The sequence below is a fragment of the Jatrophihabitans sp. sgz311053 genome (genome assembly GCF_056135305.1).
Genome location: NZ_JBWAXP010000002.1, coordinates 336,954 through 393,931 on the forward strand (window position 1 = coordinate 336,954; position 56,978 = coordinate 393,931).

Annotated in this window: 51 protein-coding genes (2 of these 51 cut by a window edge); 26 read left to right on the forward strand and 25 right to left on the reverse strand. The window is 72.6% G+C overall.

The window, feature by feature from the left end:
* A protein-coding gene (locus tag AC0NZQ_RS10575) for an NUDIX hydrolase (RefSeq protein ID WP_474529779.1) crosses the window boundary here: on the forward strand, positions 1-288 show its 3' end. Its footprint begins 366 nt before the window's first position; 288 of the gene's 654 nt are visible here — the last part of the coding sequence; its start codon lies off the left edge, out of view; its stop codon occupies positions 286-288.
* 65 nt (positions 289-353) lie between these two features.
* On the opposite strand, the gene cspE is transcribed toward AC0NZQ_RS10575, so the two are convergent.
* Positions 354-557, reverse strand: a complete 204-nt coding sequence (gene cspE / locus AC0NZQ_RS10580) for a transcription antiterminator/RNA stability regulator CspE (RefSeq protein ID WP_474529780.1) — start codon at positions 555-557, stop codon at positions 354-356.
* Between the two features lie 213 nt (positions 558-770).
* Between cspE and AC0NZQ_RS10585 the strand changes: the two genes are divergently transcribed.
* Complete coding sequence (locus tag AC0NZQ_RS10585; protein WP_474529781.1) at positions 771-2,867, forward strand: RecQ family ATP-dependent DNA helicase; 2,097 nt, start codon at positions 771-773, stop codon at positions 2,865-2,867.
* A gap of 108 nt (positions 2,868-2,975) precedes the next feature.
* Here AC0NZQ_RS10585 and AC0NZQ_RS10590 read toward each other — a convergent pair whose 3' ends face one another.
* A complete protein-coding gene (locus tag AC0NZQ_RS10590) occupies positions 2,976-3,767 on the reverse strand; it encodes an alpha/beta fold hydrolase (protein ID WP_474529782.1) in 792 nt (263 codons plus the stop codon).
* 51 nt (positions 3,768-3,818) lie between these two features.
* Here AC0NZQ_RS10590 and AC0NZQ_RS10595 point away from each other — a divergent pair, with 51 nt between their 5' ends.
* Positions 3,819-5,051, forward strand: a complete 1,233-nt coding sequence (locus AC0NZQ_RS10595; RefSeq protein ID WP_474529783.1) for an MFS transporter — start codon at positions 3,819-3,821, stop codon at positions 5,049-5,051.
* Positions 5,052-5,111: 60 nt separating this feature from the next.
* Positions 5,112-6,083 carry a YihY/virulence factor BrkB family protein gene (locus AC0NZQ_RS10600; RefSeq protein ID WP_474529784.1) on the forward strand — a complete coding sequence of 324 codons (972 nt, stop codon included), beginning with the start codon at positions 5,112-5,114 and terminating at the stop codon, positions 6,081-6,083.
* Here the strand turns inward: AC0NZQ_RS10600 and AC0NZQ_RS10605 are convergent.
* From AC0NZQ_RS10605 to AC0NZQ_RS10615, 3 genes are read right to left on the reverse strand one after another with little or no spacing between them, the layout of a single operon-like run.
* Positions 6,071-6,814, reverse strand: a complete 744-nt coding sequence (locus AC0NZQ_RS10605) for a lysostaphin resistance A-like protein (protein WP_474529786.1) — start codon at positions 6,812-6,814, stop codon at positions 6,071-6,073. The two genes, AC0NZQ_RS10600 and AC0NZQ_RS10605, sit on opposite strands and share 13 nt — an antisense overlap.
* Positions 6,811-7,752 carry an NAD(P)H-binding protein gene (locus tag AC0NZQ_RS10610; RefSeq protein ID WP_474529787.1) on the reverse strand — a complete coding sequence of 314 codons (942 nt, stop codon included), beginning with the start codon at positions 7,750-7,752 and terminating at the stop codon, positions 6,811-6,813. Before AC0NZQ_RS10610 ends, AC0NZQ_RS10605 begins: the two co-directional genes overlap by 4 nt.
* A 42-nt stretch (positions 7,753-7,794) precedes the next feature.
* Positions 7,795-9,570, reverse strand: a complete 1,776-nt coding sequence (locus tag AC0NZQ_RS10615; protein ID WP_474529788.1) for an NAD-binding protein — start codon at positions 9,568-9,570, stop codon at positions 7,795-7,797.
* Positions 9,571-9,629: 59 nt separating this feature from the next.
* On the opposite strand from AC0NZQ_RS10615, the gene AC0NZQ_RS10620 reads away from it, so the two are divergent.
* A complete protein-coding gene (locus AC0NZQ_RS10620; RefSeq protein ID WP_474529789.1) occupies positions 9,630-10,871 on the forward strand; it encodes an acyl-CoA dehydrogenase family protein in 1,242 nt (413 codons plus the stop codon).
* Positions 10,872-10,943: 72 nt separating this feature from the next.
* Here the strand turns inward: AC0NZQ_RS10620 and AC0NZQ_RS10625 are convergent, their stop codons facing one another.
* From AC0NZQ_RS10625 to AC0NZQ_RS10650, 6 genes are all read right to left on the reverse strand, one after another.
* Positions 10,944-11,204, reverse strand: coding sequence for a hypothetical protein (locus AC0NZQ_RS10625; RefSeq protein WP_474529791.1), 261 nt, complete (start codon positions 11,202-11,204; stop codon positions 10,944-10,946).
* 49 nt (positions 11,205-11,253) lie between these two features.
* Positions 11,254-11,667 (reverse strand): rhodanese-like domain-containing protein, encoded by a 414-nt coding sequence (locus tag AC0NZQ_RS10630; protein ID WP_474529793.1) that lies wholly within the window; start codon positions 11,665-11,667, stop codon positions 11,254-11,256.
* Positions 11,664-12,209 (reverse strand): cysteine dioxygenase, encoded by a 546-nt coding sequence (locus tag AC0NZQ_RS10635; RefSeq protein WP_474529795.1) that lies wholly within the window; start codon positions 12,207-12,209, stop codon positions 11,664-11,666. Before AC0NZQ_RS10635 ends, AC0NZQ_RS10630 begins: the two co-directional genes overlap by 4 nt.
* A gap of 177 nt (positions 12,210-12,386) precedes the next feature.
* A complete protein-coding gene (locus AC0NZQ_RS10640; RefSeq protein WP_474529797.1) occupies positions 12,387-14,318 on the reverse strand; it encodes a S9 family peptidase in 1,932 nt (643 codons plus the stop codon).
* Between the two features lie 26 nt (positions 14,319-14,344).
* Positions 14,345-15,223, reverse strand: a complete 879-nt coding sequence (locus AC0NZQ_RS10645; protein ID WP_474529798.1) for a serine/threonine-protein kinase — start codon at positions 15,221-15,223, stop codon at positions 14,345-14,347.
* A gap of 33 nt (positions 15,224-15,256) precedes the next feature.
* Positions 15,257-15,709 (reverse strand): universal stress protein, encoded by a 453-nt coding sequence (locus AC0NZQ_RS10650; RefSeq protein WP_474529800.1) that lies wholly within the window; start codon positions 15,707-15,709, stop codon positions 15,257-15,259.
* 109 nt (positions 15,710-15,818) lie between these two features.
* Between AC0NZQ_RS10650 and AC0NZQ_RS10655 the strand changes: the two genes are divergently transcribed.
* The 6 genes from AC0NZQ_RS10655 to AC0NZQ_RS10680 all read left to right on the forward strand — a co-directional run bounded on the left by AC0NZQ_RS10655 (position 15,819) and on the right by AC0NZQ_RS10680 (position 21,942).
* Positions 15,819-16,805 carry an alpha/beta fold hydrolase gene (locus tag AC0NZQ_RS10655; protein ID WP_474529801.1) on the forward strand — a complete coding sequence of 329 codons (987 nt, stop codon included), beginning with the start codon at positions 15,819-15,821 and terminating at the stop codon, positions 16,803-16,805.
* Positions 16,805-17,239 (forward strand): SRPBCC family protein, encoded by a 435-nt coding sequence (locus AC0NZQ_RS10660; protein ID WP_474529802.1) that lies wholly within the window; start codon positions 16,805-16,807, stop codon positions 17,237-17,239. The genes AC0NZQ_RS10655 and AC0NZQ_RS10660 overlap by 1 nt, the downstream gene beginning before the upstream one ends.
* 107 nt (positions 17,240-17,346) lie before the next feature.
* Positions 17,347-18,126, forward strand: a complete 780-nt coding sequence (locus tag AC0NZQ_RS10665) for a PP2C family protein-serine/threonine phosphatase (RefSeq protein ID WP_474529803.1) — start codon at positions 17,347-17,349, stop codon at positions 18,124-18,126.
* Between the two features lie 17 nt (positions 18,127-18,143).
* Positions 18,144-19,610: an FHA domain-containing protein gene (locus AC0NZQ_RS10670; RefSeq protein WP_474529804.1), complete on the forward strand. Its 1,467-nt coding sequence runs from the start codon at positions 18,144-18,146 to the stop codon at positions 19,608-19,610.
* Entirely contained in the window at positions 19,607-21,163 is a 1,557-nt protein-coding gene (locus AC0NZQ_RS10675; RefSeq protein ID WP_474529805.1) for a serine/threonine-protein kinase, read from the forward strand. Before AC0NZQ_RS10670 ends, AC0NZQ_RS10675 begins: the two co-directional genes overlap by 4 nt.
* On the forward strand, positions 21,160-21,942 hold the full coding sequence (locus tag AC0NZQ_RS10680) for a hypothetical protein (RefSeq protein ID WP_474529806.1): 783 nt from the start codon (positions 21,160-21,162) through the stop codon (positions 21,940-21,942). Before AC0NZQ_RS10675 ends, AC0NZQ_RS10680 begins: the two co-directional genes overlap by 4 nt.
* A 301-nt stretch (positions 21,943-22,243) precedes the next feature.
* Here the strand turns inward: AC0NZQ_RS10680 and AC0NZQ_RS10685 are convergent, their stop codons facing one another.
* Positions 22,244-22,558, reverse strand: a complete 315-nt coding sequence (locus AC0NZQ_RS10685) for a type II toxin-antitoxin system PemK/MazF family toxin (RefSeq protein ID WP_474529808.1) — start codon at positions 22,556-22,558, stop codon at positions 22,244-22,246.
* Positions 22,548-22,778, reverse strand: coding sequence for a hypothetical protein (locus AC0NZQ_RS10690; protein ID WP_474529809.1), 231 nt, complete (start codon positions 22,776-22,778; stop codon positions 22,548-22,550). Before AC0NZQ_RS10690 ends, AC0NZQ_RS10685 begins: the two co-directional genes overlap by 11 nt.
* Positions 22,779-22,913: 135 nt before the next feature.
* On the opposite strand from AC0NZQ_RS10690, the gene AC0NZQ_RS10695 reads away from it, so the two are divergent.
* Genes AC0NZQ_RS10695 through lat form a run of 7 tightly spaced genes read left to right on the forward strand, consistent with a single transcriptional unit; the run spans position 22,914 to position 36,372 of the window.
* Complete coding sequence (locus AC0NZQ_RS10695; RefSeq protein WP_474529810.1) at positions 22,914-29,120, forward strand: Ig-like domain-containing protein; 6,207 nt, start codon at positions 22,914-22,916, stop codon at positions 29,118-29,120.
* Positions 29,081-30,082 carry an AAA family ATPase gene (locus AC0NZQ_RS10700; RefSeq protein ID WP_474529811.1) on the forward strand — a complete coding sequence of 334 codons (1,002 nt, stop codon included), beginning with the start codon at positions 29,081-29,083 and terminating at the stop codon, positions 30,080-30,082. The genes AC0NZQ_RS10695 and AC0NZQ_RS10700 overlap by 40 nt, the downstream gene beginning before the upstream one ends.
* A gap of 7 nt (positions 30,083-30,089) precedes the next feature.
* The gene (locus AC0NZQ_RS10705) at positions 30,090-31,370 is read left to right on the forward strand and encodes a DUF58 domain-containing protein (RefSeq protein ID WP_474529812.1); all 1,281 of its coding nucleotides are present in this window, start codon (positions 30,090-30,092) and stop codon (positions 31,368-31,370) included.
* A gap of 7 nt (positions 31,371-31,377) precedes the next feature.
* Positions 31,378-33,774 carry a transglutaminase domain-containing protein gene (locus tag AC0NZQ_RS10710; protein ID WP_474529813.1) on the forward strand — a complete coding sequence of 799 codons (2,397 nt, stop codon included), beginning with the start codon at positions 31,378-31,380 and terminating at the stop codon, positions 33,772-33,774.
* Entirely contained in the window at positions 33,771-34,487 is a 717-nt protein-coding gene (locus AC0NZQ_RS10715) for an SGNH/GDSL hydrolase family protein (RefSeq protein WP_474529814.1), read from the forward strand. Before AC0NZQ_RS10710 ends, AC0NZQ_RS10715 begins: the two co-directional genes overlap by 4 nt.
* Positions 34,488-34,496: 9 nt before the next feature.
* Positions 34,497-34,982 carry an Lrp/AsnC family transcriptional regulator gene (locus AC0NZQ_RS10720; protein ID WP_474529815.1) on the forward strand — a complete coding sequence of 162 codons (486 nt, stop codon included), beginning with the start codon at positions 34,497-34,499 and terminating at the stop codon, positions 34,980-34,982.
* A gap of 55 nt (positions 34,983-35,037) precedes the next feature.
* Positions 35,038-36,372: an L-lysine 6-transaminase gene (gene lat, locus AC0NZQ_RS10725; protein WP_474531369.1), complete on the forward strand. Its 1,335-nt coding sequence runs from the start codon at positions 35,038-35,040 to the stop codon at positions 36,370-36,372.
* Between the two features lie 16 nt (positions 36,373-36,388).
* On the opposite strand, the gene AC0NZQ_RS10730 is transcribed toward lat, so the two are convergent.
* Entirely contained in the window at positions 36,389-36,616 is a 228-nt protein-coding gene (locus AC0NZQ_RS10730; RefSeq protein ID WP_474529816.1) for a hypothetical protein, read from the reverse strand.
* 108 nt (positions 36,617-36,724) lie between these two features.
* Between AC0NZQ_RS10730 and AC0NZQ_RS10735 the strand changes: the two genes are divergently transcribed.
* Positions 36,725-37,210 (forward strand): pyridoxamine 5'-phosphate oxidase family protein, encoded by a 486-nt coding sequence (locus AC0NZQ_RS10735; protein WP_474529817.1) that lies wholly within the window; start codon positions 36,725-36,727, stop codon positions 37,208-37,210.
* Positions 37,211-37,408: 198 nt separating this feature from the next.
* On the forward strand, positions 37,409-37,924 hold the full coding sequence (locus AC0NZQ_RS10740) for a hypothetical protein (RefSeq protein ID WP_474529818.1): 516 nt from the start codon (positions 37,409-37,411) through the stop codon (positions 37,922-37,924).
* Positions 37,925-37,977: 53 nt separating this feature from the next.
* Here the strand turns inward: AC0NZQ_RS10740 and AC0NZQ_RS10745 are convergent, their stop codons facing one another.
* From AC0NZQ_RS10745 to AC0NZQ_RS10765, 5 genes are all read right to left on the reverse strand, one after another.
* Complete coding sequence (locus AC0NZQ_RS10745; RefSeq protein WP_474529819.1) at positions 37,978-38,703, reverse strand: YqjF family protein; 726 nt, start codon at positions 38,701-38,703, stop codon at positions 37,978-37,980.
* Positions 38,700-39,923, reverse strand: a complete 1,224-nt coding sequence (locus AC0NZQ_RS10750) for an NAD(P)/FAD-dependent oxidoreductase (protein WP_474529820.1) — start codon at positions 39,921-39,923, stop codon at positions 38,700-38,702. The genes AC0NZQ_RS10745 and AC0NZQ_RS10750 overlap by 4 nt, the downstream gene beginning before the upstream one ends.
* Positions 39,924-39,932: 9 nt before the next feature.
* Positions 39,933-40,439, reverse strand: coding sequence for a polyketide cyclase (locus AC0NZQ_RS10755; protein WP_474529821.1), 507 nt, complete (start codon positions 40,437-40,439; stop codon positions 39,933-39,935).
* Positions 40,436-41,071 carry a TetR/AcrR family transcriptional regulator gene (locus tag AC0NZQ_RS10760; RefSeq protein WP_474529822.1) on the reverse strand — a complete coding sequence of 212 codons (636 nt, stop codon included), beginning with the start codon at positions 41,069-41,071 and terminating at the stop codon, positions 40,436-40,438. Before AC0NZQ_RS10760 ends, AC0NZQ_RS10755 begins: the two co-directional genes overlap by 4 nt.
* A gap of 151 nt (positions 41,072-41,222) precedes the next feature.
* Positions 41,223-41,750, reverse strand: a complete 528-nt coding sequence (locus tag AC0NZQ_RS10765; RefSeq protein ID WP_474529823.1) for a GNAT family N-acetyltransferase — start codon at positions 41,748-41,750, stop codon at positions 41,223-41,225.
* Positions 41,751-41,925: 175 nt separating this feature from the next.
* Here AC0NZQ_RS10765 and AC0NZQ_RS10770 point away from each other — a divergent pair, with 175 nt between their 5' ends.
* Together AC0NZQ_RS10770 and AC0NZQ_RS10775 are read left to right on the forward strand one after the other, a co-directional pair.
* The gene (locus AC0NZQ_RS10770; RefSeq protein ID WP_474529824.1) at positions 41,926-43,413 is read left to right on the forward strand and encodes a flavin-containing monooxygenase; all 1,488 of its coding nucleotides are present in this window, start codon (positions 41,926-41,928) and stop codon (positions 43,411-43,413) included.
* Positions 43,414-43,424: 11 nt separating this feature from the next.
* Entirely contained in the window at positions 43,425-44,483 is a 1,059-nt protein-coding gene (locus AC0NZQ_RS10775) for a zinc-binding dehydrogenase (RefSeq protein ID WP_474531370.1), read from the forward strand.
* A gap of 71 nt (positions 44,484-44,554) precedes the next feature.
* Here the strand turns inward: AC0NZQ_RS10775 and AC0NZQ_RS10780 are convergent, their stop codons facing one another.
* Both AC0NZQ_RS10780 and AC0NZQ_RS10785 read right to left on the reverse strand, forming a co-directional pair.
* Positions 44,555-45,139, reverse strand: a complete 585-nt coding sequence (locus tag AC0NZQ_RS10780) for a DinB family protein (RefSeq protein ID WP_474529825.1) — start codon at positions 45,137-45,139, stop codon at positions 44,555-44,557.
* A gap of 64 nt (positions 45,140-45,203) precedes the next feature.
* Positions 45,204-45,407, reverse strand: coding sequence for a hypothetical protein (locus AC0NZQ_RS10785; protein ID WP_474529826.1), 204 nt, complete (start codon positions 45,405-45,407; stop codon positions 45,204-45,206).
* A gap of 119 nt (positions 45,408-45,526) precedes the next feature.
* Here AC0NZQ_RS10785 and AC0NZQ_RS10790 point away from each other — a divergent pair, with 119 nt between their 5' ends.
* Both AC0NZQ_RS10790 and AC0NZQ_RS10795 read left to right on the forward strand, forming a co-directional pair.
* The gene (locus tag AC0NZQ_RS10790; protein WP_474529827.1) at positions 45,527-46,165 is read left to right on the forward strand and encodes a hypothetical protein; all 639 of its coding nucleotides are present in this window, start codon (positions 45,527-45,529) and stop codon (positions 46,163-46,165) included.
* A 120-nt stretch (positions 46,166-46,285) separates the two neighbouring features.
* Positions 46,286-47,887, forward strand: coding sequence for a hypothetical protein (locus AC0NZQ_RS10795; RefSeq protein ID WP_474529828.1), 1,602 nt, complete (start codon positions 46,286-46,288; stop codon positions 47,885-47,887).
* Here the strand turns inward: AC0NZQ_RS10795 and AC0NZQ_RS10800 are convergent.
* Complete coding sequence (locus AC0NZQ_RS10800; protein ID WP_474529829.1) at positions 47,884-50,052, reverse strand: transketolase C-terminal domain-containing protein; 2,169 nt, start codon at positions 50,050-50,052, stop codon at positions 47,884-47,886. The two genes, AC0NZQ_RS10795 and AC0NZQ_RS10800, sit on opposite strands and share 4 nt — an antisense overlap.
* Before the next feature lie 163 nt (positions 50,053-50,215).
* Between AC0NZQ_RS10800 and AC0NZQ_RS10805 the strand changes: the two genes are divergently transcribed.
* A complete protein-coding gene (locus AC0NZQ_RS10805; RefSeq protein ID WP_474529830.1) occupies positions 50,216-51,508 on the forward strand; it encodes an MFS transporter in 1,293 nt (430 codons plus the stop codon).
* A 21-nt stretch (positions 51,509-51,529) separates the two neighbouring features.
* Here the strand turns inward: AC0NZQ_RS10805 and AC0NZQ_RS10810 are convergent, their stop codons facing one another.
* Entirely contained in the window at positions 51,530-51,901 is a 372-nt protein-coding gene (locus tag AC0NZQ_RS10810) for a DoxX family protein (RefSeq protein ID WP_474529831.1), read from the reverse strand.
* 198 nt (positions 51,902-52,099) lie between these two features.
* Here AC0NZQ_RS10810 and AC0NZQ_RS10815 point away from each other — a divergent pair, with 198 nt between their 5' ends.
* A complete protein-coding gene (locus AC0NZQ_RS10815; RefSeq protein WP_474529832.1) occupies positions 52,100-54,112 on the forward strand; it encodes a protein kinase domain-containing protein in 2,013 nt (670 codons plus the stop codon).
* Here AC0NZQ_RS10815 and AC0NZQ_RS10820 read toward each other — a convergent pair.
* Both AC0NZQ_RS10820 and AC0NZQ_RS10825 read right to left on the reverse strand, forming a co-directional pair.
* Positions 54,076-56,514 carry a transglutaminase TgpA family protein gene (locus tag AC0NZQ_RS10820; protein ID WP_474529833.1) on the reverse strand — a complete coding sequence of 813 codons (2,439 nt, stop codon included), beginning with the start codon at positions 56,512-56,514 and terminating at the stop codon, positions 54,076-54,078. The genes AC0NZQ_RS10815 and AC0NZQ_RS10820 overlap by 37 nt on opposite strands.
* Positions 56,511-56,978, reverse strand: the final stretch of a protein-coding gene (locus tag AC0NZQ_RS10825; RefSeq protein WP_474529834.1) for a DUF58 domain-containing protein. Its footprint extends 672 nt past the window's final position; 468 of the gene's 1,140 nt are visible here — the last part of the coding sequence; its start codon lies off the right edge, out of view; the stop codon is at positions 56,511-56,513. Before AC0NZQ_RS10825 ends, AC0NZQ_RS10820 begins: the two co-directional genes overlap by 4 nt.

Sequence of the window (56,978 nt, forward strand, 5' to 3'; positions counted from 1 at the left end):
CGCGTGGTCGCGGCCGAGTCGCCGGGGCGGCTGCCGCACGGGCTCGGTGAGGTGGTGGCCGCGGCGCTGGAGGACGTCCGCGCCCGGTACGCCTACGCGCCCGACCCGGACCATTTCCTGCCGGAGTCCTTCACGCTGCGCGAACTGCGGTTGGTGCACGAGGCCGTGGCCGGCTACGAGCTGCAACGCGACACCTTCCGCCGCACCATGGAGCCGTCCCTGGTGACCACCGGGCAGATCACGGTAGGCGGCCGGGGACGTCCGGCGGAGCTCTTCAGCCGCGCCTGATTCGTCCACCGACGAGAAACGCCCCGCACCGTGATCGGTGCGGGGCGTTCCCGAGCGGCTGCGACTCAGACAGCGCGAACGTTCTGGGCCTGCGGGCCCTTCTGGCCCTGCGTGACCTCGAACTCCACGCGCTGGTTGTCCTCGAGGCTCTTGTAGCCGTCGCCGGTGATGCCGGAGAAGTGGACGAAGACGTCAGCGCCGCCGTCGTCGGGGGCGATGAAGCCGTAGCCCTTCTCCGAGTTGAACCACTTGACAGTGCCCTGCGTCATGCGTTGTTGCCTTTCACCAATACGGAGAGACAGCACACCTCGTACTGTCCCGGTCCGCTCAACTTGCCTGCCGTGGTGGAAGACACGATGCGCGCTGCACTTTCCCGCGCGCGAAGACGTGAGAGTGGTGCGTGGAGACCGCGGCGAGCATAACAGCAGGTAGGCCCCCGGAAACCAGACTCGCGGCAGGAATTGTCGGACCCGGAAGGCACCATGGCAGGCGTGACCCCACCTGCCGTGACCGCCGACATCGCTGCTGTCCGTGCCGACGCCGAGGCGCACCTCGCTCGGCTGGCAGGGCCGGCTGCGCGCCTGCGTGAGGACCAGTGGCATGCGATCGAGGCCCTGGTCGTCGAGCGCCGCAAGGCCGTGGTCATCCAGCGCACCGGCTGGGGCAAGTCGGCCGTCTACTGGATCGCGGCCGGGTTGCGGCGCGCGCAGGGCTCGGGGCCGACGCTGGTGATCTCCCCGCTGCTGGCCCTGATGCGCGATCAGGTCGCCGCCGCGGAGCGGTCGGGGCTGCGGGCCGTCACGCTCAACAGCGCCAACATCGACGACTGGCCGGCCATCGAGGCGGAGCTCGCGGCCGACGACGTCGACGTCCTGCTGATCTCGCCGGAGCGGCTGAACTCCTTCGGTTTCCGGCAGCGGGTGCTGCCGCACCTTGCGCCGCGGATCGGGATGCTGGTGGTGGACGAGGCCCACTGTGTCTCGGACTGGGGGTCGGACTTCCGCGCCGACTACCGCCGGATCAAGGACGTCCTCGCCGGCCTGCCGGCAGGCACGCCGGTCCTCGCGACCACCGCCACCGCCAACGATCGCGTCACCGCCGACATCGCTGCGCAGCTGGGCACCGACACGCTCACCCTGCGCGGCTCCCTGGACCGCGAAAGCCTCGCGCTGTCGGTGATCGACACCCCGGACGTCGCCACCGCCTACGCCTGGATCGCCGACGCGCTCGCCGGCGACGGCCTGCCCGGCTGCGGGCTGATCTACACCCTCACCGTCGCCGGGACGTCCCAGCTCGCCGACTTCCTCACTGCCCGCGGTCACGCGGTGGCGCCCTACTCGTCGGCCACCCCGCCGGAGGAGCGGGCCGAGATCGAGCGGCGGCTGCTCGCCCACGAGCTCCGCGCCGTGGTGGCGACCTCCAGCCTGGGGATGGGGCTCGACCACCCCACCCTGGGCTTCGTCGTGAATCTCGGTGCGCCCGCCTCTCCGATCTCCTACTACCAGCAGGTGGGACGGGCCGGCCGCGCCCTCGACGAGGCGCAGGCGGTGCTGCTGCCGACGGCCGCCGACACCAAGATCTGGGCCTACTTCGACTCCACGGCCTTCCCGTCGGAGCAGCGGGTCCGCACGGTGCTGGATGTGTTGGCCGACGGCCCGCTCTCGCTGCCGCGGATCGAGGCCGACTCCGGCCTCCGGCGCGGCCGGCTGGAGACGCTGCTCAAGGTCCTCGACGTCGAGGGCGCCGTGGAGCGGGTCGACGGGGGCTGGGTGGCGACCGGCCGGGACTGGACCTACGACGCCGCCCGGTACGAGGGCATCGCGGCCGCCCGCCGGCGCGAGCAACAAGCGATGCTGGCCTACGAGCGGGCCGAGTCGTGCCTGATGCAGCAGCTGCGGCACGAGCTGGACGACACCACTGGCGGCGACTGCGGCCGCTGCGCGGTCTGCACCGGGCGGTTGCCGGCGCCGGGCCGGTCGCCCGCCCCGGAGACTGTCAGGGCCGCCGTCACCCACCTGCGATCGCAGACCACCGTGATCGAGCCGCGCAAGATGTGGCCCAGTGGCGCGCCGCGGCGGGGCAAGATCGCCGAGTCCCGCCGCGCCGAGCCGGGCCGGGCGCTGGCCGTGGCCGAGGATCCGGCCTGGGCGGGCGAGATCGAGGCCGCCTTCGCGGCCGACTTGCCCATCGGTGACGAGCTCTTCGAGGGTCTGGTCCGGACGCTCGGGCGCTGGGGGTGGCCCGCCGGGCGACCGACCTGGGTCACCTGGGTGCCGTCGCGGTCCCGACCGCTGCTGCTCGCCGACACCGCGCGGCGGCTCGCCGAGCTCGGTCGGATGCAGCTGGTCGAGTCGCTGGCCGCGGACGGCCCCGGGTTCCAACGCGACGCCGGCACGTCGGTGGAGTCGGCCACCCGGGCGCTGCAGCGGCTCTCGCTGCCGGTGGAGGTCCCGACCGGGCCTGTGCTGCTGCTCGACGACACCAGCCGCAGCGGCTTCACGCTCACCGTCGCCGCGGTGCTGTTGCGTGAGGGGGGCGCCGGTCCGGTCTACCCGCTGGTCCTGCACAAGACGTTCTGATGCGCGAGAGCTCCCGCTGGCTCCACGGTGCCGATCGGCGTGGAACCCGACGGGCTTCGGCGCCCCGTCCCGGAGGTCGATAGCGATGCTGCGAGATGCAGAACGGGATCATCCCGCCGCCCGGATCGCCGCCCGGATGGCTGTCGCGACCTCGTCGGGAGCGGTGTGGCTGGCGAAGTGCGACTGCCCGGTGAGGACGTCCGCGGTCGCGTTCGGCAGGACGTCGAGCAAGCCCTGCATCGTCGTGGGCATCGGGGCCCAGGTCAGCTCGCCATGGAGCAGGTGTACCGGCAGGGTGAGGTCGCGCCACCGGGCGAGATCGTCAGTGTCGGCGGCCATCGCCTCGAGGTCGCCGATCATGCCGGCGGAGGCGGCGGCGAGAGCGGGGTCGTCCTCCGCGGCGGGGGTACCGGCCAGCTCCGGAGGCATCCGGGCCACCTCGCGCAGGAAGATCCGGCAGGCCGAGGCGAATCGACCCGCCGCCACGTGGTCCCGGAGCCGCGCCAGCGTCCCGGCCAGCCCCGACCCGGCCGCGAAGAGCGGCGGCTCGAAGACGATGAGGCTCGCCATCGGGACGCCGGCGAGCGCCGCGTGCAGCGCGATCGTCGCGCCGTGCGAGCCGCCGACGACGTGGGGACGGCCACCCGCGGCCGCGCAGACCGCGGCGAGGTCGCCCGCCTCGCGGGCGAAGCTGTTCGGTCCCTCGGCGCGATCGCTCGGCGGATGGTTGCGCCGGGCGTAGGTACGGCAGCACCAGTCGTCGCCGAGGGAGTCGATCACCGGATCCCACGAGCCGAGGCCGCCGAAGGAGCCGTGGACGAAGACCAGCGACGGCCCGGTCCCGCGGCGCGTGACCGTCAGACGGGTGCCGCCGTCCCCGATGACGTCCACGCTGTGCATGTCCCCACTCTGGCAGGGAAGAACAAGGGGGTTCGGGTAGTTCGTCCTGTCGTGGGAACAGCGACGGCAGCACCGGAACAGCAGGCTCCGACCAATCTGCGCACGCTGGGGATCGTCCTGGCTGCGGCCTGCGGCATCACGGTGGCCAACCTCTACTACGCGCAGCCGCTGCTGGACCTGATCGCGCGCAGTTTCGGCATCGGGCAGGGGGCAGCCACCGCCGTCGTCACGTTGACGCAGGTCGGCTACGTGGTGGGTCTGCTCTTCGTCCTGCCCGTGGGCGACCTGGTCGAGAACCGCAGGCTCATCACCCGGACGCTGATCGGCACCGCCGTCTCCCTGGTGCTCGCCGCCGTTTCCCCGGTCTTCGGGGTCTTCCTCGCCGCCGCGGTGCTGGTCGGGCTGACGTCGGTCGTGGCGCAGATCCTCGTCCCGCTCGCCGCCCACCTGGCACCGGAGGCCGAGCGCGGTCGCTTTGTCGGCCAGGTCATGAGCGGGCTGTTGCTCGGCATCCTGCTCGCCCGCACCGCTGCGAGCCTGCTCGCCGAGGTCAGCAACTGGCGAGTGGTCTTCGCCGTCTCCGCCGGCCTCACCGTCGTCCTGGGGATCGTGCTGCACCGGATGCTGCCGCAGCGCACGCCCGAGCACACCGCCGGCTACGGCTCGCTGCTGCGCTCGGTGCTGACCCTGGTCCGCGAAGAGCCGGTGCTGCGTCGTCTCGCGCTCAGCCAGGCCTGCATGTTCGGCGCCTTCAGCGCGTTCTGGACCGCCATCGCCTACGAGCTCATCGACGACCACGGCTTCGGGCAGGGTGCGATCGGGCTCTTCGCCCTCGTCGGCGCGGCGGGTGCCGCGGCGGCGCCGGTCGGCGGCTGGCTCGCCGACCACGGGTACGGCCGGATCGGACGCCTGATCGCGCTGCTGCTGGCGGCCGCGTCCATGGCCCTGGCCGGTCTCGGCGACGGCAGCGTCATCCTGCTCGCGCTCGCGGGCGTCCTGCTGGACCTCGGCGTCCAGTGCCACCAGGTGATGAGCCAGAGCGTGATCTACGCGCTGCGGGCCGACGCCCGGTCGCGCATCAACACCGTCTACATGAGCACGGTCTTCGTCGGCGGTGCGATCTCCTCGGCCGCGGCCGGGCTGCTGCACGACACCGTCGGCTGGGGCGGTGTCGCCGCCTACGCCACCGTGCTGCCGCTGCTCGGTGCCGTGCTGTGGCTGACGGGGCCGACCACGATCTCGGGCGACGCGGCGACGCCACCGGTCACGGCCGCCGCCCGGTAGGGTCGCCAGCACCGGCATTTCTGCCGAGCGTCGTGCCCGGACCCGTCGAGCAGGTGAGCCATGTCGGTGATCGAGCGCCTCGATCGCTTCCAGCGGGCGCACCCCCGCGCCGGCGTCCCCATCGCGGTGATCTACAAGTTCGCCGACGACCAGGGCACCTACCTCGCCGCGCTCATCGCGTACTACGGCTTCGTCTCGATCATCCCGCTGCTGCTGCTGGCCTCGACGATCCTCAATTTCGTGCTGCAGGGTGATCCGCAACTGCAGCAGTCACTCTTCGACAGCGCGCTGGGACAGTTCCCCGTCGTGGGGTCGACCCTCGCCGACCCGCGCGGGGTCTCGGGCAGCGGCATCGGCCTCGTCGTCGGCATCCTGGGCACGCTCTACGGCGGCCTGGGGGTCGCGCAGGCGATCCAGAACGCCATGAACACGATCTGGCGGGTGCCACGCAACCGGCGCCCGAACCCCTTCACCGGGCGGCTGCGCAGCCTCGGCCTGCTCAGCGTCGTCGGGCTGTCCATCATCGTCACCACGACGCTGGCGGCGATCGGCAGCACCGTCGACCTGCTCGGGCCGCTGAGCAAGGTGGGGGTGGGCGTGGCCACCTTCGCGGTCAACGCGGCGGTCTTCACGGTCGGCTTCCGGCTCGCCACCGCGCGGGCGATCTCGCTACGGCAGACGCTGCCGGGTGCCATCGGCGCGGCGGCGATCTGGCAGGCGCTGCAGTACGTCGGCGCCCTCTACGTGGGCTCGGTGGTCAAGAACGCCAGCGACGTCAACAGCGTCTTCGCCGTGGTGCTGGGGCTGATCGCCTGGATCTACCTCGAGGCGCTCGTCGTCGTGCTGGCCGTCGAGTACAACAGCGTCAAGGCGCTGCGACTCTGGCCGCGGGCGCTGCTCACGCCCTTCACCGACGACGTGGACCTGACCCGGGCCGACCGGGTGAGCTACACCCAGCAGGCCCAGGCGCAGCGCGCCAAGGAGTTCGAGCAGATCACCGTCGAATTCGACAGGCCGCCTCAGGACGGGTGACCGATGATCGGCGGCAGGGCGAAGAGCATGATCGCCGACCAGGTCAGGTGGGTCAGCATCGGCGCGAGGATGCCGCCCGAGGCTCGCCGCTGGAACCCGAAGAGCGTCCCCATCAGGACCGCGGCGAAGACGAGCATCGGGTTGCCCGTCGCGACGGTGACGACGGCGTAGATGACGACCGACAGCAGGATGGGGCGGTTCCGGCCGATGGCCGAGTAGAGCGCGCCGCGGAAGAAGACCTCCTCGGCTGCGCCGTTGAGCAGCGCGACGAAGGCGACGAGGGCCAGGTTGCCCTGGTTGGCGTGCTCCAGGACGCCGGCCACGAAGTCACGCAGCGGCTCGATGTAGCGGATGACGAAGGCGCCGACGACGAAGACCGCCGCGGCGACCAGGCCCAGGGCGATCGGCGTCAGGATGGGCCGGCGCAGTTTCGCGCGGAACGGGATGTAACCCAGGTGCAGCGGCCCGGAGAGGAAGCCGCCGACGAGCCACACCACCGCGACCGCGATCGTCAGCGGGTAGAAGGCCGGGTCGCCCGGGTCCGTCGCCAGCGAGAGGCCGAGCAGGACGGCGCCGACGACCAGCGCGACCGCCACCACGATGCGCCGCTTGCGGAACTCGCGGTCGGGCTGCTGGTGGTCGCGTGGCACCTGGTCGATCAGTGCGGGCGCCACCAGCCGGCGAGCACGGTCGTGCCACGGCGCCGTCCGTGCCGGTCCGGTCCCGCTCACCTGTTCCTCGCCCCCGTGGTCTTGGCGCCGCCGCGTGTGCTCTTGCCTGTCGCCTCCTCACGCGCGGCGAGGGCACGGCGCACCGCCTCGTCGTAGCCCAGCGGCTCGCCGGGCACGACCTGCTTGATGGAGTCGTCACGCACGACGACCTCGTTGGTCATGCTGTCGACCAGATTACGTGCGGTCTTGTGGTCCACGTCTGTGACGAGCGCCAACCAGCGACTGGAGAGGCTGGGGGAGAGCAGTGGCACCGGGACGGTGAGCATCGGTCGGTGCACCTGCTTGGCGACCCGCGTCAGCATGTCGATGTAACGCAGGACGTCGGCCCCGCCGATCTCGAAGACCCGCCCTCGCGCCTGTTCGGGCTCGAGCACGCCGACGAGATAGCGGACGACATCGTCCAGCGCGATCGGCTGCGTCCGGGTGTTGACCCACTTCGGGGTGATCATGATCGGCAGGTGGTGCACCAGTTGGCGTGTCATCTCCCAGGAGATGCCGCCGTGCCCGACCACGACCGCGGCCCGCAGCACCGTGACCGGGGTACCGGCTTCACCGAGCAGGGACTCCACCTGCCGACGGGACCGCAGGTGCGCCGAGAGGTCCTCGCTCTCGTCGCCGAGCCCGCCGAGGTAGACGATGCGGTCCAGGCCGGCGTCCGCGGCCGCCGTGCCGAAGTTTCTCGCGTTCGCGGCGTCCTTCTGCTCGAAGTCGTCGGACTCCAGCGCGTGGACGAGGTAGTAGGCGGCGTCCACCCCGGACATCGCCCGGGCCAGGCTCTCGGGGTCCTCCACGTCGCCGAAGACGGCGGTGCCGGCCCCGTCGTAGTCGTCCGGGTGGCGGGTCATGGCGCGGACCTCGTGGCCCGCCTCGACCAGGGCCCGGGCGAGGTGCGATCCGACAAATCCGGACGCCCCGGTCACCAACGCTGTCTTCGGCATGACGGGAGCGTTCCCCGACGGGACGGCGCTCTACTGCTCCGGTCAGTGCTCGGCGAAGACGCGATCGCGCCGCAGCACCTTGAGCAGCTCCTCGTAGGGGCCGGCGAGGTAGGCCTGGTCGCCGCCGGCGAAACGGGTGTCGCGGCGCGGTGGGTACTCCAGGGTCCCGGCGTCGCGGCGACGGATGGCGAGGACCCTGATGCGCGCCGAGAGCTCGGCCATCGTCTGACCGGCCAGGCCACCGCTGTCGGCGACGGTGAGCCGCCCGATCAGCATCGGCTGGTGGTCGATGTAGAACGTGGTGAGGACGTCCAGGCCGAGGGCAGCACCGACGAAACGGGGCGCGGCCAGCGCTGCGGTCGAGCGGACGTGCCGGAACCCGAAGCCGCTGTCGATCGTCTCGGCGAGGTAGCGGTCGAAGACTCTGAGGACGACGGGGACGCTGACGCGCCGCTCGCCGAGCAGGTCGTCCACCGCGAGGCCGACCTCGATGTTGGCCAGGTCGCTGCTGGTGAGGACGGCCACCGCCCGGGCCCGGCCGAGGTTGACGCTCTCGAGATTGGCCGGCACGGTGCAGTCGCCGAAGACGATGGGGACGCCGAGGGCGCGGGCCCGCGCCAGATAGCGGTTGTCCTCGTCGCGTTCCATGACGACCACCGGTTGGCCGGCGGCGACGAGCACCTCGACGACCCGGAGGCCGACCGAGCCGAGGCCGACGACGATGACGTGGTCGTTCATCCGGGCGGCGAGCTGCCGGCCGAACGACTGGCCGATCCTGCGGCTGATGAGCAGATTGGTGAGCCGCGCGTAGAGGACGGTGACCAGGGTGGCGCCGAGGATCATGAGTGCGATCGCCCAGACCCGCAGCCAGGTGTGCTGGCTGGCGAAGTTGAAGTCGCCGAAGCCCACCGTCGTCAGGGTCTCGGTGGTGAAGTAGGTCGCGTCCAGCACGCTCATGTGCCCGCCGTCGGCGGTGCGGTAGCCCAGGCGCAGGACGACGACCGAGACGACGGCGACCCCCAGCAGCAGGCGCAGGGTGAGACGCAACGAGGCGTCGGTCGAGGCGAAGAAGCCGCGCAGGTAGCGCTGCAGCGCCGGGCTCCGGCGGAGCCGCTCGGGGCCGGGCGTCCGGGTGAGGGGCTCGTCCATCAGTTCGGAGAGCTCCTCCGGCGGCGCCATCACCACGGCGCGATCGCCGGCCATGACGGCCACGTCGCGACCGGGACACATGACGATCTCGCTGCCGTCGGCCGGCACGACGGCGATGGGCGCGATGCTGCCGAAGAGCGCGCGCAGCGTCCCGGCCCGGCGGATGTCCAGCTCACGCAGTTCGAAGGCGGCGCCGTCGAGGTCCACCTCGCGGCTGCGCAGTTTCAGGCAGCTCTCGGCCAGGCTCGGCGCGGCGATCGAGGCAACGTCCAGGACGGTGCCGGGGCCGGTGACCCGCTCGACGGCGCGGGCCACCGCCTCGTTGCCGAGCTGGGTGATGACCCGCAGGCCGGGCTGCAGGCGCTGCGCCAGCAGGGCGATCTCCAGGCTCACGAGCTCCGACTCGTCGGCGCAGACCAGGGCCGCGGCGGTGTCGACGCCGACCGCCTCCAGCGCCGCCGAGCGCCGTCCGCTGCCGTTGACGAACCTGGCGCCGAAGCGTTCGCACTCACGCTGCCGGCGCACGTCGTCGGAGTCGTCCAGGACGACCACGGACTCGCCCGCCGCGCAGAGCTGCTCGACCACCCGCAGTCCGACGTCGTGCAGGCCGCAGACGATGACGTGACCGTGCGGGGCCGGGAGGTCGCCGGCGGCTGAGGTCCCCGTCACGCCTGCATCATGCAAGCGGTGTGTTCCGCAGGTGTTTCCCCGGGGGAAGGCTGCCTGCTGTGACGACGCGCCCCGCCGACGACGGCGACGAGCCCATCCCCGCCCCGCCGCCCGAGCTCCCCGGCGTCCACCGCACCGAGGCACGGGACGAGCTGCAGCGCCGGGCTCGAGAGTTCGCGCTGACCGAGGTCAAGCCGATCGCCGACGAGTACGACCCGCAGAAGCGGGAGATGCCGCGCTCGCTCATCGAGGCGATGGGACGCGAGGGCTACTTCGGGGTCATGGTCGACCGCGAGCACGGCGGCCTCGGCCTCGGCGTCTTCGAGTACTGCATGATCAGCGAGGAACTGGCCCGCTCATGGATGAGCGTGGCCAGCATCATCGCCCGCGCCCAGGGGCTGGGGACGGACCTCGCCGACGAGACCCGCCGGCGTGAGCTGCTCACCCGCAGCGCCCGCGGCGACTGGATCGGTGCGGCGGGGTTCAGCGAGCCAGAGGCGGGCTCGGACCTCGCCAACATCGCCACCCGCGCCGAGGTCGAGGGCGACGAGTACGTCATCACGGGCGAGAAGCGGTGGATCGGCAACGCCAAGGCAGCCGACTTCATCCAGCTGCTCTGCCGCACGGAGGATCCCAAGCCGGGGGAGAAGCGGGCCGCCGGGCTCACCACCGTCATCGTCGAGAAGCCGCGCGGCGAGTTCCCGGCGGGGCTGACCGGCAGCACCATCGACAAGATCGGCTACCACGGCTTCACCACGTGGAACCTCGTCTTCGACGGGGTCCGCGTCCCCGTGGCGAACACGGCGGTGGGGACAGGGGACGGCGAGGCCACCGCCGCCTTCCGGGACACCCAGCGTTGGCTGAACATCGCGCGGGTCCACACCGCTGCCCGCGCCGTCGGCCTGGCTCGAGCCGCCGTCGAGGACTGCACGCTCTACCTGCAGGAGCGCGAACAGTTCGGCCGTCCGATCGCCGACTTCCAGGCGCTGCGCTTCATGCTGGCGTCCATGGCGGCGCGGGTCGATCAGGCCCGCGCCTTCTACCAGCAGGTCGCCGACCAGCTCGACCGCGGCGAGCCCTGCCTGCGGGAGTCGGCGATGGTGAAGCTCGTCGCCACCGAGATGGCGGTGGACGTCACCGGGGACGCCATGCAGCTGCACGGGGGCAACGGCTACACCACCGAGCGCCAGGTGGAGCGGTACTGGCGCGACGCCCGGCTCACCACCATCTTCGAGGGCACCAGCCAGATCCAGCAGAAGATCATCGCCGACTCGCTGCTGCCCCGCAGCGACCTCGGCTGACGCGTCCGGTCGCCGTCCCCGCACCCATCCCCCCAACCCGTTGAGTGGGCCGATGGGGGACGGGTGAACGGCTTACTTGGCGGCGTTGGCGGCGTTGTAGCCGAGCCAGCCCAGGTAGCCCAGGACGCCGAGCTTGCCGGCCTTCTTGAGTCCGGGCGTCATGAGGGCCAGGCCGAGGGCGGTCTCGGTCGCGCCGTTGCGCTGGACCCAGGTCGCGGTGTCCTCGGGGAAGGCGGCCTTGGTGATGCCGGTGAAGGCATCCGGGACGACGAAGTGCGCGACCCCGGTCGCGGCGAGCAGCAGGCCGACCTTGCCGGCGGAGAAGAGAGCCATGGTCCCACCCTTCCACTCCACCACCGGACGGGGAACGCGGGCGTTCGGATCAGTGCCGGAACACGACCGGCGGCGTCCCGCCGGGACGGGTGGGCAGCCCCGCCGCGGCCCAGGCGCGGAAGCCGCCGACGACGTCGGTGGCCGGCACGCCGAGGGAGTTCAGCGCATCGGCGGCCAGCGAGGAGGTGTAACCCTCCTCGCAGAGCACCACCCAGCGGCGTCCGGGCTCGGCCTCGGGCACGCGCGCGTCCGAGCCGGGGTCCAGCCGCCACTCGAGGTGGTTGCGCTCGACGATGACTGCGCCCGGCACCTCGCCGTCGCGCTCGCGCTGCCAGATCGGCCGGATGTCGACCAGCCCCGCCCCGGCGGCGACGGCGTCGGCCGCAGCCTCGGGCTCGAGCCGGTCGAGTCGGGAGCGGGCGTCGGCGAGGAGTTCGGCGACGGAGGCGAAGCGTGCGGTCACGACGCCTGTCGTACCACGTCCGCATGATCGTCGAACGAGACCTCGGGCTCGGGGTCGTCGGTGGCCAGCGTCGCCAGCCGCTCGAGCCGACCGTCGGCGAGGTCGTAGAAGTTCATCGTGGTGAGCGGTGCGGAGTAGGCGTGCACGCTGACGGCGGGGGCGTCGGAGAGGTTGCGCACGTCGTGGACGTAGTGGGCGCCGAAGCCCACCGACTCCCCGGCACGGCGGACGTTCTCACGAAGCCGGTCGCCGCCCACCACGGCCTCGGCGAGCTGACCGTCCAGCACGGTGAAGGCTCCGGACGAGCCGCCGTGATCGTGCAGCTGGGTCCCCTGCGTCGGCAGCCAGCTGATGAGCCAGACGTCGACACGGCGGTCGCGGTAGATGCGCTGATGCCAGCGCTCGTCCGGGTCGTACTCGATGTAGGGATACTTGCCGCTGACGACCTCGTCACCCCAGAAGCGGGCGAACTCGATGAGCTCCAGCGGGGAGAGGTACAGGCTGCGGTTGCCGGACGTGGGGCGGGATGCGGTGCGGGGCATGGCGAGGGGCTTTCGGTCGGACGGACAGGGCGGCGGTCAGCGGCCGCGACAGCCCTCGTCGAACGCGTCCTCACGCCGGTCGTCCCACAGCGTGTCGAGCAGCCCGCCGGGGGCGGGGGCGCCGTGCTGGGTGGGAACCACAGGGCCATGCTGCCCCGTCGCCGCCCTCTTGTCTAGTCAGTGACTAGGCAAACTCAGGTATCGGCCGAACCACTCCAGGACGGCCTCGAAGCGTGTCATTCGATGCGACGGCAGTCCGCTGCGCGACAGCTCGTGACCCTCGGCAGGGAAGAGCAGCAGCTCGACCTCGGCCTCCCGCTTGCGCAGCGCGACATAGAGCCGGGTCGCCTGCTCCAGCGGGCAGCGCCAGTCGTGTTCGGAGTGGACGATGAGCAGTGGGGTCGAGATCTGGTCGGCGTAGGTGAGTGGACTCTGCCGGCGGCGCGCCTCCGGGTCGGTGCCGTAGAGGTTGTCGGCGAAGTCCCAGCCGATGTCGCTGGAGCCCTCGAAGCTGTCGATGGCATTTACCGCCCGCTCGCTCAGGGCGGCGCGGAAGCGGTCGGTGTGACCGACCAGCCACGTCGTCATGAAGCCGCCGTGCGAGCCGCCGAGCACGCCGACCCGGCTCTCGTCGAGATCGGGACGCTCGAGCGCGGCGTCCAGCAGAGCGAGCAGGTCCGGCGCGGACCTCGCGCCGACGTCGCCGACGATGTAGCGACCGTGCGACTGACCGTGGCCGGACGACCCGCGCGGATTGCCGAAGACGACCGCGTAGCCGGCGCTGGCGTAGACGTGCGCCTCGTCAAGCAGTCCCCAGCCGTACTGGGCGAACGGGCCGCCGTGGATCATCAGCAGCACCGGGTGCGGTCCGGGACCGGCCGGGACCGCGAGGAAGCCGGGGACCTGGTACCCGTCGGGCGCCGTCCCGGTGATGGCCTCGACCGCGACGGTGAGGCCCGGCGTGGCGAACGATGTCAGCGGCTGGATCTCGCCGTCGGCGGTGACCCGGCCGAGCTCGCCGGTGCTGCCGGGATCGCTGTAGCTGACGACGGTGGTCCCGGCCGCGACATCGACGCCGCCGACGACCCGGCGCCCGCCCGCGAGCGTCCGGGTCTCGCCCCCGCCGAGCGGGACCGCCCGGAGCTCGGTTGCGGCGCGGTGCTCGACGGCGACGAGGGCTTCGTCGCCGACCACCACCGGCGTCACCTCGGCCAGGTGCACCGATTCCTCGTCGGTGAGCCGCAGCGGCGTTCCGCCGTCGGCGGGGATGCGGAACAGGCCGGTGTTGCGGCAGATCCAGTCCTCGCCGCCCGGCCCGCCGACCGCGACCACCGCCGTGCCGTCCGGGGTCCAGGCCGGCGACGAGAGGCCGAGGCTGCTGTCGCTGATCGGCCGCGGCGAGCCGCCGGTGGCCGCGACGACGTAGACGTCGCTGTTGCGATCGTGCTCGCGGCGCTCGTGCCGGTTCGAGACGAAGGCGAGCAGCTCGCCGTCGGGATGCCAGGCCGGCGCGGTGTCGTCGGCGTCGCCGTCGGTCAGCTGGACCACCGCGGGCGTCTCGGCGGTGACGTCGACGACGAAGAGGTGGTGACGCCGGTCCAGGGTGAAGCCGACGTTGTCGAGGCGGTACTGCAGGCCGGTGATGCGGCGCGGTGGCTCCTTCTCCGTGGTGACGCCGTCGTCGCCGTAGCGGCCGGCCTCGGGCACCCGGCTGCTGAAGGCGATGCGGGTCGAGTCCGGCGACCAGACCGGCGCGCCGGCACCACCGCGCAGCTCGGTGACGGGGCGGGCGTCGCCGCCGGCGGTGGGGAGCAGGTGCAGCTGCGGCTTGCCGGCACCGGGCCGCTCGTCGCCCGCCTCAGCCTTCGGGGTGGTCCGCAGGAAGGCGATCCAGGCGCCGTCGGGGGAGAAGCGGGGCGCGGTGTCGTGCTCGCCGTGGGTCAGCTGCCGCGGCGGACCGGAGCCGTCGGTCGGGACGAGCCACAGCGCGCTGCGGTACTCGTCGGCGTCGAGATCGGGACGGGTCGCTGCCACGACGGCGTGCCGGCCGTCCGGGGCGAGCGAGGGTGGACCGAGGGTGACGAGGCGGGCGATGTCGGCGGGCAGCACCGGACCACCGTAGGCGGCTCGATCGCTCAGGCGAGCGGCGGTCGGGTCCGATCGAAGCCGAGCTGCGACTCCAGCCGCCCGAGCTCCTCGGCGAACCAGGCCGGCGTCGGCGGGCGCAGCGCCGGGTCGGCCGCCATCGCCCAGGTCAGCAGGTCGGAGACCTCGAGGGGGACCTCGGGGTCGACGATGGGCTGGACCTGTCCGCTCAGCACCCGGACGATCATGGTGGCCGCCGACTCGCCGTCGTACTGGCGGAAGGCGGGCTGACCGGCCACCGCCTCGTAGAGGGTGGCGGCCAGGCCGTAGACGTCCGAGGCGGGCGTCGGGTCGTTGCCCTCCAGCAGCTCGGGCGCGGTGTGTGCCGTGACCACGTGTTGTGGGAAGCGCGCCGCGCCGGGTCGCGTCGGCACCGCCTCGTCGAAGCCCGCCAGCACCGGGGCCCCCTGAGCGGTGAAGAGGACGTTTGCGGGGCGGACGTCACAGTGCAGGTAGCCGGCGGTGTGGACGGCATCGAGCCCGGCGGCGAGCTGGATCCCGGTGGCGAGCAGCTGCGGCAGCGGCAGCCGTGAGGTCACCAGATCGGCCAGGGAGACCGGGCAGTGCTCCATGACCAGGGCCGGCCGGCCGTCCGCCACAGTGACGACCTCCCGCAGCCGGACGACGTGCGGATGCCCGGCGAGGCCGACCAGCAGCTGCGCCTGGCTGCGGAGCAGGTCGTGGACCCATCCGGGTTGGTGCGGCGAGGGGACCTTGACGATCACCGACTCCGGCGCCGCCCCGGTCTGCCCTTCGGTCAGCAGCGCCTCGTAGACGGTGAAGCGGGACCCGACGTGCACCGCGCGGGCGTGCGCGAAACGCGCGGCGAGCGCACGCTCCACCGGCACGTCTCGGATCGACGCCGTCATGGGCCTCAGCTTACGTCCTCTTCACAAGGGGGGTCAGGGGACGACGGTGACGGGCCAGGCGGCATCACGGACGAGCCGGGTCGCGAGCGAGCCGACGATCCGGTGCCCGGCCTGGGTGGACGCCCCGACGACGATGGCGTCGACGCGCAGCTCGGCGGCCACCGCCAGCAGCTCCTTGTACGGGTTGCCCTGCCGCTCGACGTACTCTGCCGCGATCCCGGTGTGCTCGATGCCCGACCGCACCATCTCGCGAATCTCGGCCGCGATCTGATCCTGCGTCTCCAGGGCCGCGCCGGCAGTCGCCGCCATCCCGGAGGCCACCGTGGTGGTGCGGACATGCACGATCACGATGGCGGCGCCCTGCCGGCGGGCCAGCCCGGCGGCGTAGGCGCCGGCTCGCAGCGAGGTGTCCGTGCCGTCGATACCCACCAGGATGCGGGTGGGGCCGTCGGTGCCGAGCTCGAATTCCGTCGCGCCGGTCGTCATGCTTCGATTCTCTACCCGCGGGTCTCCACCCGCGGGCCCGGACCGCTCGGCCAGGCGGTGCGAACCGGGCGGAGATGCGTGGACACGGTGTCACCAGTACCGTGTGCCGGTGCCCGACCGCGCCACCGTCAGCGATCTGAACGGTGCCCCCGCGCTTCGCGGACGGGCCGGCCCGGCGATCGGCATGTCCACCTACCGGCTCGCCGACGGGACCGTCATCGCCGTCGCGGACTCCGGTCCGCGTGACGCGCCGGTCACGGTGGTGCTCGTGCACGGCTGGTCCCAGGACCACACCAGCTGGGACGACGTCGTCGAGCTGCTCGACACCGACCACCCCGAGCTGCGGGTGCTCTGTTACGACGCGCGGGGCCACGGCCGCTCGGACGCCGGTCCCCGTCGCACCGCCACCATCGACCAGCTCGCCGACGACCTCGCCGACGTCATCGCCGGCCTCGTCCCGAGCGGAGACCTCGTGCTGGCGGGGCACTCGCTGGGCGGGCCCGTCCTCATGGCCTTCGCGCAGCGGCACGAGGACCTGCTGCTCGACCGGGTGCGGGGGGTCGCGCTGGTCGCCACCAGCGCCGCCGGCCTCGGCAAGGACCTCTTCGGGCTGCCCAACCGCTTCACCGCCCCGGCGATCCGGGTGGCGCCGCTGGTGACCAAGGTCCGGTCGTGGTCCCGGGCTCGGGTGAACCTGCGCCACCCGGCGCTCATCTCCTGGGCGATCCGCCGCGGCTTCTACGGCCCCGGCGCGGACACCGCGCACAACCGGGACCGGACGGCGGCGCAGACCGCGCGCAGCCACCCCGCCACCGTGGCGCAGCTGGTCGACGAGATGATCACGTTGGACCGCACCGCCGCGCTCGCGGTGCTGGACCGGGTCCCCGTCGCCGTCCTCGCCGGCACCAAGGACGGGCTCTGCCCGATCGCCCACTCCCGGGCCATGGCCAAGGCCATGCCGCACGCCGATCTCGTCGTCTACCCGCGCGCCGGGCACATGCTGCCCTACGAGCGCGCGGCCGAGATCACCGAACTGCTCGCCCGGATGGCCGACCCCGGCCGTACCTCCGTCCCGCGAGCCACGAGGAGCAGCTGATGAGCACCGCCACCGCCACCGTCGTCGTCCCCGGCCCCCGCGAGGAGGTCTTCCAGCTCTTCGCCGACCGCGAGAACTACCGCAAGCTGGTGGCCCCCGTCGGCGCGACCCTCGTCACCCCCGGCGCCGAGGAGCGCCAGGGCACCGGGGCGATCCACCGGGTCGGTATCGGACCGGTCGGCCTGCGGGAGAAGATCACCGCGCTGGACCCCGGTCGCAGCTTCACCTATCAGGCCGTCACCCCACTGCCGGTCCGGCACTGGATCGGCACCGTCGTCTTCCACGACGACCCCGCCGGCACGCGGGTGGAGTACACCCTCGACGTCGAGGCCCGGCTCCCGCTGCCCCGGCCCGTGCTCGGCGCGGTCGTCAAGGGACTGGCCGGCGGTCTGGGTCGCGGGGCAGCGAAGGCGCTGCGCGCCCGCCGGGGCTGACCCGACGTTCCGGGCGGCGCCGCGACAGCCGGACGCCGACGGTGGCCGACGGTCTCGGATGCCGGCCGTCTGGCGCCCTCACCGGGGCGACGGTTAATCTCGTGCCCATGCTCACGCTGACGGCTGCCGCGCGCACGGACGTCGGCCGGGTCCGCTCCTCCAACGAGGACAGCATGCTGGTGACCGACAGCTTCGTCGCCGTCGCCGACGGGCTCGGCGGGCACGCCGCCGGCGAGGTCGCGAGCCGGATCGCGGTCGATCGGCTCTCCGAGCTGGCCGGTGGCGGGCCGGTGCATCCCGATGACGTCGCCGCCGCCATCGCCGACGCCAACCAGCGCATCATCGCCGCGGTGCTCGCCCATCCCGAGAACGAGGGGATGGGCACGACCGTCACCGGGCTCGGCATCGTCGAGCTCGGCGGCGCGCCGCACTGCGTCGTCTTCAACGTCGGCGACTCCCGGGTGTACCGCTTCGTCGGTGACGCGCTGGAGCAGGTGACCGTCGACCACAGTGAGGTCGAGGAGCTGCGCGCGGCCGGGGTCATCTCGGCCAGCGACGCCGCAGTCCATCCGCGGCGCAACGTCGTCACCCGATGCCTGGGCAGTTACCCGGCGCCGACGCCGGACCTCTGGGTCTATCCGCCGGCGGCGGCCGAGCGGTACGTCATCTGCTCCGACGGCCTGACCAACGAGGTCGGCGACGACGACATCGCGGTGGTGCTGCGCCGTCACGCCGAGCCCGAGGCTGCCGCCGCCGCACTGCTGGAGCAGGCGTTGGAGGCCGGCGGTCGGGACAACATCGCGGTCATCGTCGTGGATCTCGCGAGCGTGGACGGTCAGTCGATCGATGTCGACACGGTGCCCCGCGCCCGCGCCGGCGACGCCTGACGAGCAGCGAGGAACCCATGACGGTCTCCCCTCATGCGCCGGCGGGCGCGACCCCGCCCACCTACCTGCCGGGGAAGTGGCTGGCGCTGGTCGTCGACGACCTCGCCGTGCTCGCCGAGCTGGCCCCGGAGAGCCGGCTGCTCACCTCGTGCTGGACAGCCGCGCTGAGCGGGCAGGGTCTCGACGCCGTCGTCCAGGTCCTCGCCGGAGCGCAGCCGCAGGGCGCGGCCGGCTTCGTGGTGGCCCAGCGTCGCGTCGAGGGCACCCGGGTCGTCGTCGCCGGCAGCGGCCGGGCTGAGGTTGACGGGACCGTGGTCCGCAGCACCGACTCCTCCCCGGCGGAGCAGCGCTTCGCCGGTGCCGCAGCGGTGCGTCTGCTCGCCGGCGACGGGGTGAGCGGTGTCGCCGTTCTGCCCCTGCTCCGCGGCATCGCCGCGGCCGGCGCGGTGGGTCTCGGGACGAGCGCGGCGTCGCCTGAGCAGCAGCCGTCCCGGCCCGCCGAGGCGCCGGCGCCGGTGCCGCGGACGAGCACCGACACCATGCCGCCGCGGTCGGTCTACGACTCCGGGATCATCGAGTCACTGCCGTGGCGCGGCACCGCGGAGCAGCCCGCGTCGCCGCCTGCCCCGCCGGTGCCACCGGCCGCTCCCGAGCCCGCCGCGCCGCGGGCCGGGCACGACGCCGACCCGTTCGGGGCGGCCCGGGCCCACCCGCAGAACCCCTGGGCGCCGGTGCCCGCCGCCCCACCGGCGTGGGCCGATCCCGGACCCCCACCGTCCCCGCCCGTCGCCGGCCAGCCCGGCCCCCCTGTCACCGGCCGGCCCGGACCGCCGGTCGGGCATCCGGCCGCCGCGGTGCCACCGAGCCCGTGGGCCCCCGGCGGCGTCCCCGCCGGGCCGCCTGCTGGCCCGCCCACCAGTCCGTTCGGCGGCCCGCCCACCGGTCCGTCTGCCGGTCCGTCCGGCGCCCCGTCGGCGGAGCAGGAGCCGGCCGCCGCCGCGGTGACCGGGCCGGAGGAGGGCGTCGGCACCGTCGTCCACGCCTTCGCCTGCTCGCGCGGTCACCTGAACCCGCCGTACGCGGGGACCTGTCGCATCTGCCACGAGCCGCTGCCGCCGCAGGAGGGCTTCGCCGCGCCCCGGCCGTCCCTGGGGGTGCTACGGCTCTCGACCGGTGACACCGTCACCCTGGACCGTGACGTCGTCCTCGGCCGCGCGCCGTTCCACGCCGACGAGAACGCCGCCTCCCGGCCGCACCTGGTGCAGCTGAGCAGCCCGGGCAACGACATCTCGCGCAGCCACGTGCGCGTGAACCTGGAGAACTGGTTCGTCCAGGTCACCGACCTGGGGTCGACGAACGGCACGGTCGTCACGCTGCCCGGCCAGGCGCCGGTGCGACTGCGGCCGCACGATCCCTTCACCATCCTGCCGGGCACCACGGTCACCATCGCCGACGAGGTCACGCTGCGTTACGAGGTCACGTGACGCAGCCGGCCCCGGAGCTCCCCGGCTACCGGTTCGAACGGGTGCTGGGCTCCGGCGGGCAGTCCGACGTCTTCCTCTACCGGCAGGCGCTGCCGAGTCGGCTCGTCGCCGTCAAGGTGCTGAAGAACTCGAGCCTGGGGGAGGCGGAGCGTCGCCGCTTCACCGCCGAGGCGAACGCCATGGCGGGACTGGCTGACCACCCCAACATCGTCCCCGTCTTCTCGGCCGCCCTCAGCGGTGACGGCCGCCCCTACCTCGTCATGCAGTACTACTCGCAGCCCAACCTGTCGGTGCGGGCGGCGAGCGAGCGGTTGGGTATCCCCGAGGTGCTGCGGGTCGGCATCCAGATCGCGAGCGCCGTGGAGACCGCGCACCGGGCCGGCATCCTGCACCGCGACATCAAGCCCGCGAACCTGCTCATCAACCAGTACGGCGCGCCGGGCCTCGCCGACTTCGGCATCGCCGGACAGCTGGCCGATCTGGACGACGACGAGGACACCGGTGTCTCGGTGCCGTGGGCCGCGCCCGAGGTGCTGTACGCCACCGGCCCGACCAGCGTGCAGTCCGACGTCTACTCGCTCGCCGCGACGCTGTGGCACCTGCTGGTCGGCCGCTCGCCCTTCGAGGACCGGGGCGGGGACAACTCCGCGTTCGCGATCATGCGCCGGGTACGGGACACGCCGGCACCGCCGACCGGTCGGCCCGACGTCCCGGATTCGCTGGACCGGCTGCTCCGGCAGGCGATGAGCAAGGACCCGGTGCGGCGGCCGGCGACCGCTATCGAGTTCGCCCGGCGGCTGCAGGCCGTCGAGCAGGAGCTCCACCTGCCGCGGACGCAGATCGTCGTCACCGTCGACGACGGTGGCGGCGACACCGGGGAGCCGCCGCCGGAGAACTACACGACGGCACCGCCCACCGTGGCGCGGCCGCTGTCGGTGACGCCGCAGGCGCCGCTGGCCGGCGGGCCCGTCCCTGCGGCCGCGCAGCTGCCCACCCGGGTCCGGCCGGATGCGATCGCGGCGCAGGGACCGGTCCGCTACTCGCCGGGCACGGCGACCTCGGGGCCGCACGCGCCGTCGGTGCGGTCGTCGTCACCGGCGTCGGCGTCGTCCTCGGGGGAGACCGAGCCGCCGCGCCGGCGTGTCGGTGCGCTCGTCGCGGCGGTGATCGCCGCCGTCGTCGTGGTGGGCGTCGGGGTCCTCGCCTTCGCCCTCGCCGGCGGACGGGAGGATCCGCGGCCGACGAACACGCTCAGCAACGACCCCGGCACCCAGGACGCCGGACTCCCGGGCGAGAACGTCCCGCCCGGCGTGCCGGCGGTGTCGGGCGTGCGGCGCGGGGACAGCGTCGTCTTTCGCTGGAGCTACGACGCCCGCCGCGCCGACGACACCTTCCAGTGGCGTGAGACGACCGGCTCCCGGCGGACGGGGACGGCCACGGCGCCGACGGTGACGGTCCCCGCGACCGGCCGTGCCTGCCTGCAGGTGCGCGTCGTCCGGGCCGATGGCACGAATGCGTCCGCTACCTTCTCCCCGGAGGGATGTGTCTCATGACCGATTCGACCGGAGCTCCGACCGGCAGCAATCCGACCTCGTCTGCCAGCGCGCCGGACGACGGCGTCCGCATGCCCGAGCTGACCGTCGAGTTCTGCGGCGAGGAGTTCGCGGTGACGCCCGGCGAGCCGTTCGTCATCGGCCGCGAGGGCGAGCTCGAGATCGACGACAACCCCTACCTGCACCGCCGGTTCCTGCAGATCCACGACAACAACTCGCTGTGGTGGCTGAACAACATCGGAGGCGCCATCACCGCCACGGTGGCCGACGAGCAGGGCTCGATGCAGGCGTGGCTGGCCCCCGGTGCGCAGCTGCCCATCGTCTTCGACAAGACCGTCGTCTGGTTCACCGCCGGCCCCACCACCTACGAGTTCAGCATCCAGGTGCGCGAGTCGCCCTTCACCTCGGTGCCGGAGCCGACCAGCGACGTCAACGGCACCGAGACGATCGGACCGATGACCTTCACCCCGGATCAGCACCTGCTGATCCTGGCGCTCTGCGAGTCGATGCTGCGCGACGGTGCCCGCGGCGCCGGGAGCATCCCGAGCTCGGCCGATGCCGCCCAGCGGCTGGGCTGGAAGATCACCAAGTTCAACCGCAAGCTCGACAACGTCTGCGAGAAGCTGACCAAGGCCGGCATCCGCGGCCTGCACGGCGGTCCGGAGAAGCTCGCCGTCAACCGGCGGGCCCGCCTCGTCGAGTACGCCCTCGCCGCGCGCCTGGTGAACCGTGACGAGCTCGACCTGCTCGACGGACTGGCCGAGTCCGGCGGCGACTGACGCCGTCCCGGCCGTTGCCCGACGGCCCCTGCGCACCCGTCCACGTCGGCCTGCGCGCCCCGTCCACGCCGGCCCGCGCACCCCGTCCACGCCGGCCCGCGCGCCCCGTCCACGCCGGTGATCAACAGGCGGTTTCGGCCGCTCCAGCGACCAAAAGCGCCTGTTGATCACGACGCAGGGCGGGCGGGGACCGAAGCAAGGGCGGTCGGCGGCGCACCCCGTCCGATCCGGTGATCAACAGGCGGTTCCGGCCGCTCCAGCGACCGAAAGCGCCTGTCGATCACGACGCAGGGCAGGCGGATCAGTCCAGTTCGAGGACGAGCCGGAGTGCCGCGTCGATAGCCTGCAACTCGGCGAGGGTCACGCGTCCCGCGAAGTCACCGAGACGCTCCGGGGCGACTGCCGCGAGTTGTTCGGTCAACACCCGGGTTGTCTCGTCGCCGATGCTGATCGAGGGGCGAAAGATGCTCGTGGCGGCCGACCGGGACGTCGGGACGACCAGCAGCGTGGAGAGCGGTAGATCGTCGGACTGCACGACGACGGCGTAGCGCGACCCCTGCTGCTCGTGCCCGCGGGCATGGCGCGGTGCGCGGAGCCGGTGGACGTCACCACGCACGCAGGTGGTCCATGTCGTCCAGCACGCGGCGAGTCTCGGCGAGGTCGGCCGGATCTTGGGCGAGGGACAGCGCCTCGCGACGCATCTGCTCGCGCCGGCGAAGCCGCACGGCATCGACGAGGGCCTGACGAATGGCCTCGGAGACCGTCGAGCCGTCGGCGGTGAGTTCGGCGAGGGCACGATCCGACGAGGCGTCGGTCCGGAAGTTGACGACGGTCATGGTGCGATTGTAAGACGCTCCGTAAGACGCAGGCATCCACCCGTACTCGGCGGTCGATCGTCCGGATCGGCCGGGTTACGGTATGTCTGCCATGTACGGCTGACGTGTGGTGACCGGAGACGGAGGTGCGCGGCGATGACGCCTGCCAGCTGGCTGCGTCGCCATCGGTCCGCGACGGTCATCGCGGTCGTCGCGGCCCTGGTGGCGGGCCTGGTCGTCGCGCTGGCGCTGCGCTCGCGGGGATACGAGTCCCGCCGGGTGGACCTCAACGACGGCGGCATCTGGGTCACCAGCAACGCCGACGGGCTCTTCGGCCGGCTGAACAAGCCCGCCGGCTCCCTGGACCTGGCGCTGAACCCACCCGGTGGCGCGCAGGGCAGCTACCGGCTCGACGTCCGGCAGTCCGGTGCGGCGGTGGCCGCCTGGGACCAGGGCAGCGGCAAGCTGCTGCCGGTCGACGTCGCCGCGGGCAAGGCCGACGACGACCAGGCCGTCCCGGTCTCGGCCGACGAGGACGTCGCGCTCGGCGGCGGCACCGTCGCCGTTCTGGACCCCGCCGTCAACAAGGTCTGGGCCACCCGCGTGGACGAGACCCGCTCGCTCGGCAGCCTCGCGCCGGTCGACCCGTCGGCCAAGCCGGCGTTCGTCTTCCCGAAGCGGGACGTGGCCGATGCCAAGCGAGGCGCGCTCGCGGTCGGTGACGACGGCACCCTCTACGCCGCGAACAGCGCCGGGGACCTCGCCGTCGCGGCGCCCGCGGACGGCAAGTTCGCCAAGCCGGACTTCGAGCGTGTCGCCGGCTCGCTGACCTCGGTGCAGGTCACCGCGGTCGGCTCGACGCCGGTGGTGCTGGACGCGCAGCAGGGGACGCTCTACCTCCCCGGCGGCCGCAGGGTGAAGGTCGCGACCGATGTCGATTCCCGGCTGCAGGAACCCTCCGCCGAGGGGAACGCGGTGGTCGTCGCCACTCGCAGCTCGCTGCTGTCGGTGCCGCTGGCCGGCGGCACACCGACCACGCTCTTCTCAGGCGCGGCCGGGCGTCCCGCCGCGCCGACCTGGCTGGGCGACTGCGTGCACGCCGCCTGGGCCGGGACGCCAGGCGTCTACGCGCGGGGCTGCGGCGGCGAGGCCGCTCGTCGCATCGGACTGCCCAACGCCCGCGCGCTCGAGGACCCGGTGTTCCGCGTCAACCGCGGCTCGATCCTGCTCAACGACCTGTCGCTGGGCAACGTCTACGACCTCGACTCGTTGCAGGAGGTCGACAACTGGTCCGCGGTGAAGCCGCCGCCGCTGGTGAAGCCCAGCAAGAACGACCGCAACAACCGCAACAGCGTCGCCGCCCGCGACCAGCCGCCGAAGGCCGTGGACGACACCTGGGGTGCGCGGCCCGGCCGGACCACCGTCCTGCACGTCCTGGACAACGACAGCGACCCGCAGGGCTCGATCCTCTCCATCGCCCGGCTCGGCCCCGTCGACGACTCGGCCGTCACCGCAGCGATCTCGCCGGACGGCCAGTCGGTGGCGGTGACCCTGCCCGGCACGGGCGCGCGGGACGTGTCGTTCAAGTACACGATCGACAACGGCAAGGGGCTGACGGCCCAGGCGACCGTCAACGTCCAGGTGCGCCAGCCCGGCCAGAACGAGGCGCCGAAGAAGCGCGTCGGCTTCGTGCAGAAGTCCTTCACGACCAGCGCCGGCGGCACCCTCGACCTGCCGGTGCTGGACGACTGGCGCGACTTCGACGGCGACCCGCTGGTCATCACGCAGGCCAGCGTGGAGGGCCAGGGCGGCAGCAGCGGCGCGGTGACGGTCGCGCCGTCGGGACGGTTGAATTTCGTCGCTTCCGCGGCAGGCGGCTCCGCGGCGATCTCCTACTCGGTCTCGGACGGGCAGGCGGCGCCGGTGGCGCAGCGGGTGCCGATCACCGTCCTCAAGGCGACCTCGGACCAGACCGCGGCGCCGGTCGCCCAGCCCGACATCGCGCGCGGTCAGGTAGGCAAGCCCATCACGCTGGAACCGCTGGCCAACGACCTCCCCGGCGCGGATCCCACGAACCCGAACGCGGCGCTGGCCATCGCCGGCACCATCCCGAACCCCGCCGGGGCGAAGGTCACGACCGACCTCAAGAGCGGCACCGTCACCGTCGTGGCCACGCGGCCCGGCACCTTCGCGCTGAGCTATACCGCGGCCTACGGCAATGCGAAGTTCTCCCGCGCGCCCATCCGCATCGACGCCGCACCCGCTCCGCGCAGCGCGCTGCCGCCGGTGGCCGTACCCGACACCGGGGTGCTCTACGGGCAGACCGCCACCACCACCGACGTCCTGGCCAACGACTACGACCCGGCCGGCGGCGTCCTCGTGGTGCAGCGGGCGGTGGCCGAGGATCCCGACCAGCTGCAGGTGTCGATCATCGCCGGCCGCTTCCTGCGCGTCGGCGCCAAGACTCCGGAGCTGGCGACCAACCCGCAGACCGTCCGCTACACCGTGACCAACGGGGTCGCCGCGCCGGTGACCGGCGAGCTGACCCTGACGCAGGTCGCGCCGCCGCGGGACACCACCCCGCTCGCCCTCGACGACTACGCCACGGTGCGCTCGGGGGATTCGACCCTGGTCCCCGTGCTGGACAACGACATCGACCCGGCCGGCGCCAGCCTCGACCTGCTCGACGACGTCCCCGGTGCCCCCGCCAGCGGCGCGCTCACCGTCACCGGGACCGACGGCGCCCGCGGCAACCTCGGCGCCGCGTGGGTATCGGACAAGCTCGTCCGCTACGCGGCGCCCGTGGTGACGCGCCCGACCGACGTCACCGTCACCTACGTCGCCCGCAACCCGGAGGGACGGCGCGCGACGGGAACGCTCCACGTCACCATCACGCCGCCGCCGTCGGCCGCCAATCCGGACCAGGCCCCCGCTGCCGCGCCGATCAACTCGCGCGTGGTCAGCGGGCAGACGCTACGGATCAAGATCCCGACGACCAACGTCGATCCCGACGGGGACACCGCCAACGTCATCGGCCTCGCGGCGGCGCCCACCCTCGGCCGGGTGATCGCCATCGGCGCGTCGACGATCACCTACGAGGCGTTCCCGACGGCCTCGGGCACCGACCGCTTCGGCTACATCATCAGCGACCGCTTCGGTCGCACCTCCAGCAGCACCATCGCCGTGGGCGTCGCCCAGGTCTCCGACCCGCAGCCGCCCACTGCCGTGGACGACACCGTCCTCGCGCCGCCGAACGCCAAGGTGCGCGTGGACGTGCTGGCCAACGACGTGATCGCGCCCGACGACAGCGTCGCGCTGGGCGATCTCGGTGAGCTCAATCCCGACTTGCCGACCTCGGTGAAGCGCATCGCCGAGGACGGTCCCATCCAGATCACCGCCCCGCCGCGCGACGGGCAGTCCGTCAACGTCCTCTACTCCGTCACCGACGGCGCCGGGGACCCGTCGATCGCGACCGTGACGCTGCGCAGCCAGGCCGGCTACGTGCCGCCGCCGACCGTGCAGGACGCCTCGGCCGAGCTCAAACCGGGCCAGCCGACGACCACCGTCGACGTCCTCGCCACCGCCACCGATCCGCAGCGCCTGCCGCTGCGGGTGGCGAAGGTGTACCGCGCGGGGGCGGTGGTTCAGGGCGGGAAGGTCACCGTCCCGGTCACCAACCAGGTGCAGAACATCGTCTTCAGCGTCGCCAACAGCCAGGGCGCCACCGCGGCGGGCGTGATCCACGTGCCGGCGCAGGGCACCGGCATCCCCTACCTGCGCGCGAACAAGCTGATCACCCTCGGCGTCGACCAGAGCAAGACCATCGACATCGCCGACTACGTAATCGACCCCGCCGGCAAGCCGCTGCGGCTGACCACGGCCGACAAGCTGACCACCGCCCCCGGCAGCGGGCTGCAGCTCACCAGCCCGTCGCCGACCCGGCTCACCGTCACCGGCCGGGACGGTTACAACGGTCCCGGCGCCATCACCTTCGAGGTCACCGACGGCACCTCGCTCAACGATCCGGCCGGACGCATCGCCCTCATCACCGTCCAGGTCCAGGTGGGGCCGAACACCCCGGTGATCCGCTGCCCCTCCGCGCCGCTGACCGTCGTCGAGGGCGGCCCGGACCGCCGCCTGGACATCGCGTCGCTCTGCCACGTCTGGCTCGCTGATCGCTCGCAGCTGCGCTCGCTGGACTTCACCGCGTCGTGGTCCAAGCAGCCGCAGGACGTCGACATCCTCGGTCAGAAGTCCTCGGTGATCGGGCTCCGCGCGGGGACGTCGGCCAAGCCGGGCGAGACCGGGTCGCTGCGCATCGCCGTCGACGGCAGCCGGGCGGCGCCGTCCACGCTGAACGTCGTCATCGGCAAGCTCGGCCGCGCCAGCATGAGCCCGATTCGCATCGACGGCTTCAAGGCCGGCTCGACCGCTACGCGCGACATCCGGGGCTCGGTCGACTCGCCGCTGCGCGACCCCCGCATCTCCATCGTCCGGATTACCCAGGCCAGCGGTGAGCGTGCGAGCGTCACGTCGTCCGGCTCGGTCGCCCGCATCACGCCCGGTGCTCGCAGCAGCGGCATCATGACCTTTGACGTGGTGGCCACCGACGTCCCGGACCGCGGCCGCACCGACCGGCAGTTCTCCGGCCGCATCACCCTCGAGGTGCTCAACGTCCCCGATGCCCCCGGCACCCCGCAGGTGGGACGGACGGTGCTGAGCGAGAGCGTCGTGCTGTCGTGGTCCACCCCCGCCGACAACGGCGCGCAGATCGACCGCTACCAGGTCGACTACGCCGGCGGCTCGCAGACCTGCGCCGCCTCCCCGTGCCGCGTGACGGGGCTGACCAACGGCCGGGACTACACCTTCACCGTGCGGGCCCACAACGCCGTCGGCTTCTCGCGAGCCAGTCCGCGCAGCCCGGTGGCGACGCCCGACAAGCTCCCCGCCGCGGTGACGAGCCTGCGCACCGCCAACCCGCAGGACGGCCGCGTCACCGTCTCGTGGACGCCGGTGAACAACGGCGGCAGCGCGCCGACCAAGTACCGGGTGAGCTGGTCCGGGGGCGGCTCGGCGACGGTCGACGGATCGGCGCGCTCCGTCGTGGCCACCGGCCTGAACAACCACAACGTCTACACCTTCACCGTGGTGGCGGTGAACCAGCTCGGTCCCGGCCCGGCCGTCAGCACCCGGGGACAATCCGCCGGCACTCCGGGTACGCCGAGCGAGGTCGACGTCAGCTACGCCGACAGTGCCGGCACCGACACCCGCGCGACCCGGGTGAGCTGGAACGCCAGCGACGCCAACGGTCCGACGCCGGCCACCTACACCGTCACCCGCGACGGCCAGCCGATCTGCCGGAACACGACCGGTACCTCCTGCACCGACACCCCGGCAACGGGACGGAGCTACACCTACCGCGTCGTCGCCAGCAACGGCGCGAACAAGCAATCCGCCGCCGGCACCAAGACCTTCGACGTCGCCGGCACCCCGGACACGCCGGGTGACGTGCAGGCCGCGCCGACGCAGCGGGACGGGGAGGTGACGGTCCGGTACACCGTCCCCAACGCCCGCGGGAAGTCGCCGCGCGTTGAGTGGAGCGCAGGTGGCCAGAGCGGGACCTGGAGCGATCTGCCCGCCGCCGGCGCCACCGACACCCGGACCATCTCCGGCCTCGCCAACGACGCCGACATCACGGTGACCCTGCGCGCCTGCAACGCGCAGAACATCTGCGGCGGTCCGGCGTCCAGCACCACACACACCAACGGCCCGCCCTACGCCCCGAACGTGAGCTGCACCCGCAACGGCAACACCATCACCTGGAACTGGAACCGGCCGAATGCGATCAACGGCCACCGGGTCACCAGCTTCCAGCTCGGTGACACCTCGAACCAGAAGGTCACCGGCACCAGCTACTCGGAGTCCTTCGCGGCCAACGGCAACTCCCACCGGCTCACGGTCCAGTCCATCGACGACCGGAACGAGGCCGGCGGAACGGGCTCGGACACCTGCAACGCGGCGCCACCCCCGCCGCCACCGGACCCGCGGACCTTCGACGTGCGGATGGGTGATCACACCACCGGTGCCGGCTGCAGCTCGGGCTGCAGCTTCCTGGCGATCCGCTTCTCCGGGTTCCCCGCCAATCAGACCTGGCGCGTCTACTTCACCGCGGATGACGGCTTCTCCCGCAACTACTCCTTCAACACCGGGGACGGCAGCGGCAGCCCGCAGTTCACCGGGTACTGGGGCGCCCCGGACAGCGGCGGCCGCGGCACCGTGAGCGCCTACGCCCAGAACGGCAACACCGTGACCGACACGGCCAGATGTACTGGCGACTGGAAGAACACCGGAGGCTGCCAGTGAGCACCCCTGACCCGGCGAGCTGGTTCTCGCAGACCTTCCGGCTGATGGCCGACAACATCGGCCAGGCGGTGAAGGGCAAGGAGCGCACGATCCACTACGCGCTGACCTGCCTGCTCACCGAGGGACACCTGCTGCTCGAGGACTACCCCGGCACCGGCAAGACCATGCTGGCCAAGGCACTCGCGGCGACGGTGAAGGGCAGCCACAGCCGCGTGCAGTTCACCCCGGACCTGCTCCCCTCCGACGTCACCGGCGTGACGATCTTCGATCAGCAGCAGCAGCGCTTCCAGTTCCACGAGGGGCCGATCTTCGCCACCATCGTCCTGGCCGACGAGATCAACCGCGCCTCGCCCAAGACGCAGTCCGCGCTGCTGGAGGTGATGGAGGAGGGGCGCGTCACCATCGACGGCGTCGGCCACCCGGTGGGGCGGCCGTTCATGGTCATCGCGACGCAGAACCCGATCGAGCAGGCGGGCACCTACCGGCTGCCGGAGGCGCAGCTGGACCGCTTCCTCATGAAGACCTCGCTCGGCTACCCCGACCACGACGCCACCGTCGCCGTGCTCGCCGAGTCGGCGACCCGCGACCGCAGCGCCACCATCGAACCGGTGATCACCGCCGACGTGGTGGCCCAGATGGCGGGATTGGCCGACCACGTCCACGTCGACCCGGCCATCCTCGGCTACGTCAGCCGGCTCGCCGAGGAGTCCCGCGCCCACGGCAGCGTCAAGCTCGGCCTCTCCGTCCGCGGCTGCCTGGCGCTGGTGCGCTGCGCCAAGACGTGGGCGCTGGCCTCCGGGCGCAACTACGTCGTCCCCGACGACATCAAGGCGCTCGCCGTCCCGGTGATGTGCCACCGTGTGCTGCTCGACGCCGAGGCGCAGTTCGGCGGGACCACCGTCGACGACGTCATCGGCCAGATCCTCGACGCGGTCGCCCCGCCGTCGCAGCGGGTGGCGTGACCGGGACGTGAGCGACAGCCCCAGCGGCGGCATCACCGGCAGGGTCGCCCGTGCCGGCAGCACCGCCACCGAGACGGTGCGCCGGGCGGCGTCGGTGGTGGTGCCACGCGCGACGCCGCTGCTCAAGACGGTCAGCCCGCTGGGCTGGTCGGTGCTCGGTCTCGGCGTCGCGGGCTGGGCCGTCGGCTGGTGGCTCGGCTGGGCCGAGCTGATCGTCGTCGCGCTGGCCTGCCTCTTCACGGTCGTCATCTGCGTCCTGCTGACCCTCGGCCGCACCAGGCTGACCGTCCGCCTGGAGCTGAACCCGCGCCGCGTCGTCGCCGGGAGTCCCGCCGCCGGCCGGATGCTGGTGAGCAACAGCTCCCGGGCCCGGTTGCTGCCGGTGGTGCTGGAGCTCCCCATCGGGGTGTCGCGCACGCAGTTCCCGCTGCGCCGGCTGCGGATGGGGGAGGTGCAGGAGGAGCTCTTCTCGCTCGCGACCACCCGGCGCGGTGTCGTCCCCGTCGGACCGGCGACCACCGTCCGCGGCGACCCCTTCGGCCTGCTGCGTCGCACGCTGCCGTGGAGCCCGGTGATCGAGCTCATGGTCCATCCCCGGACGGTCGCGATCGACTCGCTCGGTGCGGGGGTGCTGCGCGACCTGGAGGGGCAGACGACCAACGAGGTGTCGACCTCCGACCTCGCCTTCCACACGTTGCGCGAATACGCGCCCGGCGACGACCGCCGCTACATCCACTGGCGGTCCTCGGCGCGGGCGTCGGCGCTGAGCGGCGAGAGCACCCTGCTCGTCCGGCAGTTCCTGGACACCCGCCGCTCGCATCTCTGCACGGTGGTGGACGGGCGCCGGGACGCCTACCTCGACGAGATCGACTTCGAGACCGCGATCTCGGTCGCCGCGTCGGTCGTCCGGCGGGCGTACGAGGAAGACGTCGACACGACCGTCCTCGCCGCGCAGAGCGTCTTTCGCAACGCCGACAGCGGTGCCGCGCTGGCCATGGACGCCTTCTCGCGCGCCGAACTCGGGCAGTCCACCTCGCTGTCGACGATGGCGCGGCATGCCGTCCAGCTCGCTCCCGACACCACCGTCGCCGTGATCGCCACCGGTGCCCGCACCGACTTCGCGCAGCTGCAGCGCGCGGCGATGTACTTCCCGGCCGAGGTCAAGGTGGTCGCGGTCCGGGTCGACCCCACCGAGCCGGCCGGCCTCACCGAGTTCCCGAACCTGCTCGTGCTGAGCCTGCCGCAGCTCTCCGGGCTGCGGGCGCTCCTCTCCGGACCGGGACGGTGACGCCACCGTGTCGCTGACCCCGCCCGAGGAGACCCGTGCCTCGGCCCGGCACGCCACCGGAGGTCGGCGCAGCCCCCGCGAGCTCGCCGCCGACCCGCGGGTGGATCCCGACGCCCGTCCCGCCCTCGGCGTCCGGGGGCTGGTCGATCTGGGCTTCGCCCTCGTCCTCACCGCGGTCGCGCTCTACGGCTTCCGCAGCACCTTCAGCGGCCGGCAGTACCTCGTCGTCGGCTTGGTGGCCGCGCTGCTGGGGGCGGCGATCCCGACGGTGCTCACCCTGCTGCGCCGCCCCGCCTGGCTCGCGGCCCCGCTCGCGGTCGTCGGGTACTACCTCTTCGCCGGCGTGGCGGTCTTCCGTGACAACGCGCTTGCCGGCGTGCTCCCCACCGGCGAGGTGCTGCGCGAGGCGAGCACCGTGCTGGCCTCAGGCTGGAAGCAGCTGCTGACGACCTTGCCCCCGGTGGCCGGGGACGGCCGGCTGCTGGCCATCCCCTACCTGCTCGGGCTGCTCTCGACCTGTCTGGCCACCACCTGCGCCCAGCGCACGCGCAACCGGCTGCTGCCCGTGGTCCCGCCCAGCCTCGTCCTGTTCGCGGTCATCCTGCTCGGCACGGCGGCGCCCGCGGCCCGGGTGTGGCAGGGCATCGTCTTCGGCGCCGTCCTCATCGTCTGGGCGGCGGTCCGGCGGCCGGGGTCCAAGCCGATCACGGTGCGGGTGACGCCGGGCGGTCCGCAGCGACTGGTGGTAGGAGCGCTGGTGCTCGCCCTCGCCGGGGTGGCGGCCGCGCTCGTGCAGCCGCACGTCGCCGGCAGCGACCGGCACCGGGTGGTGCTGCGCGACTACGTCAAGCCGCCCTTCGACATCGCCGCGTACGCCAGCCCACTCGTCGGATTCCGCAAGTACACCAAGAGCGCGAAGCTGCTCTACAACCAGACGCTCTTCACCGCCTCCGGCCTCCCCGCGCGGACGCCGGTGCGTATCGCCACCCTCGACGACTACGACGGCTCGGTCTGGGGCGCCACCAACGCCACCGTCCCGACCGCGCCCGGTGAGCCCATCGACGCCTTCCAGCGCGTCGGGTCGCGCATCGACGGTGCCGGTGGCGGCAGGACCGTCCGCGCGACGCTCCGGATCGCCGCGCCCTACGCCGCGGCCAGTGACGTCAACGCCTGGGTGCCGGGCGTCGGGACGCTGCGCTCCATCAGCTTCCGGGGAGCCCGCGGGGCCGAGCACGCCGACCAGTTCCGCTACAACCTCGCCACGGCAGCCGGCGTGACCTCGGCGCGACTGCAGTCCGGTGACCGCTACGCGCTGACCGGGGTGGTCAGCCCCGACGCGCTCCCCGCCGACGCCGTCGCCGCCGGCGAGCCGACCCTGGACTCGTCGGTGCTGTCCTTCGTCGGTGCGCGGGCCACCCAGTGGTCGGCGCGGGCCGAGAACCTGCGCGACCAGATCGTCGCGGTCGGCCGGTACATGCGGCAGAACGGTGCCTACAGCGATGGTGGTCCCGGCGAGACGCAGTACCTGCCGGGCCACAGCACCGGCCGGCTCACCGCCTTCCTCAACGCGCCGCAGCTGGTGGGCGACGACGAGCAGTACGCCGCCGCGTACGCCCTGATCTGTAACTTCCTGGGCATGCCGGCGCGGGTCGTCCTGCTCGCCGAACCCGATGCCGGCGGGGTGGTGCGGGGCCGCAACGTCCATGCAGCCGTCGAGGTCCACGTGCGCAGCGGATCGCGGACCGAGTGGGCCCTGATCCCGCGCACCCGCTTCATGCCCGACGAGAACAAGAAGCCGAACAAGCAGCCGCCGCAGACCATCCAGGACGCCGAGGCCGCCATCGTGCCGCCGCCGAATCCGGTGCAACCGCCCAGCACCCTGGACGAGCCCGACCGGCCCGACCAGAACACGCAGAAGCTGGGCAAGGTCCCGCAGGACAAGCCGGGAGCGCTGTCCGGCTGGTTCGGCGTCGTGGTCCGGTGGGTCGTGTTGCCGCTGCTGGTGATCGCGCTGCTTTGCGGCGTGATCCTGGGCATCAAGTGGCGACGCCGCACGCTGCGCCGCACCCGCGGTCACCCCGCCAACCGCTTCGACGCAGGGTGGCGTGAGTACGTCGACGCCGCCCGCGACCTGGGGGCCGGGGTGCCCGGTGGACGGACCCGTCACGAGCAGGCCGAGGTCCTGGCCGAGCGACCGTTGGGACGGCAGGCGACCCTGCTCGCCGACCGCGCCGACGCCGGTGTCTTCGGTCCCGGTGACCCGCCTGCCGAGGCGGCCGCCGCCTACTGGCGCGAGGTGGATGCCGCCCGCCGGGCGATGGCCCGCGACGCCGGCCGCCTCGGTCGGCTCCTCGTCGCCCTCAACATCCGCTCGCTGCGTCCGGCCCGGACGGCGCGCCCGTGACCGAGCCGCCCGACTTCACCTACTCCAATGTCAGCACCCGCGAACGCGGTCCGCTGCTGCGCCTGGCCGGACGCGTCGTGCGCGGCATCGCCGAGGTCCACGAGCAGGGCCGTCCTTACGCCGAGGCGTGGCGTCGGGACAACCTCGCCGCCCTCGCCGGCTCCGGACCACTGTGGATCGCCCTCGGTGACTCGCTGACGCAGGGGATCGGGGCGCCGTCCCACGACGCTGGCTGGGTGAACCTCGTCCGGGAACGGCTGGCGGCGGCCGGCAGGCCGTACCGCCTGGTGAATCTGGCCACCAGCGGCGCGCGCACCGACGACGTGCTCGAGCGGCAGCTGCCTGCCCTCGAGTCGCTCCCCGCGCCTGACCTCGTCACGCTCATGATCGGCTCGAACGACCTCATGTCGCCGGGGCATCGCCGCGTCCTGGCCGACAGCTTCGCCGCCCTGCTCGACGGACTGCCGACGGGGTCCTACGTGGCGACGCTGCCGAACCCGTCCCGTGCGGCCGGCGCCGCGAACCGCCTGCTCGCCGAGCGAAACGCGGCCGGCCGCATCCGCATCATCGAGATGCGCGACCGCCGACTCCGGTCCTGGCGGGGACGGCTCGCGGCCGACTACTTCCACCCCAACGGAGCCGGGTACGCCGCCATGGCCGAGGTCGTCGGCGACGTCCTGCTGGGCCGGACGAGTCGTGACGACGGCGGTTAGGGTGGCGGCGTGACCGGCGCCGACGTCCCGTCCATCTCCACGCCGCAGCCGGTCACCGACGAGGTGGACCGCGCCCTGGTGCTGGCGCTCCGCGCGGACGGCCGGGCCACGCTCAAGACGCTGGCCGAACGCACCGGGTTGTCGGTGTCGGCGGTCCAGGCCAGGGTGCGGCGACTGGAGACCTCCGGCGTCATCCGTGGCTACAGCGCCCTCGTCGCCCCGGAGACGCTCGGGCTGCCGCTGGCCGCCCTCATCTCCATCACCCCGCTGGACCCGGGCCAGCCGGACGACGCCCCGGAGCGGCTGGCCGACATGGCCGAGATCGAGGCGTGCCACTCCGTGGCCGGCGACGACGCCTACGTGCTGCTCGTCCGGGTGGCTTCGCCCACCGCGCTGGAGGAGCTGATCCGCGAGATCCGCCGTCGTGCCCATGTCACCACCCGCACCACCGTTGTGCTGCAGACTTTCTTCGACAGACCCGCTACGCCGAAATAATTCCTGTACCGGGGGACCGTTCACGGAATTCTCACGGTACGGTGACGGCATGACGATGCTGCGATCGGTCGACACCTCCGACCTCACCCCGGCCCGCGTCCACGAGACGATCGCCAACCACATGCTCGCCGACGGCTTCGACATGGTCCTGGACCTCGACCGTTCCCGCGGTGCCACGCTGATCGATGCGCGCGACGGCAGCGAGTACCTGGACCTCTTCACCTTCTTCGCCTCCTCTGCGCTGGGGATGAACCACCCCGCGCTGAGCAGCGACGAGGCCCGCGCCGAGCTCGGCGCCGTCGCCGTGAACAAGCCCTCCAACTCCGACGTCTACACCGTGCCGATGGCGCGCTTCGTCGAGACCTTCGCCCGCGTCCTCGGCGACCCGGCGCTGCCGCACCTCTTCTTCGTCGACGGCGGCGCGCTCGCCGTCGAGAACGCGTTGAAGGTCGCCTTCGACTGGAAGTCGCGCTGGAACGAGGCTCACGGCATCGACGCCGCCCTCGGCACGAAGGTGCTGCACCTGGAGAAGGCCTTCCACGGCCGCAGCGGCTACACCATGTCGCTGACCAACACCGACCCCAACAAGGTTGCCCGCTTCCCGAAATTCGACTGGCCGCGGATCCCGTCGCCGTCGATCAACGGCACCTCCGGGGGTGTCGCAGGCGTCGAGGCCGCCGAGCGGACCGCGCTCGCCGCCGCCCGCGCCGCCTTCGAGGCGAACCCGCACGACATCGCCTGCTTCATCGCCGAGCCGATCCAGGGCGAGGGCGGCGACAACCACTTCCGTCCGGAGTTCCTGCAGGCCATGCAGGCGCTGTGCCGCGAGTTCGACGCGCTCTTCGTCATGGACGAGGTGCAGACCGGCGTGGGCCTCACCGGCACGGCGTGGGCCTATCAGCAGCTTGGCGTACAGCCGGACGTCGTCGCCTTCGGCAAGAAGGCCCAGGTCTGCGGCGTGATGGCCGGCGGCCGGGTCGACGAGGTCGCAGACAACGTCTTCGCGGTGTCGTCGCGGATCAACTCCACCTGGGGTGGCAACCTCACCGACATGGTGCGGGCCCGTCGCATCCTCGAGGTCATCGAGCAGGACGGCCTCGTCGAGCGTGCCGCCGCGCTGGGGCAGCACCTGCTCCACGAGCTCACCGCGCTCGCCGAGAAGCACGACATGGTGACCGAGGTCCGGGGCCGTGGCCTGATGTGTGCGATCACGCTGCCCTCGCCCGAGCTCCGCGACGAGGTCGTGACGCGGCTGCGCGAGGACGAGCACGTGCTCGTCCTTGGGTGCGGCACCGCCGCCCTGCGCGTGCGGCCGTCACTCACCGTCGGCGTGGCGGAGATCGACCGGGGCCTTGCCGCGCTGGATCGGGTGCTGACCGCGCTGGCCTGAACTTCAGTCGGCAACTTCAGTCGGCCAGCTGGTCGCGCAACCGCTGCCGCTTCTCGTAGAGGGGCTGCAGCAGCGCCTCGTTCTCCTGCGCGTTGGTGAGGGCGGCGGCGACGTCCTCGTTGTCCTGGGCGCCCACGTCCTCACCGCCGACCTGCTCGTAGGCCGCGTCCGCCTCACCGCCGAGGGCCGCGATTTCGCGGTTCAGCTCGTCCAGCTGGCCGCGCACGTCGTCCTTGTCTGCCACCGGTTCGTCCCCTCTGTCGTGAACATCTCTCCGCAAGACCCTTCCCCGCTGCTGCATCCGGGGCACGCCTTCGAGCAGAGAGAGTCTTCCGACGACGAAGGGAATCCCATGACCGACCCGAACGTGACCAAGGTGGCCGAGCTGGCCAAGGACATCCGCATCGCCATGCTCACGACCGTCGGCAGCGAGGGTCACCTCACCGCGCGACCGATGGCCCAGCAGCGGGTCGAGTTCGACGGCGATCTGTGGTTCTTCGTGGAGGCGGACTCGCGCACCGCGGCGAATCTGAAGGCGAACGACACCGCGGGCGTGACGCTGAGCTCCGACAGCACCTGGATCTCGCTCTCGGGCACCGCCGAGGTCGTCCGCGACGTCGCCAAGGCCAAGGAGCTGTGGAACCCGTGGGTCGAGGCGTGGCTGCCGCAGGGTCCCGAAGACGAGAACGTGGCGCTGATCAAGTTCAGCGCCGAGTCCGCCGAGTACTGGGACACCCCGGGCGGCAAGGTCGCCTCCATCGCCAGCTTCGTCAAGGCGAAGCTCACCGGCAAGCGCTACTCCGGCGGCGAGAACGAGACCGTCGACCTCCCCGGCTGAACCCCGGGTGTCTTGCGCTCGGGTAGCGCCGCTGCTGCGCCGAGTGGTCGAAAATCACCCCCAGTGGTCGCTGGACCAGCGACCACTGGACGTCGAATTCGACCACTCGGCGAGGGAGGTGGGGTTGGTTTCCGCGGCACGGCCGAAGGGGTAGGGCTAGGCCATGTGCTGCACCCACCTCACCCCCGGCCACGCCGCGTGAGCATCACGCGGTCGGCGCTGGCCGGGCTTGCCACCGGCGGCCGGACCTTCAGCGCGCTGGCGGCACTCACCGCGACCGTCCCGCCCGGCACCACCGCCGAGCCCGATGCCACGCTGGCCAAGACGCAGACCCAGGCAGTCCTGGCGCTGCTGGCCAGCGGTGAAGTCATTGCCGACAAGCTGCCCTTCGCGCCGAGTCGTCTCGAATTCCCCGGCATTCACGGCCGGGTGCTCTTCGGTGCAGCCTGCGGCGTGATCATCGCGCGGCGGAGCGCGCGCTACGTCCCGGCCGACACCGAACCGGGCGCTGCCGTCGCTCCGGGACGGCCGGGTTCTCCCGCCCCCGCTCAGGTGGCCGCGTGCGCCGTGGTCGGCGCCGGCTCGGCGTGGCTCGGTTCGGTAGTGGGTCACCGCTTCCGTGGCTGGGCGGCCTCACGTCTCGGTCACGACTGGATCGCGGCACTGCTCGAGGACGTCGCCGTCGCCGGCCTCACCTCCGCCGCGGTCGGCTGACCCCACCGATCGTGGACCGACACGCCGAACAGTTCGGCGTGTCGGTCCACGATTCAGACGAGGCGGGGCAGCGCGAAGCGGCTGTGGACGCCGGGCGTCCAGAGCGGCCGCAGCATGGGCCCGGCCGGCCTGACACCCGCGGCCGGGACCAGGTCGTCGCTGAGCTCCAGCAGCTCTGCCTCGTGGACCGGCCACGGACCGTGGTGGTTCTGCACCCACATCGTGCGCGGGCCCAGCCGGTTGTGCATGCCCCAGCGGCTGGTCAGGAATACCTCCAGCTCGGTCAGCTCGGTGCGTGCGCCGACGCGTAGCCGCATCGAGCTGGCCGGTCGGGCGCCTTCGCGCCGCCGCATCGTCCAGCTGACCTCATCGCCCCGGCGGTCGGTGTCGATCGATGCGTAGCGATACGGGATGGCGAAGGTGCGCGCGAAGGCCACCACCGCCAGCCGGGTGCAGTCCAGGCTGCGGAAGACGACGCCATGGCGTCCCTGCTCGTCCACCGAGTAGAGCCGCACGTTCCACTCCAGGAACGACCCGAAGAACGGGACCGGGAGGCGAGGTCCGAAGCCGGCCCGCCGCATCCGGAACGGCACCAGCCCCACGTAGGTCAGCCCGTCGTGCCAGACGTCCGGACGGGTGCCGGGCGGAAACAGGTCCGACACCGAGGTGGGATCGACCGGCCAGTGGAGGAAGACCAGGTCCAGCCAGTCCTGGGCGAACATCGTCGGCCCGCGCAGCTCCTCCGCCTCACGGGGGACGCCGGCGTACAGCTGGGTCATCGCAGGTCCCGCAGCAGGGCGGCGGCGACGCGGGCACCCGAGGCCAGCGCACCCTGCAGCGAGGAGGTGTCGCGGTGGTCGCCGGCGAGATAGACGCCGTCACGCTCGCAGACCCGTCGCCGCAGCGGCGCGCCGGGCTCGACCCGCGGCAGCGCCCGCGGGATCGGATAGGTGGCGACGTGCTCCCACGAGGTCGTGTCGACGCCGTAGACGATGCCGGCGTGTTGACGGGCCATCGCCTCGGCGGCCGCCGAGCCGTCGGCGCCGAGCGCGCTGCCCGCGACGAGCGCGTGTCCGGGCGCGTAGCTCGGGGCGGCGTCGGTCATCACCGCGGTGTTGACGAGTGGACCCCGACGATCACCGTCCAGGTGCAGCATGCGGCGTCGCGCCGGTGAGGTGGGCATCCGCCAGTAGAAGGTCGTGAGCCCGTTCCAGGAGGGCACCGCTGTCCCGGCGAGCCGGGCCGCAGCGTCGCCGTCGGTCGCCACCAGGACGGCCCTGGCGGCCACGGTGCCGTCGTCCGTGGTGACGCTGGTCCCGCGGATGCGCCGGGCCGGCGTCGCCAGCCGGATCGCCCCGGACGGCAGCGCGGCGGCGAGCTGGCGGGGGATGGCCTGCATCCCGCCGGCCGGGACGCCGGGAGTGCCCCGGACGAACGACCGGACCACCAGCTCGGCGAAGCGCCGCGACGTGGCGAGCTCGTCCTCGCCGAAGACGCCGGCCAGGAACGGACGCAGCACGGATTCGGTGAGCGTCCCGGAGACCCGTCGGCGCCGCAGGTGCGCGGCCAGGCTGACGTCCGGCCGCCGCTTGATCCGGCTCACCGGTCCGAAGCCGACGGGGCCCGCCCACGCCAGCAGCGCTGCCTTCTCGCGCAGGCTGCCCGGCAGCGTCAGGTCGGCGGGGAGGTCGCGCGGTGAGCGGCGCGGGTCGGCGACCACGAAGTGTCCGTCACCTCGTGCCACCACCGCGCCGGCCTCGAAGGCGCCCAGCCGCAGCGCTGCCAGGTCCAGATCGGTCCTGGCTCGGGGGTAGGCGGGGTTGAGCAGCTGGAAGCCACGGTCGAGCTGCATGCCGTCGACATGGTCCGTCCGGACCCGGCCGCCGATGTCGTCGGCGGCCTCCAGCACCCGGACCGAGCGTCCCGCCCGGTGCAGCAGGCGCGCCGCGTTGAGGCCGGCCACGCCGGCACCCACGATCACCACGTCGACGTCCGTCACGCAGGGTGCTTACCCGTCCGAGGTGCGCGGACCCTCGGCCAGTGAGCGAAGATTCAGCAGCTGCCGGCGCGCCATCACCAGATCGCCGACGCTGACCACGGGCGCGAGCAGCCGGTACCTGCCCATGACGATCTTGAGCAGCAGCCGGGTCTGCTCGCCGTCCGGCACGAGGACATAGGACATCACGGCGCCGGCGATGCGACCGGTCAGCGCCACCCCCGGCCGGACAGAGACCACCGTGCCCACCGGGCGCCCGGCCGTGGCGGTGAAGGGATCACCGGCCACCGGCTCGGGGAGGTTCCGCAGCTCGGCCGGCGACCGTCGACCGAGGTTGTCGATCCAGTCGTAGCTGTAGGGCGCGAGGCGCAGCTGCACCAGCCACGGCCACACCCGGTCGGTCGGGACGGCGACCGTCACCCCGCGCCACGCCTGCAGGACGGGTTGCGGCACGACCTCGTCGCAGGGATACCGCCGCGCGATCTCGGCCGCGGTGACCCCCCAGCGGTCGCCGATCATGCCGGCGGATTCGCCGTGCCGTAGATCGCCGGCAACCAGACGGCGAGCAGGACGTCGACGACTGCCCGCTGCGTGATCGCGTGCCGCTCGCCGGTGAAGGTCGCCGACAGCACCCGCTCGTTCATGAGGTTCAATGCCACGGCCAGATCCCGGGCCGGCTGCCCCTCGGGAGCGGCGCCTCGGCGCCGCTCGGCCCGGATGACGTCGGCGCAGACCTTGATCCAGTGCTCCATCGCGACCGTCCACTGCGCGCGCAGCTCCGGGTTCGCGGCGTGCGCCCGGACGGCCGCGGCCACGACCGCACGGTGCCGGGCGAAGACGTCCACGATGTTGGCGATGATGGCGCGCCACGACCCGACGGTGTCGGCCTCGAAGTCCAGCGGCAGGTCAGCCCGGTTCGCCTCGGCCACGACCCGGTCGAGCAGGGTCAGGACCACCGCCTCCTTGGAGGCGAAGTAGAAGTAGAAGGTCGGTCGGGACAGGCCGGCCCCGCGTGCGAGATCGTCGACCGAGATCGCGTCCAGGTCTCGCTCGGCCAGCAGTCGCTCCGCCGTCTCGAGGATGGAACGCTCCCGGTCCTCGCCGGTGACGCGCGGCGCGCGGCGACCGCGCGAGGGCGTGGCGGCGGGCATGCGGTCACGGTACCGCGACGTCGACGTTCTCGACACGGTGTCGAGCCGGTCGACACGCAATGCAACCGCATGCCGGAGAGCGGGCCGATGCGGGCGGGTCGGGCAGGAGTGCCTCGGGGGCCGCAGGTCTCGTGACGGTGGCGCGGCGCTGTCACGTCGCCGGGGCGGGGGAGTCATCGTCGCGGAATCCCAGGCGTCGGTTCGCGCTGATGGCGGCGATGTTGGCCGCGTGATGCATCGTCCGGATCTGCGTGATGCCCCGGCGGCGGACGTGGGCGATGGCGTGGGATTTGAGGGCGAGCGAGAGGCCGCGGCTGCGGTAGCCGCGGACGACACCGGTCATCTCGACGAACGCGTGGTCGCCCCGGTCCGACAGTGCGGTCATCCCCACCCATCGGCCACCGGAATCCACGGCGATGACGACGCCGTCCGGGTCGAACCAGGGCACGTCGATCCGTTCGGCGAGGTAGGCCTCGTAGCTGTAGAAGGGGCCGCGGCCGGGGATGTCGGCCGAGCACACCCGGTTCAGCTCGTACAGCTGTCGGCGATGGTCGTCGGTGTCTCCGAGCGCGGCGAAAGTGACCAAGCGCAAGCCGTCGTCCCGGCAGCGGTCCAGGGCGCCGCGCACGGAGTCGGCGTCGAAGCCGGCCACATCGAGCCGCAGGCGCACCCAGCTCATGCCGGGTCGCCGACGCCCGGTCGGAGCTCCTTCATGGCGAGAACGATGCGGCACGCGGGCGCGATGGGCAAGGTGAGCCAGTGTCGTCACCCACCGCCGCAGACGTCGTCAACTAAATGTTGAGGCAATCGACAGGGTGTTGATAACGTCGTCCACACCAACGACAGGAGTTGTGATGACGACCGACCACGTCGACGTGCTCATCGTCGGTGCCGGCCTCTCCGGCATCGGGGCCGCATGCCACCTGCGCCGCGAGTGCCCGGACAAGACCATGGCGATCCTCGAGGCGCGCGACGCCATCGGCGGCACCTGGGATCTGTTCCGCTACCCCGGCATCCGGTCGGACTCCGACATGTTCACCCTCGGCTACGCCTTCAAGCCGTGGACCGACGGCAAGTCCATCGCCGACGGACCGTCGATCCTCGCCTACGTGAAGGAGGCGGCCCGCGAGAACGACGTCGAGCGGCACATCCGCTTCGGCCACCGCGTGCAGCGCATCGAGTGGTCGTCGCAGACCGCGCTCTGGACCGTCACCGCCACGGTCGACGAGCAGACCGTGACGATGACCGCCTCCTTCGTCTCCGTCTGCTCCGGCTACTACCGCTACGACGAGGGCTTCACCCCCGAGTTCGTCGGGCGCGAGGACTTCCGCGGCCAGGTCGTCCACCCGCAGCACTGGCCCGAGGACCTCGACTACGCGGGCAAGGACGTCGTCGTCATCGGCAGCGGCGCCACCGCGGTGACCCTGCTGCCGGCCATGGTGACGGGCGATCAGGCGGCGGCCAAGGTCACGATGCTGCAGCGCTCGCCCACCTACATCTCCGCGGTGCCGTCGCGTGACAAGCTCGCCGACCGGCTGCGCAGGGTGCTGCCCGAGCAGCTCGCCTACGACGTGGTGCGGTGGAAGAACGTCCTCACCGGTGTCGGCATCTACCAGCTCAGCCGCCGGCGTCCGGAGTTCGTCAAGGGCTTCCTGAAGAAGAAGGCGGCCGAGAAGCTGCCCACCGGTTTCGACGTCGACACCCACCTCTCGCCCAGCTACGACCCGTGGGACCAGCGCCTCTGCGCAACCCCCGGCGGCGAGCTGTGGCGCGCGATCCGCTCCGGTGCCTGCGACATCGTCACCGACCGGATCGAGCGCTTCACCACCGACGGCATCCTGCTCGCCTCGGGCCGGGAGCTGCCGGCCGACATCATCGTCACCGCAACGGGACTGAACCTGCTCGTCATCGGCGGCATGGAGGTCGTCGTGGACGGCGCGACCATCGAGGTCAGTGACACCCTGGCCTACAAGGGGATGATGCTTTCCGGTGTCCCCAACTTCGCGCTCACCGTCGGCTACACGAATGCCTCCTGGACGCTGAAGGCCGACCTGGTCGCCCGCTACGTCTGCCGGCTGCTCAAGCACATGGACAAGCACGGCTACGACAGCGTGACCCCCGAACCGCCCGGCGACGTCCGCGACGGCGAGCTGCGCCCGCTCATCGACCTCGAGGCGGGCTACGTGCTGCGCAGCGCCGGTCAGCTGCCGCAGCAGGGCCCGGTCAAGCCATGGCGCCTGCACCAGAACTACCTGCGCGACGTGGGACTGATGCGGCACGGCTCGCTCACCGACGACGTCCGCTTCGATCGGGTCGCCGACCGCGCGCCCGCCACCGTCTGACGAGGGGACCGATCATGACGACCATGCGGGCCGAGCGCTTCGTCAGCGCCGCCAAGACGATCAGCGTCAAGGATGTCCCGATCCCCACGCCGGGCCCGGGTGAAGTGTTGATCAAGGTCGCCTACTGCGGCATCTGCCACTCCGACCTCAGCCTCATCGACGGCGTCTTCGGCAGCCGGCTGCCCGAGATCACGCAGGGCCACGAAGCCTCGGGGGTGATCGCGGCCCTCGGCGAGGGCGTCACCGACTGGCAGGTCGGCGACCGGGTCATCCCCGCGGCGGGGCGACCGGACTTCACCTGCGTCGAGTGCAAGGCGGGCAATTTCAGCGGCTGCCTGGGGCTGCAGCTCATGGCCTTCGACTACGACGGCGGCTGGGCCGAGTACACGACCGCGCTCGCGCTCTCGCTGACCCGGGTGCCGGACAACGTGTCGATGCAGCAGGCGGCGATCCTCGCCGACGCCGTGGCCACGCCCTACGGCGCGGTCGTCAATACCGCGCAGGTCCGGGTGGGCGAGTCGGTCGGGGTGTGGGGCCTGGGCGGCATCGGCACCCACATCGTGCAGATCGCCAAGCTCGTCGGCGCTGCCCCCATCGTCGCGCTGGATCTCATCCCCGAGGTTCGCAAGCGGGCGCTGGAACTCGGCGCGGACTACGTCCTCGACCCCACCGATCCCGCGACGCCGGACCGGATCAAGGAGATCACCGGGGGTCGCGGTCTCGACGCTGCTTTCGACGCGGTCGGCATCCCGGTCACCTTCGACCAGGCGCGCTGGACGGTGCGGGTCGGCGGCCGCCTGGTCGTCGTCGGCATGAGCAACCAGAACATCGACCTGGGCGACACGATGACGCTGGGACTGGCCCGCGTGGCGATCATGGGGCACCTCGGCTACCGCAACGAGGACATCGCCACCCTCGCCCGGCTCGTCTCGCTCGGCCGGCTGGACCTGTCCCGCTCGGTCAGCGATGTCGTCGCGCTCGAGGACGTCGCCGAGGGCGTGCGGCGCCTGCACGAGCACGAGGGCAATCCGATCCGCATCCTGGTACGCCCCGGCGACGACGTCGACTGAGCCGGCGCGGTCGGTTCGGTGAGGTCGGCTCAGTGAGGTCGGCTCAGTGAGGTCGGCTCAGTGAGGTCGGCTCAGCCGGCCGGCGGCGTCCAGGGCTGTACGAAGTCGTTGCCCGGACGTCCCTCGACGGCCATCAGCAGGGACGCCGCGTCCGCGCCGTCGAGCTCCTCGCGGAGGATGTCCGCGTGCCCGGCGTGGCGCGCCAGCTCCTCGATGTGGTGGACGAGGGCGAAACGCTCGATCGACGGCGTCGGCGCGAACCGGCCGTCCCACGGTGCGGGCGGCTCGACCATGTCGCCGGCCGGATCCACGCCGCGGACCGCGGCCAGGTACGCGTCACGGGCGGCGTCGAAGGCGGCGAGCACGCCGTCCAGAGTCTCGTCCTCGGTGAGGGCGAAGCTGCCCATGAACTCGGCGAAGCCGGCCTCGTCGAGCGACGCCTCGCGACCGTAGGCGCGGCCGCTGATGACATACGTCGCGTGCTTCACCAGGCCGCCGACCGACAGCGCGCTCCGACACGGCGTCTGCCGCGCCAGGGCGTCGGTGAGTCCGTAGGCAGCGGCTCGGATCGAGGCCAGCTGCAGCTCGAGATACCCGACGAGGACGTCGCTCTCGCTGTGCTTGCCGGGTCCGAACTCGCGGGTGGTGCTGGTCATCGGTCACTCCTCGTGTGGTTGGTGATGACCAGTCCACCGCACCATCAGGAACGTTTGCTTCCGCTTACAGGAATCCGCAACTCTTCAGGGTCTTCTCGAGCAGCTGAGCCTGCAATTTCTGCAGATCCGCAATGATCTTCGGCTTGCTCGCCGGCGACACCGGATACTTCTGCATCACCTGCGCGACGTGCGGCAGCGGGATGTTCATCGCCTTCGCCACGGCCTTCGCCGTCGCGACCGGGTCATAGGCTTCCTTGGGCTTGGTCATCAGTCATCTCCGCAGCTTCGAGGTCGGGCAGTCACCCAGCCCCGGTGACGCTAACGCCGCGCCGTCGGTCCAACACGCGACCAAGGTCCCGTTTGCGACGCCCTGGCACGATCGGGCGGATGCGGGTGGGCACATGGAACCTCGCGGGCCGCGGCGGTCCCGAACACGTGAGGTTCCTCGCCGGCCCGGACTGTGAGGTCTGGCTGCTGACCGAGGTGCCGCCCCTGCCCGGCTTGTCCGGTTACTCGGTGTACCCCACCGATGCGGTCATGGCCGCTGGGCGGCGCTGGGCGGCGGTGCTGACGCGCGGCGAGGCAACGCCGCTGCCCGATCCCCATCCCGCCAGCGCTGCGGTCAGGTTCGGCAACGTCACCTTCTGCTCATCCGTCCTGCCGTGGCGGACCTGTGGCGAGGGGCCGCCATGGCGGGGTGCCCGGCACGGGGAGAAGACGCGGGCTGCGGTGACCGAACTGGACGGCGCGCTGCCCAGCGGTGCACTCGTCTGGGGCGGGGACTGGAACACGGCGCTCACCGGCGTCGACCGGGCGGGCAGCCTGGTCGGCAAAGCTGCCATCGCTGTCGTGCTGGCAGGTCGAGGTCTCCGGGTCCCGACGGCTGCCTTGCCGTCCAGATATGCCCACCACGCCACCATCGACCATATCGCGGTACCCGGCGAGGCAATGGTGACCTCGGCGGTGCGGCTCGATGCCTCGGGGCTCTCCGATCACGACGCCTACGTCGTCGAGCTCGCTTGGTGACGGCGCGCGTTTCGGGACGGTCGACCCTCCCCGCTGTCGCAGGGTCGTGTCATGATCCTCTCGCTCCGGGAGGGAACACATGAGATTCACACGTGACAGCGCCGCATCAGTGGCGACGACATGATGATCCGCACGCTGGGTGCCGCGCTGCTCGCTCTCGCCGCTGTCGCGGGGGCGACCGCTGTCCCCGCCGCGGCGGACCCTGCCCCGGTCGTGACGCTGCGGGCGAGCGCCACCGGCCCGGTGAGCGGAGCGGCGACGGAGACGGCCGCGGCGGTCACGGTGACGGTGGACGTCACCGGCGCCCCGGCGGCGGATGCCGTCCTCACCGTCGCCGTGCCGGGGACGGCCGACCCGGCCAAGGTCACCGTCGACGGCGCTGCGGCGCCGACCGGGACGGTCACCACCACCGCGACGGCGGGGCGCACCACGCTGACGATCCGCATGGGTTCCGGGGCCGACGCGACGACCGGAGGGCTGCTGGCACTCGGCAGTCATCCGGTGGCCGTGGCGACAGATCTCGCCGACCTGGACCCCACCGCCATCGCCCCCGCCGATGCCAGCTTCAGCGGCACCGGTGTCGCCGCGGCGACCACCTCGACCACGATCCCGCTGCCGGATCTCGTCCTCTCCCCGCCACCGGGCCTCGACGAGGACGGCGAACTCTCCCTGGCCCCCGGCAGCGTCGGCCTCTACGTCGTCGAGCTCTCCGCACGCAGCGGCGTGGTCCGCGCCGGCGAGCTCACCGTCGCGGTCACCTCCGGGCTCCGCCTCGACAGCGACGCCGGCGTGCTCCTCGTTCCCTCGTCGGCGCTCTCCCGGCGGCGGGTGCGGGAGCTGACCTGCACCGGCGACGCCACCATCCGCCGCTGCCCGTTGCCTGCCGTCGATCAGCCCGTCTTCGTGGTGGTGCCGGTCGAGGCCACCGGCACCGCCCCGGTCGGGACCACCGGCTCGGTGACGGTCTCGGCCCTCGCCGCGAACGGCCTGGACGCGACCCCGGCGAACAACGCGGCGTCCGGCAAGGTCCGGTTCGTGGCGGCGTCGAAGCTTCGGGTGACGCTGCGAGCCGGGCGGAGCGCCGTCCCCGTCGGAGAGTCCAGCCGGGTCACGGTGACCGTCGCCAACGAGGGGGCAGGTCCGGCTGCCGACGTGGCCGCCATCGTGCTCTCGATCAACCACCGACTCGGCCGCAAGGCGAAGGCCGCCTTCGCCGTCACCGGGTTCACCGGTCGCCCGCTCTCGCTGCCGGGGCTGGACGGCCTGGCCACCACCGGACGCGTCGTCGTCGCCACCCGAGTCGCGCGGACGGGGCGTACCGGTGGCGTCGTCAGCGCCGCCGAGCGGTACTACACCTCTCGTCGCGCCGCAGGTGCGCCGCTGCTCGCGTTGCAGGCCTGGGACGTCGGCTCGATAGCGCCGGGTGCCAGTCGTCGCGCCGTGCTGACCCTCGAGGCCCGCCACGTGGGACGGGCCACCGTCTCTGCCTTCGCGATCTCCATGTCGTCACTCGACAAATGCCTCGACGAGGACTGCCCCAACACCGACTCGCTGACGCTCCGCGCCATCGCGGCGCCGGCACCGCACAGTGGGCGGGCCGATCCCATCGCGGCGACCGGTGCGCGCACCGAGCAGTGGCTGGCCGTGGCTTTGGCGCTACTGCTGGTGGGCACCGCCCTGCAGATGTCGGGGCGTCGGCGCCGACCTGCCTGCCGCCGCTAACCGCGGTCGAGCAGCGTCCGCGCTGCCCGCTCGATCTCGTCCTCGCTCAGCAGGACGAGCCGGGCGGCGTCGCCCAGCGGGATGAAGGAGTCCTTGCTGGTGACGCGAGCGAGCCTGCCCGGGAAGCCCGCGTCCACCAGACCGGCGATGACACCCTCGCTCACGCCCCCGGTCGCGCGGGTCTCGTCCACCACCAGCACCCGCCGTGTCTCGGCGGCGGCCAGGACGATGTCGCGGATCGGTAGCGGCGCCAGCCAGCGCAGGTCCAGGACACGGACGCCGTAGCCGTCGCGGGCCAGCCGGGCGGCGACCCGCAGCGACATCCGGACGCCGTTGCCGAAGGTGACCACCGTCAGGTCCTCACCGCTCCCGTGAATCCGCGGCGCGCCGATCGGGACCACGGCGTCCAAGGAGTAGGAGCCGAGCCAGCCACGATCCCCGGTCTCGTGCAGGTCCTTCTCGTGATAGAGCGCGATGGGCTCCAGGAAGGCCGAGACCTGCCCGGTCTCGGCGGCGGCCGCGACGCAGGAGCGCAGCATCGGCGCCGCGTCCTCGGGTCGCGACGGCACGGCGATGACGAGGCCCGGGATGTCGCGCAGGACGCCCACGGCGTTGTCGTTGTGGAAGTGGCCGCCGAAGCCCTTCTGGTAGGCCAGGCCGGCAATGCGCACGACCAGGGGGTTGCGGAAACCGCCATCGGAGAAGAACCGCAGCGAGGCCGCCTCGCCACGCAGCTGATCCTCGGCGTTGTGCAGGTAGGCCAAGTACTGGATCTCCGGGATCGGCAGCATGCCGCTGAGCCCCAGCCCCAACGCGAAGCCGAGGATGGACTGCTCGTCGAGCAGGGTGTCGAAGACGCGGGCGACGCCGAAACGCTGCGCGAGGCCACGCGTCAGGCCGTAGACCCCACCCTTGCGGCCGACGTCCTCGCCGAAGACGAGGACGTCCTCGCGCGCCGCGAGCAGGTCGGTGAGCGCGGCATTGATGTTCTGTGCCAACGTCATGGGGCCGGTGTCCTCGGGCAGCCGGCCGCCGAAGGTCCGGGTGCGGCTCTCCAACCGCGCCAGCGGGACGACCGCGCTCCGGGGACGCGGCGCGAGCGGCGCCATCACCGCCTCGGCCGAGGTGAGGGTCGGGGACCCGGTGAGCTCGTCGGCGAGCTGCTCGATACGAGCGCCGATCGCGGCGTACCGCTCGCCCAGGCCGGCAACATCCAGCGTGCGGGCGAAGGCGACCAGCGGGTCGCGGTCGTACTCGGCTGACATCGAGGTCGCGCTGCGATAGCCGGACTCGACGTCCGTGCCTGCATGGCCGAGGTAGCGGACGGTGCGCAGGTGCAGGATGGCCGGTCGGCGGGTCCGGCGGACGGTGTCGACGGCGTCGCAGGCGATCGCGAGGGCGTCGTCGGGGGATTCGCCCTCGGCGTGGAGGTAGCGCAGTCCCGGTCGCTGCGCGGCGCGCGCCACCCATCCCTGCGGGGAGGGCACCGAGATGCCCAGGCCGTTGTCCTCGCAGACGAACAGCAGCGGCAGCGGCAGTCCCTGTGCCACGCAGTATCCGGCGGCGTTCAGCGCCCCGGCCGCCGTGGAGTGGTTGAGGCTCGCGTCGCCGAAGGAGCAGACGGTGACGGCGTCGGCCGGCCACCGGCAGTCGACGCCGAGCCGCTTGGCACGGCTGATCGCCAGGGCGACCCCGAGAGCCCGCGGCAGGTGGGAGGCGATGGTGGAAGTCTGCGGGATCACCGCCAGGGAGGGGTCACCCCAGACCTTGTGCCGGCCGCCGGAGGCGACGTCCGCGGTGCCGGCGAGCATGGACAGCAGCACGGCCCGGATGCCGTCGTCCAGGCTCCGCCCTGCGCGCAGCCCCCGAGCCAGGAAGAAGCCGCCGGAACGGTAGTGCAGCAACGCCGGATCCGTGGGTCGCAGTGCGGCCGCGACGAGCGCATTGGACTCGTGTCCGGCCGATCCGATCGTGTAGAAGCCGCGTCCCCGCTCCCGCATCCGGCGGGCGTGGATGTCCAGCAGCCGGCTCGCCGCCATCGCGTCGAAGAGATCCAGGACCGGAGCGGCCACGGAGTCGACACCGACCTCGGCGGTGATCGCGTCGAGGCGGGCCCGGACGCGACGGTCCAGGTCGTCGTGGGGCGTGCGGGCGGGGGAGGTCACGGATTCGGTCCCGGGAGGTCGTGGCGCGGCGAACGGGGTGTCCGCGAGTCTGTCAGGCCACGCCGACGATGTGCGTCACGCCGTCGCGATGTAGTTAGCTTAGCTAACTAAATCGTCGTATCGTGGTCGATAGCAGGGCTGCACGCGACCGGACGGAGACACTGTGAGCACGCACGCGACGACGCACCTTCCCCCGCAGGCCGAGGTCGGGAGCCCCTTCCGCCAACCCAAGGCGGTCTGGGCGGTGGCCTTCGCCTGCGTCATCTCCTTCATGGGGATCGGGCTGGTCGACCCGATCCTGCCGTCGCTGCGCAAGGACCTCGGCGCGACGCCGGATCAGATCTCGCTGCTCTTCACCAGCTACCTCGTCGTCACGGCCGTCGCCATGCTGGTGACGGGCTGGGTGTCGAGCCGGATCGGCGCGAAGCGCACCCTCATCGCCGGCCTGGTGCTGATCGTGGCTTTCGCCGCCGCGGCCGGTTCGTCGGGTTCCATCGACGGCATCGTCGGTTTCCGCGCCGGCTGGGGACTCGGCAACGCCCTCTTCATCGCGACCTCGCTGGCGGTCATCGTCGGCTCCGCCTCCGGCGGCTTCGGCGGCGCGATCATCCTCTACGAGTCCGCACTGGGTATCGGCATCGCGATGGGCCCGCTGCTCGGCGGCGAGCTGGGATCGATCAGTTGGCGCGGCCCGTTCTTCGGCGTCTCGGTACTCATGGCGATCGCGCTGGTCGCGACGGTGGTCCTGCTGCCGTCGACGCCCCGACCCGTACGCAAGGAGCGTCTCAGCGAGCCACTCAAGGCGCTGCGGCACCGCAGCCTGGCCACCACCAGCCTCGTCGGCCTGCTCTACAACTGGGGTTTCTTCACCCTGCTGGGCTACTCACCCTTCCTTATGGGCGATCTCTCCTCGCAGCAGCTCGGTCTCGTCTTCTGCGGCTGGGGACTGCTGGTCGCGCTCTTCGCGGTCTGGGGTGCGCCCCGCCTCAAGGCCCGCTTCGGCACGGCCCGGACGCTCTACGGCAACTTCGTGCTGATGGCGCTGGACCTCGCGGTGATCGGCATCTGGTCCGACCACCCGGACGTGATCATCGTCGCGGTGATCGTCGCCGGCATCTTCATCGGCATCAACAACACCCTCGTCACCACCGCCGTGATGAGCATCGCCCCGGTCGAGCGCCCCGTCGCCTCGGCGACCTACGGCTTCGTCCGCTTCATCGGTGGCGGGCTCGCGCCCTTCGTCGCGGCGAAGCTGGTCACGGCTTTCGACACGCACGTGCCCTTCCTGCTCGGCGCCGGGACGGTCTTCCTCGCCGCGCTGGTGCTGGCGACGGTGCATCGCGAGCTGACCGCTGCCGACCGTGGCGAGGTGGCGCAGCCGGAGCTCGACGAGCTGGACGAGGTGGAGCGCAAGGAGGCGGCCCGGGTCGCCGCGGGGATAGGCAACGCCGACTGAGGCCGCGTCGGGCGGTGGCGCTCAGGCGTCGCGGCGGACCCGTAGGGCCCAGGCGATGAGCGGAGCCTGCAGCGGCAGCCGCAGCAGCGTCCCGGCCCGGTAGGCGGCAGAGTCGCTGTGGCGTGCCTTGATCGCCATGGTGACGTTGCCGGGCAGCACGCCGACGAAGAGCGCGGCGGCGCCGAGCGCGCCGAGGCGGCGAGTCCGCGGGACGGCGACGGCCGCGGCCACGGCCAGCTCCACGCCTCCCGAGCCCAGGGTCCAGGTGCGCTTGGGGCCGGGCAGCGCCTCGGGGATCATCGCGTCGTAGAGGCCCGGGACGGCGAAGTGCGACAGTCCGGCTCCGGCGAGCAGCGCCGCCAGGGCAGCGGCACGGGCATCGGTCGCAGTCACGGCGTCACCCTCTCACGTCCGGGCGGGGTCGCGCTGCGGCTGTGGCGGATCGAAGTCCCGCCGCGGGCGACCTCGGTGTCCACCGCGCTTCCGCTCCGGGGCGCCTGCTGAGCGCACCGCTGCGACGTCGTCCGAACACGTCGGCGGGACCGCGTGCGTTGCTACGCTCGCGACACCGGTTCTGCGGGAGGTGCGGCTGTGGCGCGAACGCGTCGTTCCGAGCACCCACCTGCCGAGCTGTCAGCTGGCTACGCCGAGGTGATCGCGGCCGGCGTCGGTGAGATCGCGACCTTCTTCCGCGGCCGTGACCACGCCTCCGGGCGTGAGCAGATGCTGCAGGTCGTCGACCTCGACACCGCGCCACCACCCCTGCTGGAGTGGTTCGAGCGGGAGCTTGCACTGCTTGCCCCGGTGAGCCTTGTCCATCCGCATCTCGTCCCCGTCCGGGCCACGCTGCGGCTCGCGGACGGGCGTCCGGTGGTGGTCACCGACGCGCTCGGGCAGCCGTTGTCCGAGACGCCGGGACGAGACGACGTGGTCGCTGTCGGGATCGCGCTGGCATCGGCGCTGGACGCCGCGCACCGTGCCGGCGTGCTGCATCGTGACGTCTCGCCGCACCGGGTCGTCGTGGACGCCGGCGGCGCACCGCGGCTGACCGACTTCACGCTGCACGCGCTGGTGCGCGCGGCGCAGCCGCCGGGTTGGACACCGGACGAGCCGGATCCCTATCTGGCCCCGGAGATGCGCGCGGGTCGGGACGCCTCCCCGGCGACGGACGTCTTCGGGCTGGCCGCGACCCTCTGGTACCTGGCGACCGGGGCTCCTCCCGGCGACGGCTTCGCCACGCCGCCCCCGTCGTTGGCCGCCGCCCTGGAGCGGGGCATGGCCGCCGATCCGGCTGCGCGACCACCCTCCCCGCAGGCCCTCGCCGCCCTGCTCCGGGGCCTGCCCGTCGAGACGGTCTCCGAGCTGCCGAGTACAACCCCGAGTGCGACCTCGGACTGGTCGACGCCGACCATCAGCGCCGCACAGTCGGGTGGAGCAGAGGCCGGATCCCGGTCCGAGCCCGAGGTGGTGTCCGAGCCCGAGGTGGTGTCCGAGCCCGAGGTGGTGGCCGAGCCCGAGGTGGTGGCCGAGCCCGAGGTGGTGGCCGAGCCCGAGGTGGTGGCCGAGCCCGAGGTGGTGGCCGAGCCCGAGCCGACGCGGGGCGAGATCGAGGCCTCAGCTGACCTGGACGCCCTCGCCGCGGCCGCCTTCGCAGACATGGCGGGTCCGATCTCGACGCCCGACCCCGACCCTGCGCCCGACCCGGACCCCGACCCTGCGCCCGACCCCGAGCCGGTAGTCGAAGCCACTGTCCGTCGCTCGTCGTTGCCGGACGTCCCGCTCGCCCCGCCGCAGCCCGCGTCACCACCCCCGGCAGAGGTCACGGTCCGGCGGTCGTCGCTGCCCGTTCCCGAGTCCGAGCCCGGTGTCCCCGCCGCCCCCGAGCCCGCCGCTCCCGAGCCCGCCGCCCCCGAGCCCGCGGCCCCCGAGCCCGCGGCCCCCGAGCCCGCGGCCCCCGAGCCCGGTGCTCCCGAGCCCGGGACGCCCGAGCCCGCAGCGGCCACCGTCGCGCGGAGCGCGCTCGCCGGTGGCTCCGAGGCGCCATGGCATCGCGACGACCCCCTCGACGTCGACCGCACGGTCCGCCGTCACCGTCCGCCGCGGCTGCCCGCCCCGCCGGACGACGCCGGCGCGACCACTGCCCGCTCGCAGCTCTCGCCCGTCCCACCGCCGGGTTACGGTGCGCCGCCGCCGGACGACGCTGGCGCGACCACCGCCCGCTCGCAGCTCTCGCCCACCCCGCCACCGGAGTACGGCGCGCCGCCGGCGAGCGCCGGTTTCGGTGCCGAGGTCGTCCTCGATCCGCAGGTGCTCGCGCCGCGGGTGACGCTGCGCAGCGGGCGGTCGTCGATGCTCGTGGACAGCACCGGTCTCACTCTTCGCGCGTTTCTGCGCAAAAACGTCATCGGATGGGATCGCATCACCGGCTTCGAGCCGCGCTACGACGACCCGGCCGTTCCCGGCGCGGGCGGACGCCTCGCGGCGATCACGAGTGACGGCCTGATCGACCTTCCCGCCACGAGGCGGTCCACCGCCGATCTGCGCTACACCGCCGCGCTGCTCACCGCCTATCGGCGTCGGGCCCTCACCGCGCCGCGGTACTGACCTCGGGCAGCGCGCTCGACGCCGCCGCGTCGGTGATAGGCCAGCCCGGCGCGCAGCCGCTGCCGGCTGGTCTGGCTGCGGCTGATCCCGCGGCGCAGCTCGCGATGTCCCTCCCATGCCCGGTCCGCGTCGGCCGGGTCGACCGGCGCGGAGGGCCGGAAGATCGCGGCCTCGGCCAGGACGGCCAGCTCGCGCGCGGGCGCCTCGGTCTCGGCGCCGAAACGACGGGACGTCTCGGCGGCGACCTCCGAGCCGGTGAGCGTCGTCAGCCCGTCCAGGCCCGACTCGGCGAGCACGTCGAGCGTCTCGTGCCAGGCCCCGATGAGCCGGTGTCGCGGATCGCCGCGCCCCCGCTGCCGGACCCGCCAGCGCTTGCGCCAGAGCAGGAAACCGAGGACGGCGAGTGCGATGAGCACCACGGCGCCGGCCAGCAGCAGCCACACCGCGGCGTCCGGCGCCTGCCGTGCCGGGACATCGCTCGGCGGTGCGACGGCGTTGCCGCTGTCCGCCGGCGCCTGCGTGATGAGCACGTTCGTCGACGAGGGGCTCGGCGACGGTGTCGGCCGCGCGCTGACGGTGGGCTGTGGACTCTGGTCGCCGTACCGGGCGGGAGCCGCGTCGAGCACCATCCAGCCGCGGCCGCGGACCGGAATCTCGACCCAGGTCCACGCCTGTCCGGCGCGGACGTCGTAGGTCCCGGCCGGGACCGTGCCGCCGTCGCCGTCACCGATCTTGAAGCCGGTGACCACGCGCGACGGCACCCCGCGAGCCCGCGCCAGCAGGGCCACCAGCGTCGCGTACTGCTCCGGCGTGGCCGACCGGGTGGCACCGAGGATCGAGGCGAGGACTGCGGCGAAGCCGGTGCCGCCCGTCCGCGGCACCGTCGAGCCGCTGGCCCCGGTGGTGGGGGAGGGCCGCGCCGTCGTCGCCGGTGTCGAGGGTGCCCGCGACGGCGTCGCCGACGCCGACCGGGAGACCGCCGGACCGCCGGAGAGGGCGTAGTTCGCGCGGAAGTCACGCAGCAGCGCCTGCAGGAACTGCAGGGCCGGCGCATCGCGGGTGCCGGTCTCGTTCTCCAGCGAGGTCACGACGGTGCCGATGGCCCGCTGGACCGGGAGCGGTAGCGAGGTCGCCGAGGGCGGCGCGGAGGTGGCGAAGGCGGCGTCGGCGGGCAGCTGCGCGAAGCCGCCCCGCGGTGCCGCCGAGGTCACCTCGTAGGTCGTTCCCGGCCGCAGACCGGAGCGGGGGACGATCATGCCGCTCGCGCTGTCGCTGTTGATGGCCACGCCGGTGATGTCCACCGGGCGGTACTGGAACGGCAGCCAGGGCGACCGCGCCAGCGGCCCGTCGGCGATCGTGTACCGCTGCGTCACCGTCGCGGTGTTCGGACGCAGGGCGGGGTCCGGATCGGTCGGCACGACACCGCCGGAGGGCCGGAACTCCCGTTCGAAGTCCCAGCCGTCGCCGTTGTAGGTGTCGACGTCGGCGAGCGCGACGTAGCGCGACGCGGTGCGGTCGACGGAGATGCCGAAGAGGCGTCTGCCGGGCGCCGTCGGATCCTGCGGTCGCAGGCCGGCCACGAACGACAGCGGCCGGACCGGGTCGGTCGTGTCCACCGGCGGCACCCGGCGGGTCGTGGTGGGTGTACCGGTAAAGGCGCCGCCCTGGACGACGAGGCCGGCGACGAGCGCGACGGCCACGGAGGTCAGCACGCCCCACCCGAGGCCGCGCAGCGGCAACATACCCTCGGTCTGGGCCGCCTCGGCGCTCTCGTCCTGGTCGAGCCAGGCCTGCGCCGACCGCAGCAGCAGCAGCGTGAGCAGCAGCGCTCCGGCGATGAGGACGTCGTAGCGTCGACCGTCGTCGGCGTCGGTGACGGCCCGGGTGGTGGCGCCGTAGGCCAGCGCGAAGGTACCCAGCGTCGCCGCGGCGGGGAGCACCGAGTGCCAACCCCGGCCGATGCACTCGCCGATCACTGCGCCGGTGAGCCAGACGAGGGCGACGGGGGCGACCAGCAGAGTCCGCGGGCTCACCAGCGGCAGCGCGAAGGTGAGGATCTGTGACGGCCCGTGCACCAGGCCGTCCCAGAGCGACGAGATGGCCAGCGGCTGCTGCAGCGTGATCAGCGTCGTGAAGAAGACGAAGCCGGCGAGGTCCACGAGCGCGGTCAACCAGAGCGGCCTGATCCCGATCGCCACCACGACCACCGGCAGCAGCACGCTCAGCAGGGCGGTGCCGACCAACGGGACGGCGATCACGTCCGCCGGGAACGCGCGCAGCCACGGCGTGCCCGACAGGACGCAGGCCAGCAGCGACAGCGGCAGGATGAGCAGCGGGACGAGCCGGCGGACCAGCGGTGCGGCCGGAGCCGTCGAGGTCGTCGGCGGGCGCAGCAGGGTCATGTCATCGCCTGCAGGTTCCAGGCGTGGCAGGCGTCGTCCGCGTCGTTCGCCACCACGACCCTCACCCCGGCGACGCGGGGCGCGTCACCCCGGCGGTGCGGATCCAGCGAGATCAGGACGAGACGCTCGTAGCGCCGCCGAAGCCCCGCCAGCGCCGGCAGCTCGTCGCCGTCGAGCTCCCCGGTGACGACCACCAGGGACGTGCCGCTGCGGGCCTGCCGCAGCGCCAGCAGCGACTGCCGCAGCGAGCCGCCGGGATCGGGCGTGACCCCGGTCAGATGATCGACGAGGGCACTGGTCTCACGCTGTCGCGGCCCGCCGAGCACTGCGCCGTCGGTGAGCCGCAGCTCGACGGGGGCGCGGTCGGTGGCGGCGGCGACAACCACCGAGGCCGCGACGTCGATCGCCGCCTCGAAGGACTCCTCGGTGTAGCGGCCGGGGCGCAGGTCGACCAGCACCACGGT

Excerpts from the sequence above, each read along its gene's own strand:
- cspE (WP_474529780.1), bottom strand. The coding sequence starts at position 557 with ATGACGCAGGGCACTGTCAAGTGGTTCAACTCGGAGAAGGGCTACGGC.
- AC0NZQ_RS10585 (WP_474529781.1), top strand. The coding sequence starts at position 771 with ATGGCAGGCGTGACCCCACCTGCCGTGACCGCCGACATCGCTGCTGTC.
- AC0NZQ_RS10590 (WP_474529782.1), bottom strand. The coding sequence starts at position 3,767 with ATGCACAGCGTGGACGTCATCGGGGACGGCGGCACCCGTCTGACGGTC.
- AC0NZQ_RS10600 (WP_474529784.1), top strand. The coding sequence starts at position 5,112 with ATGTCGGTGATCGAGCGCCTCGATCGCTTCCAGCGGGCGCACCCCCGC.
- AC0NZQ_RS10610 (WP_474529787.1), bottom strand. The coding sequence starts at position 7,752 with ATGCCGAAGACAGCGTTGGTGACCGGGGCGTCCGGATTTGTCGGATCG.
- AC0NZQ_RS10625 (WP_474529791.1), bottom strand. The coding sequence starts at position 11,204 with ATGGCTCTCTTCTCCGCCGGCAAGGTCGGCCTGCTGCTCGCCGCGACC.
- AC0NZQ_RS10635 (WP_474529795.1), bottom strand. The coding sequence starts at position 12,209 with ATGCCCCGCACCGCATCCCGCCCCACGTCCGGCAACCGCAGCCTGTAC.
- AC0NZQ_RS10645 (WP_474529798.1), bottom strand. The coding sequence starts at position 15,223 with ATGACGGCGTCGATCCGAGACGTGCCGGTGGAGCGTGCGCTCGCCGCG.
- AC0NZQ_RS10650 (WP_474529800.1), bottom strand. The coding sequence starts at position 15,709 with ATGACGACCGGCGCGACGGAATTCGAGCTCGGCACCGACGGCCCCACC.
- AC0NZQ_RS10660 (WP_474529802.1), top strand. The coding sequence starts at position 16,805 with ATGAGCACCGCCACCGCCACCGTCGTCGTCCCCGGCCCCCGCGAGGAG.
- AC0NZQ_RS10665 (WP_474529803.1), top strand. The coding sequence starts at position 17,347 with ATGCTCACGCTGACGGCTGCCGCGCGCACGGACGTCGGCCGGGTCCGC.
- AC0NZQ_RS10670 (WP_474529804.1), top strand. The coding sequence starts at position 18,144 with ATGACGGTCTCCCCTCATGCGCCGGCGGGCGCGACCCCGCCCACCTAC.
- AC0NZQ_RS10680 (WP_474529806.1), top strand. The coding sequence starts at position 21,160 with ATGACCGATTCGACCGGAGCTCCGACCGGCAGCAATCCGACCTCGTCT.
- AC0NZQ_RS10690 (WP_474529809.1), bottom strand. The coding sequence starts at position 22,778 with ATGACCGTCGTCAACTTCCGGACCGACGCCTCGTCGGATCGTGCCCTC.
- AC0NZQ_RS10695 (WP_474529810.1), top strand. The coding sequence starts at position 22,914 with ATGACGCCTGCCAGCTGGCTGCGTCGCCATCGGTCCGCGACGGTCATC.
- AC0NZQ_RS10700 (WP_474529811.1), top strand. The coding sequence starts at position 29,081 with ATGTACTGGCGACTGGAAGAACACCGGAGGCTGCCAGTGAGCACCCCT.
- lat (WP_474531369.1), top strand. The coding sequence starts at position 35,038 with ATGCTGCGATCGGTCGACACCTCCGACCTCACCCCGGCCCGCGTCCAC.
- AC0NZQ_RS10735 (WP_474529817.1), top strand. The coding sequence starts at position 36,725 with ATGACCGACCCGAACGTGACCAAGGTGGCCGAGCTGGCCAAGGACATC.
- AC0NZQ_RS10745 (WP_474529819.1), bottom strand. The coding sequence starts at position 38,703 with ATGACCCAGCTGTACGCCGGCGTCCCCCGTGAGGCGGAGGAGCTGCGC.
- AC0NZQ_RS10755 (WP_474529821.1), bottom strand. The coding sequence starts at position 40,439 with ATGATCGGCGACCGCTGGGGGGTCACCGCGGCCGAGATCGCGCGGCGG.
- AC0NZQ_RS10760 (WP_474529822.1), bottom strand. The coding sequence starts at position 41,071 with ATGCCCGCCGCCACGCCCTCGCGCGGTCGCCGCGCGCCGCGCGTCACC.
- AC0NZQ_RS10765 (WP_474529823.1), bottom strand. The coding sequence starts at position 41,750 with ATGAGCTGGGTGCGCCTGCGGCTCGATGTGGCCGGCTTCGACGCCGAC.
- AC0NZQ_RS10770 (WP_474529824.1), top strand. The coding sequence starts at position 41,926 with ATGACGACCGACCACGTCGACGTGCTCATCGTCGGTGCCGGCCTCTCC.
- AC0NZQ_RS10780 (WP_474529825.1), bottom strand. The coding sequence starts at position 45,139 with ATGACCAGCACCACCCGCGAGTTCGGACCCGGCAAGCACAGCGAGAGC.
- AC0NZQ_RS10785 (WP_474529826.1), bottom strand. The coding sequence starts at position 45,407 with ATGACCAAGCCCAAGGAAGCCTATGACCCGGTCGCGACGGCGAAGGCC.
- AC0NZQ_RS10790 (WP_474529827.1), top strand. The coding sequence starts at position 45,527 with ATGCGGGTGGGCACATGGAACCTCGCGGGCCGCGGCGGTCCCGAACAC.
- AC0NZQ_RS10795 (WP_474529828.1), top strand. The coding sequence starts at position 46,286 with ATGATGATCCGCACGCTGGGTGCCGCGCTGCTCGCTCTCGCCGCTGTC.
- AC0NZQ_RS10820 (WP_474529833.1), bottom strand. The coding sequence starts at position 56,514 with ATGACCCTGCTGCGCCCGCCGACGACCTCGACGGCTCCGGCCGCACCG.